Source organism: Streptomyces sp. MS06 (assembly GCF_047200655.1).
Lineage (GTDB): Bacteria > Actinomycetota > Actinomycetes > Streptomycetales > Streptomycetaceae > Streptomyces.
This window is the reverse complement of record NZ_JBJZOJ010000009.1, coordinates 1-57,671: the sequence shown is the minus strand read 5'-3', so window position 1 is coordinate 57,671 and position 57,671 is coordinate 1. Positions and strand designations below refer to the sequence as shown.

At 73.0% G+C, this 57,671-nt stretch carries 44 protein-coding genes and 1 riboswitch (1 of these 45 running past the window's edge); of the genes, 15 read left to right on the top strand and 29 right to left on the bottom strand.

Features of this window, described 5'->3' with window-relative positions; genetic code table 11:
* From ACL02U_RS06585 to rsmH, 10 genes are all read right to left on the bottom strand, one after another.
* Positions 1-84, bottom strand: partial view of a cell division protein FtsQ/DivIB gene (locus ACL02U_RS06585; protein WP_412789693.1) — the 5' end (the start) only. The gene continues 711 nt to the left of window position 1, outside the view; the window shows 84 of its 795 coding nt (coding positions 1-84); the start codon lies at positions 82-84; its stop codon lies beyond the left edge, outside the window.
* 39 nt (positions 85-123) lie between these two features.
* Positions 124-1,215, bottom strand: a complete 1,092-nt coding sequence (gene murG, locus ACL02U_RS06580) for an undecaprenyldiphospho-muramoylpentapeptide beta-N-acetylglucosaminyltransferase (RefSeq protein WP_412789692.1) — start codon at positions 1,213-1,215, stop codon at positions 124-126.
* A gap of 6 nt (positions 1,216-1,221) precedes the next feature.
* A complete protein-coding gene (gene ftsW, locus ACL02U_RS06575; protein ID WP_412789691.1) occupies positions 1,222-2,616 on the bottom strand; it encodes a putative lipid II flippase FtsW in 1,395 nt (464 codons plus the stop codon).
* A gap of 109 nt (positions 2,617-2,725) precedes the next feature.
* On the bottom strand, positions 2,726-4,210 hold the full coding sequence (murD, locus tag ACL02U_RS06570; RefSeq protein WP_412789690.1) for a UDP-N-acetylmuramoyl-L-alanine--D-glutamate ligase: 1,485 nt from the start codon (positions 4,208-4,210) through the stop codon (positions 2,726-2,728).
* Positions 4,192-5,262: a phospho-N-acetylmuramoyl-pentapeptide-transferase gene (mraY, locus tag ACL02U_RS06565; RefSeq protein WP_412789767.1), complete on the bottom strand. Its 1,071-nt coding sequence runs from the start codon at positions 5,260-5,262 to the stop codon at positions 4,192-4,194. The genes murD and mraY overlap by 19 nt, the downstream gene beginning before the upstream one ends.
* Positions 5,262-6,677 carry a UDP-N-acetylmuramoyl-tripeptide--D-alanyl-D-alanine ligase gene (locus tag ACL02U_RS06560; protein WP_412789689.1) on the bottom strand — a complete coding sequence of 472 codons (1,416 nt, stop codon included), beginning with the start codon at positions 6,675-6,677 and terminating at the stop codon, positions 5,262-5,264. The genes mraY and ACL02U_RS06560 overlap by 1 nt, the downstream gene beginning before the upstream one ends.
* 4 nt (positions 6,678-6,681) lie before the next feature.
* A complete protein-coding gene (locus ACL02U_RS06555) occupies positions 6,682-8,208 on the bottom strand; it encodes a UDP-N-acetylmuramoyl-L-alanyl-D-glutamate--2,6-diaminopimelate ligase (RefSeq protein ID WP_412789766.1) in 1,527 nt (508 codons plus the stop codon).
* A 234-nt stretch (positions 8,209-8,442) separates the two neighbouring features.
* Positions 8,443-10,425, bottom strand: coding sequence for a peptidoglycan D,D-transpeptidase FtsI family protein (locus ACL02U_RS06550; RefSeq protein ID WP_412789688.1), 1,983 nt, complete (start codon positions 10,423-10,425; stop codon positions 8,443-8,445).
* 5 nt (positions 10,426-10,430) lie between these two features.
* Positions 10,431-11,009: a septum formation initiator family protein gene (locus tag ACL02U_RS06545; RefSeq protein WP_412789687.1), complete on the bottom strand. Its 579-nt coding sequence runs from the start codon at positions 11,007-11,009 to the stop codon at positions 10,431-10,433.
* Positions 11,010-11,082: 73 nt separating this feature from the next.
* Positions 11,083-12,039: a 16S rRNA (cytosine(1402)-N(4))-methyltransferase RsmH gene (rsmH, locus tag ACL02U_RS06540; RefSeq protein ID WP_412789686.1), complete on the bottom strand. Its 957-nt coding sequence runs from the start codon at positions 12,037-12,039 to the stop codon at positions 11,083-11,085.
* A gap of 815 nt (positions 12,040-12,854) precedes the next feature.
* Between rsmH and ACL02U_RS06535 the strand changes: the two genes are divergently transcribed.
* Genes ACL02U_RS06535 through ACL02U_RS06525 form a run of 3 tightly spaced genes read left to right on the top strand, consistent with a single transcriptional unit; the run spans position 12,855 to position 17,790 of the window.
* Complete coding sequence (locus ACL02U_RS06535; protein ID WP_412789685.1) at positions 12,855-13,925, top strand: AAA family ATPase; 1,071 nt, start codon at positions 12,855-12,857, stop codon at positions 13,923-13,925.
* Positions 13,925-15,295, top strand: coding sequence for a DUF58 domain-containing protein (locus ACL02U_RS06530; RefSeq protein ID WP_412789684.1), 1,371 nt, complete (start codon positions 13,925-13,927; stop codon positions 15,293-15,295). Before ACL02U_RS06535 ends, ACL02U_RS06530 begins: the two co-directional genes overlap by 1 nt.
* Positions 15,295-17,790: a DUF3488 and DUF4129 domain-containing transglutaminase family protein gene (locus ACL02U_RS06525; RefSeq protein ID WP_412789765.1), complete on the top strand. Its 2,496-nt coding sequence runs from the start codon at positions 15,295-15,297 to the stop codon at positions 17,788-17,790. The genes ACL02U_RS06530 and ACL02U_RS06525 overlap by 1 nt, the downstream gene beginning before the upstream one ends.
* 337 nt (positions 17,791-18,127) lie before the next feature.
* Here the strand turns inward: ACL02U_RS06525 and ACL02U_RS06520 are convergent, their stop codons facing one another.
* The 3 genes from ACL02U_RS06520 to ACL02U_RS06510 form a co-directional block, all read right to left on the bottom strand.
* Positions 18,128-18,544 (bottom strand): DUF3040 domain-containing protein, encoded by a 417-nt coding sequence (locus ACL02U_RS06520; RefSeq protein WP_412789683.1) that lies wholly within the window; start codon positions 18,542-18,544, stop codon positions 18,128-18,130.
* 279 nt (positions 18,545-18,823) lie between these two features.
* Positions 18,824-19,651, bottom strand: a complete 828-nt coding sequence (locus ACL02U_RS06515) for a methyltransferase (protein ID WP_412789682.1) — start codon at positions 19,649-19,651, stop codon at positions 18,824-18,826.
* A 181-nt stretch (positions 19,652-19,832) separates the two neighbouring features.
* Positions 19,833-20,420, bottom strand: a complete 588-nt coding sequence (locus ACL02U_RS06510; protein ID WP_412789681.1) for an SAV_6107 family HEPN domain-containing protein — start codon at positions 20,418-20,420, stop codon at positions 19,833-19,835.
* Between the two features lie 309 nt (positions 20,421-20,729).
* Between ACL02U_RS06510 and ACL02U_RS06505 the strand changes: the two genes are divergently transcribed.
* Both ACL02U_RS06505 and ACL02U_RS06500 read left to right on the top strand, forming a co-directional pair.
* Positions 20,730-21,356: a TetR/AcrR family transcriptional regulator gene (locus ACL02U_RS06505; protein WP_412789680.1), complete on the top strand. Its 627-nt coding sequence runs from the start codon at positions 20,730-20,732 to the stop codon at positions 21,354-21,356.
* A 407-nt stretch (positions 21,357-21,763) separates the two neighbouring features.
* A complete protein-coding gene (locus ACL02U_RS06500) occupies positions 21,764-23,305 on the top strand; it encodes a phytoene desaturase family protein (protein WP_412789679.1) in 1,542 nt (513 codons plus the stop codon).
* Between the two features lie 84 nt (positions 23,306-23,389).
* Here ACL02U_RS06500 and ACL02U_RS06495 read toward each other — a convergent pair whose 3' ends face one another.
* The 6 genes from ACL02U_RS06495 to ACL02U_RS06470 all read right to left on the bottom strand — a co-directional run bounded on the left by ACL02U_RS06495 (position 23,390) and on the right by ACL02U_RS06470 (position 28,465).
* A complete protein-coding gene (locus ACL02U_RS06495) occupies positions 23,390-24,397 on the bottom strand; it encodes a hypothetical protein (RefSeq protein WP_412789678.1) in 1,008 nt (335 codons plus the stop codon).
* 56 nt (positions 24,398-24,453) lie between these two features.
* Positions 24,454-25,377 (bottom strand): methylenetetrahydrofolate reductase [NAD(P)H], encoded by a 924-nt coding sequence (gene metF, locus ACL02U_RS06490; RefSeq protein ID WP_412789677.1) that lies wholly within the window; start codon positions 25,375-25,377, stop codon positions 24,454-24,456.
* A gap of 213 nt (positions 25,378-25,590) precedes the next feature.
* A complete protein-coding gene (gene thiE / locus ACL02U_RS06485; protein WP_412789676.1) occupies positions 25,591-26,256 on the bottom strand; it encodes a thiamine phosphate synthase in 666 nt (221 codons plus the stop codon).
* A gap of 133 nt (positions 26,257-26,389) precedes the next feature.
* The gene (locus tag ACL02U_RS06480; RefSeq protein WP_412789675.1) at positions 26,390-26,755 is read right to left on the bottom strand and encodes an Rv2175c family DNA-binding protein; all 366 of its coding nucleotides are present in this window, start codon (positions 26,753-26,755) and stop codon (positions 26,390-26,392) included.
* A gap of 79 nt (positions 26,756-26,834) precedes the next feature.
* Positions 26,835-28,034 carry an NAD(P)/FAD-dependent oxidoreductase gene (locus tag ACL02U_RS06475; RefSeq protein WP_412789764.1) on the bottom strand — a complete coding sequence of 400 codons (1,200 nt, stop codon included), beginning with the start codon at positions 28,032-28,034 and terminating at the stop codon, positions 26,835-26,837.
* A gap of 44 nt (positions 28,035-28,078) precedes the next feature.
* Positions 28,079-28,465, bottom strand: coding sequence for a hypothetical protein (locus tag ACL02U_RS06470; RefSeq protein ID WP_412789674.1), 387 nt, complete (start codon positions 28,463-28,465; stop codon positions 28,079-28,081).
* Between the two features lie 51 nt (positions 28,466-28,516).
* Positions 28,517-28,628, top strand: a riboswitch (TPP riboswitch).
* On the opposite strand from ACL02U_RS06470, the gene thiO reads away from it, so the two are divergent.
* The 5 genes from thiO (at position 28,626) to ACL02U_RS06445 (ending at position 34,058) form a co-directional block, all read left to right on the top strand.
* Positions 28,626-29,783, top strand: a complete 1,158-nt coding sequence (gene thiO, locus ACL02U_RS06465; protein ID WP_412789673.1) for a glycine oxidase ThiO — start codon at positions 28,626-28,628, stop codon at positions 29,781-29,783. It overlaps the preceding riboswitch by 3 nt.
* Positions 29,780-29,980, top strand: coding sequence for a sulfur carrier protein ThiS (gene thiS, locus ACL02U_RS06460; RefSeq protein WP_412789672.1), 201 nt, complete (start codon positions 29,780-29,782; stop codon positions 29,978-29,980). The genes thiO and thiS overlap by 4 nt, the downstream gene beginning before the upstream one ends.
* A gap of 3 nt (positions 29,981-29,983) precedes the next feature.
* Positions 29,984-30,778 (top strand): thiazole synthase, encoded by a 795-nt coding sequence (locus tag ACL02U_RS06455; protein ID WP_412789671.1) that lies wholly within the window; start codon positions 29,984-29,986, stop codon positions 30,776-30,778.
* A 181-nt stretch (positions 30,779-30,959) separates the two neighbouring features.
* Complete coding sequence (gene pknB, locus ACL02U_RS06450) at positions 30,960-32,888, top strand: Stk1 family PASTA domain-containing Ser/Thr kinase (RefSeq protein ID WP_412789670.1); 1,929 nt, start codon at positions 30,960-30,962, stop codon at positions 32,886-32,888.
* Between the two features lie 267 nt (positions 32,889-33,155).
* On the top strand, positions 33,156-34,058 hold the full coding sequence (locus tag ACL02U_RS06445) for a deoxyribonuclease IV (RefSeq protein ID WP_412789669.1): 903 nt from the start codon (positions 33,156-33,158) through the stop codon (positions 34,056-34,058).
* Between the two features lie 88 nt (positions 34,059-34,146).
* Here ACL02U_RS06445 and ACL02U_RS06440 read toward each other — a convergent pair whose 3' ends face one another.
* Positions 34,147-34,779 carry a sulfite oxidase-like oxidoreductase gene (locus ACL02U_RS06440; protein ID WP_412789668.1) on the bottom strand — a complete coding sequence of 211 codons (633 nt, stop codon included), beginning with the start codon at positions 34,777-34,779 and terminating at the stop codon, positions 34,147-34,149.
* A 177-nt stretch (positions 34,780-34,956) separates the two neighbouring features.
* On the opposite strand from ACL02U_RS06440, the gene bfr reads away from it, so the two are divergent.
* The gene (gene bfr, locus ACL02U_RS06435; RefSeq protein ID WP_412789667.1) at positions 34,957-35,436 is read left to right on the top strand and encodes a bacterioferritin; all 480 of its coding nucleotides are present in this window, start codon (positions 34,957-34,959) and stop codon (positions 35,434-35,436) included.
* Positions 35,437-35,482: 46 nt separating this feature from the next.
* Here the strand turns inward: bfr and ACL02U_RS06430 are convergent, their stop codons facing one another.
* A complete protein-coding gene (locus ACL02U_RS06430) occupies positions 35,483-35,716 on the bottom strand; it encodes a bacterioferritin-associated ferredoxin (protein ID WP_412789666.1) in 234 nt (77 codons plus the stop codon).
* Between the two features lie 142 nt (positions 35,717-35,858).
* The gene (locus tag ACL02U_RS06425; RefSeq protein ID WP_412789665.1) at positions 35,859-37,214 is read right to left on the bottom strand and encodes a class II 3-deoxy-7-phosphoheptulonate synthase; all 1,356 of its coding nucleotides are present in this window, start codon (positions 37,212-37,214) and stop codon (positions 35,859-35,861) included.
* A gap of 195 nt (positions 37,215-37,409) precedes the next feature.
* On the opposite strand from ACL02U_RS06425, the gene ACL02U_RS06420 reads away from it, so the two are divergent.
* On the top strand, positions 37,410-40,256 hold the full coding sequence (locus ACL02U_RS06420; protein WP_412789664.1) for an N-acetylmuramoyl-L-alanine amidase: 2,847 nt from the start codon (positions 37,410-37,412) through the stop codon (positions 40,254-40,256).
* Between the two features lie 285 nt (positions 40,257-40,541).
* The gene (locus ACL02U_RS06415) at positions 40,542-42,437 is read left to right on the top strand and encodes an anthranilate synthase family protein (RefSeq protein WP_412789663.1); all 1,896 of its coding nucleotides are present in this window, start codon (positions 40,542-40,544) and stop codon (positions 42,435-42,437) included.
* Here ACL02U_RS06415 and ACL02U_RS06410 read toward each other — a convergent pair.
* From ACL02U_RS06410 to ACL02U_RS06390, 5 genes are all read right to left on the bottom strand, one after another.
* On the bottom strand, positions 42,389-43,384 hold the full coding sequence (locus ACL02U_RS06410) for a 2-hydroxyacid dehydrogenase (protein ID WP_412789662.1): 996 nt from the start codon (positions 43,382-43,384) through the stop codon (positions 42,389-42,391). The genes ACL02U_RS06415 and ACL02U_RS06410 overlap by 49 nt on opposite strands.
* Before the next feature lie 247 nt (positions 43,385-43,631).
* Positions 43,632-44,660: a 6-phosphofructokinase gene (locus ACL02U_RS06405; RefSeq protein WP_412789661.1), complete on the bottom strand. Its 1,029-nt coding sequence runs from the start codon at positions 44,658-44,660 to the stop codon at positions 43,632-43,634.
* A 75-nt stretch (positions 44,661-44,735) separates the two neighbouring features.
* On the bottom strand, positions 44,736-45,434 hold the full coding sequence (locus ACL02U_RS06400) for a response regulator (RefSeq protein WP_412789660.1): 699 nt from the start codon (positions 45,432-45,434) through the stop codon (positions 44,736-44,738).
* Positions 45,431-46,681, bottom strand: coding sequence for a MacS family sensor histidine kinase (gene macS, locus ACL02U_RS06395; protein WP_412789659.1), 1,251 nt, complete (start codon positions 46,679-46,681; stop codon positions 45,431-45,433). The genes ACL02U_RS06400 and macS overlap by 4 nt, the downstream gene beginning before the upstream one ends.
* A 72-nt stretch (positions 46,682-46,753) precedes the next feature.
* On the bottom strand, positions 46,754-47,488 hold the full coding sequence (locus tag ACL02U_RS06390) for a lysophospholipid acyltransferase family protein (RefSeq protein WP_412789658.1): 735 nt from the start codon (positions 47,486-47,488) through the stop codon (positions 46,754-46,756).
* Positions 47,489-47,662: 174 nt separating this feature from the next.
* Between ACL02U_RS06390 and ACL02U_RS06385 the strand changes: the two genes are divergently transcribed.
* Both ACL02U_RS06385 and ACL02U_RS06380 read left to right on the top strand, forming a co-directional pair.
* On the top strand, positions 47,663-48,442 hold the full coding sequence (locus ACL02U_RS06385; protein ID WP_412789657.1) for an alpha/beta hydrolase: 780 nt from the start codon (positions 47,663-47,665) through the stop codon (positions 48,440-48,442).
* Complete coding sequence (locus tag ACL02U_RS06380; RefSeq protein ID WP_412789656.1) at positions 48,435-49,031, top strand: hypothetical protein; 597 nt, start codon at positions 48,435-48,437, stop codon at positions 49,029-49,031. Before ACL02U_RS06385 ends, ACL02U_RS06380 begins: the two co-directional genes overlap by 8 nt.
* 1,098 nt (positions 49,032-50,129) lie before the next feature.
* Here ACL02U_RS06380 and ACL02U_RS06375 read toward each other — a convergent pair.
* Together ACL02U_RS06375 and ACL02U_RS06370 are read right to left on the bottom strand one after the other, a co-directional pair.
* Positions 50,130-50,357, bottom strand: a complete 228-nt coding sequence (locus ACL02U_RS06375) for a hypothetical protein (RefSeq protein ID WP_412789655.1) — start codon at positions 50,355-50,357, stop codon at positions 50,130-50,132.
* Positions 50,354-57,622 (bottom strand): RHS repeat domain-containing protein, encoded by a 7,269-nt coding sequence (locus tag ACL02U_RS06370; RefSeq protein WP_412789654.1) that lies wholly within the window; start codon positions 57,620-57,622, stop codon positions 50,354-50,356. The genes ACL02U_RS06375 and ACL02U_RS06370 overlap by 4 nt, the downstream gene beginning before the upstream one ends.
* Positions 57,623-57,671 lie beyond the last annotated feature (49 nt).

Below are 57,671 nucleotides of genomic sequence, written 5' to 3'. Positions count from 1 at the left end.
GCGGGGGGAGAGTCGCCGGAGGGGGAGCGGGCCGGGCGAGTCCTGCTGGCGTTCACCGCGCTCGGCGGTGGTCGGTCCGGCCACGGCGCGCTCCTTTCCTGGCGGGGGACTCCCCCCGGGGCGTCACTGGCGGCGCGAGGCGATCGCCTCGTACACCATGCCGACGAGCAGGTCGTCGGCGTCGCGCCGGCCGAACTCGGCGGCGGCACGGGACATCTCGTACAGCCGGTGCGGGTCGGCGAGCACCGGAAGGACGTGGCGCTGCACCCATTCGGGCGTCAGCTCCGCGTCGTCGACCAGCAGACCGCCGCCGGCCTTGACCACCGGCTGGGCGTTCAGCCGCTGCTCGCCGTTGCCCACCGGCAGCGGGACGTACGCGGCCGGAAGCCCGACGGCGGAGAGTTCGGCGACGGTCATCGCGCCCGCACGGCAGAGCATCATGTCGGCCGCGGCGTACGCGAGGTCCATCCGGTCCAGATAACTTACCGGGACATAAGGCGGCATTCCCGGCATCTGCTGTACCTGCGGCACTTCGTTCTTCGGACCGACCGCGTGCAGGATCTGGACGCCGGCCTGCTGGAGCCACGGCGCGACCTGCTGGACCACCTCGTTGAGGCGGCGGGCGCCCTGGGAACCGCCGGAGACCAGCAGCGTGGGCAGATTGGGGTCGAGGCCGAACATCGCACGGGCCTCGGGACGGGCTGCCGCCCGGTCGAGGGTGGCGACCGAGTGGCGCAGCGGGATGCCGATGTAGCGGGCACCGCGCAGCTTGCTGTCCGGGGTGGCGACGGCGACCTGGGCGGCGTAGCGGGAGCCGATCTTGTTGGCGAGACCGGGGCGGGCATTGGCCTCGTGGATGACGATCGGCACGCCCAGGCGCTTGGCCGCGAGATACCCGGGCAGGGCGACATAGCCGCCGAAGCCGACCACGACGTCGGCCTTGGTGCGCTCCAGGACCTGCTCGGCCGCCTTGATGGTGCCGCGCAGCCGGCCCGGGACGGTGATCAGCTCGGGGGTGGGTTTGCGCGGCAGCGGCACGGCCGGGATCAGCGCCAGTTCGTAGCCCCGCTGCGGTACCAGCTGGGTCTCCAGGCCGCGCTCCGTGCCCAAGGCCGTGATCCCCACGGTCGGGTCCTGCCTGCGCAGGGCGTCCGCGAGGGCGAGCGCGGGCTCGATGTGGCCCGCGGTACCCCCGCCGGCGAGTACGACATGCACCGAAATTCACCGCTCTCCGGACGGACGCGCCACCGAGGCGCGCCGTCGCATCGTGTTCCGTCTCCGGGGACCCCGGCCGGTCGCCCGGTCGGACGTCCGGCCGGACGCGGAGCCCCCGGCCCCCCGCTTTCTACCAAAGCGAGGTTGCCGCACCGCGAGCGCCGCCCGCGCAGCGGGCTCGTCGCGCGCGAAGGCGATGAGCAGCCCGATGGCGAACATGGTCGGCAGCAGGGCGGACCCCCCGTAGGAGAACAGCGGGAGCGGGACTCCGGCGATCGGCAGCAGACCGAGCACCGCACCGATGTTGATCACTGCCTGCGCGGTGATCCAGGTGGTCACGCCTCCCGCGGCATACCTCACGAAGGGGTCCTCCGTGCAGCCGGCCACGCGGATACCCGCATAGCCTAGAGCCGCGAAGAGGGCGAGGACCGACAGCGTCCCCGCCAGCCCCAGCTCCTCACCGGTGACGGCGAAGATGAAGTCGGTGTGGGCCTCGGGGAGTTGCCCCCATTTCTCCACACTCGCCCCGAGTCCGGAGCCGAAGATCCCGCCGGAGGCGAGGGCGTAGATTCCGTGCACGGCCTGCCAGCAGTCGGAGGCGCCGGAACGGGGCTCGGTGGCACCGATGCAGGCGAGCCGGGCCATCCGGTTGGGACTGGTCCTGATCAGCACCACGACGATCACGGCGGCGACCGAGAGCACCCCGCCGAACAGCCGGGTCGGGGCACCCGCCAGCCACAGCAGCCCGAACAGGATCGCCGTCAGCACGATCGCGGTGCCCATGTCCCCGCCGAGCATGATCAGCCCCAGCAGCATGAAGGCGGCGGGCACCAGCGGGACCAGCATGTGCTTCCACTGCGTCAGCAGCTTCCGGTCCTGCTTGCGGGCCAGCAGGTCGGCCCCCCACAGCACGAGCGCCAGCTTCCCGAACTCGCTGGGCTGGAGCATGAAGGGGCCGCCCAGCGAGATCCAGTTCTGGTTGCCGTGGATCGCGACCCCTATCCCCGGCACCTGCACCAGCACCATCAGGAAGACGGCGCCGGCCAGGATCGGGTAGGCCAGCGCCCGGTGCAGCCTCACCGGCATGCGGGAGGCGGCCCAGAGCAGCCCGGCGCCGATCGCGGCGGCCAGCAACTGCTTGCGGAAGAAGTAGGAGCCGGGCAGCGACATCTGCAGGGCGGTGATCTGGGAGGCCGAGTAGACCATCACCAGCCCCAGCACGGTGATCAGCAGGCTGCCGCCGAGGATCAGGTAGTAGGCGGTCAGCGGCCGGTCCCAGGCCCTGTGGGCGCGGAGGTAGGCCCGCAGCACGGGGTTGTCGCGCCCGGGGCGCGCCGCGGGGGGCCTGCCGCCGCGCACCGCCCGCTGCGCGGGAGGCCGGCCGGTCCGGCTACCGGGCATCGGCGCTCACCGCCTCGCCGGCGGCGCGCCGCCGGCCGGACCACAGCCACATCCGAGTCACGCGTCCCTCCCAGGGTCCCGGAGCAGGGGTCGCGGCCGGAACCCGCCGTCAGGCGCCCGCGACGAGGCCGCGGACGGCCTCCGCGAACGCGTCACCGCGCTTGTTGTAGTTGGCGAACATGTCCATGGAGGCACAGGCCGGGGCGAGCAGCACCGTGTCGCCGGGCCGCGCGAGCCGCCGGGCCTCCTGGACGGCCTGGAGCATCGCACCAGTGTCGGTCCGGTCGAGGTCGACCACGGGTACCTGCGGCGCGTGTCGCGCGAGCGCTTCCCGGATCAGGGCGCGGTCCGCGCCGATGAGGACGGCGCCGCGGAGCCGTCCGGCCGAGGCGGCGGCCAGCTCGTCGAAGGTGGCCCCCTTGGCCAGTCCGCCGGCGATCCACACGATGGAGTCGTACGCCGCCAACGAGGCGGCGGCCGCGTGGGTGTTGGTGGCCTTGGAGTCGTCGATCCAGGCCACCCCGTCGACGTCGGCGACGTGCGCGATGCGGTGGGCGTCCGGGGTGAAGTTCCGCAGTCCGTCCCGCACGGCGGCCGGGGGCACCCCGAACGCGCGCGCCAGGGCGGCCGCGGCCAGGGCGTTGGCGATGTTGTGCGGTACGGGCGGGCGGACGTCGGAGACCTCGGCGAGTTCCTGGGCGTTTCGCTGCCGGTCCTCCACGAACGCGCGGTCGACGAGGATGCCGTCGACCACGCCGAGTTGGGAGGGGGCCGGGGTGCCGAGGGTGAAGCCGACCGCCCGGCAGCCCTCCTCGACGTCCGCCTCGCGGACCAGGTCCTCGGTGGCCCGGTCGGCGGCGTTGTACACGCAGGCGACCCGGTTGCCGTGGTAGACGCGGCCCTTGTCGCGGGCGTAGGCCGCCATGGAGCCGTGCCAGTCGAGGTGGTCGGGTGCGAGGTTGAGGACGGCTGCGGAGTGCGCGCGCAGCGAGGGCGCCCAGTGCAGCTGGTAGCTGGAGAGTTCCACGGCGAGGACGTCGTAGGTCTCCTCGCCGAGCACCGCGTCCAGCAGTGAGACGCCGATGTTGCCGACCGCGGCGGTGCGCAGGCCGGCCGCGGCGAGGATCGAGGCGAGCATCCGGACGGTGCTGGTCTTGCCGTTGGTCCCGGTCACGCACAGCCAGGGTGCGGCGTCCGGTCCGCGCAGCCGCCAGGCCAGTTCCACGTCCCCCCAGACCGGGACGCCGGCCTTCTCCGCGGCGGCGAACAGCGGCTTGTCGGGCTTCCAGCCGGGCGCGGTGACGATCAGGTCGGTGCCCTCGGGCAGGGTGTCGCCGTCGCCGAGGCGGACGGTGACGCCGAGCGCCTCCAGCTCGGCCGCCTGCGTCCGGGCGCGCGCGTCGTCGCCGTCGTTGACGACGGTGACGCGTGCGCCGAGCCCGTGCAGCGCCCTGGCCGCCGGGACGCCGGAGACGCCGAGACCGGCGACGGTGACGTGCTTGCCCGGGAAGGCGTAGGGCTGCGGGGACGCCGGGGGTCCGGGAGTCGCCGAGGGGTCCGAGGGCACCGAGGAGGTCACTTGTCCGCTGCCCATCCCGCGTAGAAGAGGCCGAGTCCGACGATCACGCAGATGCCCTGGATGATCCAGAAGCGGACCACCACGAGCACCTCGGACCAGCCCTTGAGTTCGAAGTGGTGCTGGAGCGGCGCCATCCGGAACACCCGCTTGCCGGTGAGCCGGAAGGAGCCGACCTGGATGACCACCGACATGGTGATCAGCACGAACAGGCCGCCCATGATGGCCACCAGCAGCTCCGTGCGCGAGCAGATGGCCAGGCCGGTGAGGACACCGCCGAGGGCGAGTGAGCCGGTGTCCCCCATGAAGATCTTCGCCGGGGAGGTGTTCCACCACAGGAAGCCGAGGCAGGCGCCCATCAGCGCGGAGGCGACGACGGCGAGGTCGAGTGGGTCGCGCACCTCGTAGCAGGCGTTCGGGTTGGTCAGGGTCAGCGCGTTGGCGCAGGACTCCTGGAACTGCCAGACGCCGATGAAGGTGTAGGCGCCGAAGACGAGCACCGAGGCGCCGGTGGCCAGTCCGTCGAGGCCGTCGGTGAGGTTCACGCCGTTGGACATCGCCAGGATCATGAACAGGGCCCAGACGACGAACAGCACCGGGCCGATGGTCCAGCCGAAGTCGGTGATGAACGACAGCTTCGTGGAGGCCGGGGTGTTGCCCCGGGCGTCCTGGAACTGCAGCGCCAGCACGGCGAAGGCGATGCCGACGGTGAGCTGGCCCGCCATCTTCGCCTTGGCGCGCAGGCCGAGCGAGCGCCGCTTGACGATCTTGATGTAGTCGTCGAGGAAGCCGACCAGGCCCATGCCGACCATGAGCCCGAGGACGAGCAGCCCGGAGTAGGTCGGCGGGTAGCCGGTGATGACCTTGGACAGGAAGTACGCGGCCACCGTGGCCAGGATGAAGGCGATGCCGCCCATCGTCGGGGTGCCGCGCTTGCTGGCGTGCTCGCGCGGCCCGTCGTCCCGGATGTACTGGCCGTAGCCCTTGCGGGCGAGGAGTTTGATCAGCAGCGGGGTGCCGACCAGGGTCAGGAAGAGGCCGATGACTCCCGAGAACAGGATCTGCTTCATCATCGGGCGGCGACCTCACCCTCGGTACCGGTCGGGAGGAGCGCCGCGGCGACGCTCTCCAGACCGACCGAACGGGACGCCTTCACCAGGACCACGTCCCCCGGGCGCAACTCGCTTCGCAACAGGTCGATCGCCCCCTGCGCGTCGGACACGTGCACCGACTCCTCACCCCACGAACCCTCGTTGTAGGCGCCCAGTTGCAGCCAGGAGGCTTCCCTGCCCCCCACCGCGACGAGCTTGCTGACGTTGAGTCGGACGGCGAGCCGTCCGACCGCGTCGTGCTCGGCGAGCGCCTCGTCCCCGAGCTCGGCCATCTTGCCGAGCACCGCCCACGTACGGCGCCCCTTGCCCATGGCCACCAGGGCTCGCAGGGCGGCCCGCATGGACTCGGGGTTCGCGTTGTAGGCGTCGTTGACGACCGTCACGCCGTCCGGGCGCTCGGTGACCTCCATGCGCCAGCGGGAGAGGGAGCCCGCCCCGGAGAGCGCGGTGGCGATCTCTTCCGCGGACATGCCCAGCTCATGGGCGACGGCGGCCGCGGCGAGCGCGTTCGACACGTGGTGCTCACCGTACAGGCGCAGGGTCACGTCGGATGCACCGGAGGGTGTGTGAAGTCTGAAGGCGGGCTGTCCGCTGTCCGTGAGTCGCACGTTCTCGCCGCGAACGTCCGCTTCGTCGGACTCGCCGAAGAGGACCACCTTCGCCTTCGTTCGGGAGGCCATGGCCCGCACCAGGTGGTCGTCGGCGTTGAGGACCGCGACCCCGCCCTCCTCGGCCGGGGGAAGCGACTCGACGAGCTCGCCCTTCGCCAGGGCGATCTGCTCGCGGCCGCCGAACTCGCCGATGTGCGCGCTGCCGACGTTGAGGACGACGCCGATCCGGGGCGGGGTGAGGCCGGTCAGGTACCGGATGTGGCCGATTCCGCGGGCCCCCATCTCCAGTACCAGGAAGCCGGTCTCCTCGGTGGCGCTGAGCGCGGTCAGCGGCAGCCCGATCTCGTTGTTGAACGAGCCGGGCGTCCACACGGTCGGCGCCCTGTGCTGGAGGACCTGGGCGATCAGGTCCTTGGTACTGGTCTTGCCCGCCGAGCCGGTGAGGGCGACGAGGGTCGCGCCGAGCCGTTCGACGACGTGCCGGGCGAGCGCGCCGAGGGCCTCCTGCACGTCGTCGACGACGATCGCGGGCACGCCGACCGGGCGCGAGGCCAGGACGGCCACCGCTCCCGCCTCGACCACGGCCGGCGCGAAATCGTGTCCGTCCACCCGCTCGCCGACGAAGGCGACGAACAGGGTGCCGGGCTCCACCTCGCGGGAGTCCCGGACGACCGGTCCGGTGACCTGCACCGACGGATCCGGTATGTCATGGGTCTGCCCGCCGACGACTGTGGCGATCTCGGCGAGAGAGAGGGCGATCACAAGTTCATCCCTGGGTCTTCTGGATAGCTTCGCGAAGTACCTGGCGGTCGTCGAAGGGACGGACCACCCCGGCGATGTCCTGGCCCTGCTCGTGGCCCTTGCCGGCGACCAGCACGGTGTCCCCGGGCAGTGCGCGGTCGACGGCCGCGGCGATCGCGGCGGCCCGGTCCTCGAACAGCAGGACCTCACCGCGTTCGTGCGCGGGGACGGAGGCCGCGCCCTGCAGCATGGTGGCGAGGATCGCGAGCGGATCCTCGGAGCGGGGGTTGTCGGACGTGAGGACGGCGATGTCGGCGAGCCGCGCGGCCGCGGCGCCCATCGGGACGCGTTTGGTGATGTCGCGGTCGCCGCCGCAGCCGAGCACGATGTGCACCCGACCCTTGGTGATCTTGCGCAGGGCCTTGAGCACCGACTCGACGGCGTCGGTCTTGTGGGCGTAGTCGACCACCGCGAGATAGGACTGCCCGGCGTCCACCAGCTCCAGGCGGCCCGGCACCCCCGGTACGGCGGCGATGCCGTCGGCGGCGGCCTGCGGGTCGAGGCCGGCGGCGGCGAGGGCGACGAGAGCGGCGAGGGTGTTCGCCACGTTGAAGGGGCCCGGGATCGGCGATTTGGCGGTGATGCGCTCGCCGTGCGGACCGATGGCGGTGAACGTCGAGTCCAGCGGGCCGACCTCGACGTCCTCGGCCCGCCAGTCCGCGTCGGGGTGGCCCTCGGCGGAGTACGTGACGACCGGGACGGTCGCCTCCTTGGCGAGGCGCCGGCCGTAGTCGTCGTCGATGTTCACCACTCCGCGCCTGCTGCGCAGCGGGGTGAAGAGCTGGGCCTTGGCCTGGAAGTAGTCCTCCATGTCGGAGTGGAAGTCCATGTGCTCCGGGCTGAGGTTGGTGAAGACCGCGACGTCGAACACGCAGCCGTCGACCCGCCCGAGCACGAGGGCGTGGCTGGAGACCTCCATGGCGACCGCCTCGACGCCCCGTTCGCGCATGACGGCGAACAGGGCCTGCAGGTCGGTCGCTTCGGGGGTGGTCCGCTCCGACTTGATGCGCTCGTCGCCGATGCGCATCTCCACCGTGCCGATCAGCCCGGTGGACTTCGCGGTCCGCAGTCCGCCCTCGACGAGGTAGGCGGTGGTGGTCTTGCCGGAGGTGCCGGTGATGCCGAGCTGGAGCAGCTCGCGGCCGGGGTGTCCGTAGAGGGTGGCGGCCAGTTCGCCCATGCGCCCTCGGGGGTCGTCCACCACCAGCACCGGCAGCCCCGCTGCCCTCGCGCGTTCGGCGCCGGTCGGGTCGGTGAGCACGGCGACCGCGCCGAGGCCGGCGGCCTGGGTGACGAAGTCGGCGCCGTGCACGCGCGCGCCGGGCAGGGCCGCGTACAGGTCGCCGGGGCGGACGGCGCGCGAGTCATGGGTGATGCCCGTGACCTCGGCGGCGCTCTGCGGGTTCTCGGGCGCGGTGCCCAGCTGATCGGCGAGCTCCGCGAGGGGTGTGGCGGAGACCTGAGCCGGTCGCGGCGGTCCCGGGTATGTCACGGACGCGCCCTTCTGGGTGGTTGCGGACTGATCGGCGGTTGGCACGGCGGTGAGCGTACCGGGCGCACCGGCCTGCGGGCGAAGCGAGGGGCCGGGCGGGAGCTGGCTCCCCGCGTCTGGGGTGATCATGGTCACGGAGGTTCCTGGCGATGGCGCTGAGCGGTCGGTGGGCAGTGGGTGTGTCGGTGGTCGCGGCGGTCTGGGCAGGGGCGGCGGTGCCGGGCTCGGTGCCGGTCACGGCTTGAATTCGACCGGCAGGTTCGCGGGGGCGGCACCGGTGGGCGGCACCTGGAGCGTCTTCAGAGCGAACTCCATCACCTGCTTGAAGATGGGTCCACAGATCTGACCGCCGAAGTAGCTTCCCTTGGTGGCGTTCTGGATGGCGCAGTAGACGGTGACGCGCGGTTTGTCGGCGGGGGCGAAGCCGGCGAAGGACGAGGTGTAGCCGTGGTACCTGCCGGTGGCCGGATCCACGCGGTTGGCGGTGCCGGTCTTGCCCGCCACGCGGTAGCCGGGGATGCGGGCCCGTTTGCCGGTGCCCTGCTCGTCGTCCACGACGGACTCCAGCATCCGGGCCAGCTCCGTGGCGGTCTTCTCGCTGACCACCCGGCTCTTCTTCGGCTGCGCGGCGGGGGTGAAGCGCCCGTCGGGCCCCGTGGTGCCGCGCACCAGGGTCGGCTCGACGCGGACGCCGCCGTTGGCGATCGTCGAGTAGACGGACGCGGCCTGCAGGGCGTTGATGGAGAAGCCCTGGCCGAAGGGGATCGTGAACTGCTGGGAGGTGGACCACTTCCCGGGCTCGGCGAGGATGCCGTCGGTCTCGCCCGGGAAGTGCAGCCCGGAGGCGCCGCCGATGCCGAACCTGCGCAGGTAGGAGTAGAGCACCCGGTCGGCCTCGGCCTGCGTACCGCCGAGTTGGCCGGTCGCCATGATGGTGCCGATGTTGGACGACTTGGCGAGGACGCCGTTGAGGGTGAGGTACCAGGTCTTGTGGTCGATGTCGTCCTGGAAGAGGCGGTCGCCGCGGTGCAGCCGGTTGGGCACGGTGAGGTGGGTGAGCGGGGTGGCCGCGTTCTCCTCCAGCACGGCGGCCATCGACATCACCTTGGCCGTGGAGCCGGGCTCGTAGGCGTCCTGGAGGGCGGGGTTGCCGAGCGCGGAGGGGTCGGCGTGGGCCAGGTCGTTCGGGTCGAAGCCGGGCGCGTCGGCGAGGGCGAGGATCTCGCCGGTGCGGGTGTCCTGCACGACGACGTAGCCCCGGTCCGCCTTCGACTTCCTCACCTGCGCGCTGATGGCGTTCTGGGCGGCCCACTGGATGTCGCGGTCGAGGGTGAGGCGGATGTCGCTGCCGGGCACGGCGGGCGTCTCGGTGGAGCCCGCGGTGGGCACCTGCAGTCCGCCGGACTGGGCGTAGCGGATCCTGCCGTCCTTGCCGGCGAGGAGCCGGTTCATCTGGAGTTCGAGGCCGCCGCCGCCCCGGCCGTCGGCGTTGACCCAGCCCAGGGTCCCGGCGGCGAGGTCGCCGCCCGGGTAGATCCGCTTGGTGCTGGGGTCGGCGAAGACCCCGGCCAGCACGTTGACGGTGGAGCGGTCGGCGCGGGCCTTCTTGGCGAGTCCGGCCTTGAGGTCCTTGATCTGCGTCCACACCTGGGGGGTGCGGCTGCGGGCGAGCCGGACGTAGCGCAGCTTCTCGTTCTCGGGCCGGAGCTTCTCGACGAGCGCCGCCTGGTCCTGGCCGAGGATCGGGGCGAGCAGGGCGGCCGCCTGCTCCGGCCCGTCGTCGATCTTGAGCTGCTTGCGGGTGAACATCGTGGGATCCGCGGTGATGTCGTAGGCGTCGACGCTGGTCGCGAGAGCCACGCCGGAGCGGTCGGTGATCTCGCCGCGTTCGGCCGCCAGGGTGTGCACCACGTACCGGTTCTGCTCGGCCTTGGCCGCGTACGTGCTCGCGTCGACCGCCTGGACCTGCAGCAGCCGCACCACGAAGGCAGTCATGACCAGGGTCAGCGCGAGACCGACCATCCGCAGCCGGGGCCGGGGGCGGCCCAGTCTGAGGGTCCGCGGTCCGGCCGGCCGCACCGGGCGGGGCGGCCGGGCCGGGCGCCGTACGGGCCTGGCGCCGGGGCCGGGCCGGCGCTGCGCCCCGCCGCCGCGGGCGGGGCGGGCCGGACCGGGTACGCGGCGGCGGGGCGGTTGCCTGCCGGAACTGTCGACCACTTCCGTCACCTGCCGGGGGGTGTCGTCGGGGCGGGGGAGGCCGGGGAACCCGACGGGGCCGGCGAGGCCGACGGAGCCGGGGAGCCCGACGGGGCGGCCGGGTCGGACGGGGAGCCGGTGGCGGGCGGGAACGTGGTGGAGGTGCCGGGCGCTGAGGGGGCCGCGGTGGCGGTGGGCATCGCCTCGGGGGCCAGGACCAGCGGCCGGTCCGCCGCCGCGGCCGGCGAGGGCACTCCCCTGACGGTGCCGTCGGGGTCCAGGAAGGCCGGGTCGCCCCCGGGCACCATGCCGAGTTCCCGGGCGCGGATCCGCAGCGCCTCGGGCGCGGAGTAGGCGTCCACGTCCCGCTGCAGCGCCTGCTCCTCGTCGGTGAGGGCCTTGGTGTCCCGCTGCAGGTCGCCCAGCGCGAAGGAGCCCTCGCTGAGGGCGGAGTTCAGCATCAGCAGTCCGATGAGCCCGCCGCCGAGGAGCAGCACGACGAGCACCACGAACGGGGTGCGGGCCGCCCGCCCCGGACCGGTGGCGACGGGCAGGAGGCGGGCCAGCCGGGCCGCGCGCCCCTTCGGTTCCGCTGTCCTGCTCACTGCCCCTCCCCGCGCTTCGGTGCTCCGGGCCGTGCGCGGTCACCCGCCCGCCGGCGCCGTGCCGCCGCCCGCCTCACGCCACGTCCTCCCTGATGCGCTCGGCCCCGCGCAGCCGTGCCGGGGCCGCCCTCCGGTTCTCGGCGATCTCCTCCTCACCGGGAAGTTCGGCACCGCGGGTCAGCAGCTTGAGCCGGGGCTGGTAGCGCTCGGGGACGACCGGGAGGCCGGGCGGCGCGGTGGTCGCGGCGCCGGCCGCGAAGACCTGCTTGACCAGCCGGTCCTCCAGCGAGTGGTACGACAGGACGGCGATCCGCCCGCCCACGTCGAGTGCCTTCACCGCGGCCGGGACCGCCCGTTCCAGCACCGCGAGCTCGCCGTTGACCTCGATGCGCAGCGCCTGGAAGGTCCGTTTGGCGGGGTTGCCACCGGTGCGTTTGGCGGCCTGCGGCAGCGCGTCCCGGATCAGCTCGACCAGCCGGGCGCTCTGCGCGAACGGCTCCTTCTCCCGCTCGCGCACGATCGCGGCGACGATCCGCTTCGCCTGCTTCTCCTCGCCGTACGCGCGCAGGATGCGCACCAGTTCGCCCGGCGGGTAGGTGTTGAGGACCTCGGCGGCGCTGAGGCCGGACGTCTGGTCCATCCGCATGTCCAGCGGCGCGTCCTGTGCGTAGGCGAAGCCGCGGTCGGCCTCGTCGAGTTGCATGGAGGACACTCCGAGGTCGAACAGCACGCCCTGCACGCGCGGGACGCCGAGCCGGTGGAGGACGTCGGGGAGTTCGTCGTAGACGGCGTGCACCAGGGTGGCGCGTGCGCCGAAGGGTGCGAGCCGCTCGCCGGACAGGCGCAGCGCCTCCTTGTCCCGGTCCAGGGCGACCAGCCGCGCCTCGGGGAAGCGGGTGAGCAGGGCCTCGCTGTGGCCGCCGAGGCCGAGCGTGCAGTCGACGACCACCGCCCCGGGGCGGTCCAGCGCGGGCGCCAGCAGGTCCAGACACCGCTGGAGCATCACCGGGACGTGTCGGCTCTCGGTCAAGGCGTCCTCTCAGGTCCGGCACGGACCGTGCGCACCGCCGGGTCCCCACCCGCTCGGGAAGGGGAGGCCGACCGGCGCCTCTGGGCGTTGGCCGACCGGGAGCGGGAGGAGGCCGGGCCGTACGCACGCACCGCGCGCGTGGGAGATCTCCGGACAGCACGCCGGGGTCCTGCGGGGGTGGTCCTACGGGGTTTCCGTCCAGCAGGGAGGCCCTTGCCTCCCGCTTCGCGTCACTTTAGTCCACGCCGCCGCGCGGTCAATCAACCGGCCTGCGCGTCGCGCGTGAGCGTGGCCGCGGCACGTCGGGTCCGGGTCGATCACCCGTACGGCGGAACTCGGACCACTCGTGTGGCTTACCTCACACGGTGTGCGTGATGACACGCTTTTCCCCTCCCGCGGTGCGACCGGATCGCCGGTGACCAGTAACGTCATCGGCGTGACGGCTCCCGCACCGGCTTCCGCGGGGCCCGCCCGGTGACGCGCTGCGGGAGATCGGCGCGGGGTGACCGGAGCCCGGGGCCCGGACACGGCGCCGGTCCGAATCGTCCGCCGGCCGGGGTACCCGGGCGGCGCAGGCAGGCGGTGCCGGGCGGGCGCCTGTGGGGCGACTTGACGGCGCGAGGACATGAGAGAAAGTCGTAAGACCTGACATATCGGGGTCAGTTGTCCACAGGCGAGTGACACGAATCGGTAACGGCAGCAAGAATGCGGGGTGTGGCGTCACACGGAGTTCTTCACGTGTGGTTCCGCGGGATGGGCCGGTTTCGCGCCACAGAGCGCCGGCCCGATGAAAGTGACGGGCCGAGGAGGGCCGGGTGACGACCTATGACGAGCAGGCGAGCCATGGGGGTGCCCCCGACCGAACGTACGCGGGGGCGAGGGAGGACCTGACCGCGACCGCGGAACGGGTCCGCAGTTCGGTGGAGAGGGTGATCGAGGGCAAGCCGGAGGTCGTACGCCTCACCCTGACCGTTCTGCTCGCCGAGGGGCACCTGCTGATCGAGGACGTGCCCGGCGTCGGCAAGACGATGCTGGCCAAGGCGCTGGCCCGGTCCATCGACTGCTCGGTGCGGCGCATCCAGTTCACGCCCGACCTGCTGCCCTCGGACATCACCGGCGTGTCCATCTGGGACCAGCAGCGCCGCGACTTCGAGTTCAAGCCGGGCGCGATCTTCGCGCAGATCGTCATCGGCGACGAGATCAACCGGGCCTCGCCCAAGACGCAGTCCGCGCTGCTGGAGTCCATGGAGGAGCGCCAGGTCACCATCGACGGGCAGACCTACGAGCTGCCCGACCCGTTCATGGTGGTGGCCACGCAGAACCCGGTCGAGATGGAGGGCACCTACCCGCTGCCCGAGGCCCAGCGCGACCGGTTCATGGCCCGCGTCTCCATCGGCTACCCCAGCGCGGAGGCCGAACTGCAGATGCTGGACGTGCACGGCGGGGTGAGCCCGCTCGACGACCTCCAGCCGGTGGCCCACGCACACGACGTCGTGAAACTGGTCGAGGCGGTGCGCGCGGTCCACGTCGCGGACACCGTCCGCCGGTACGCGGTGGACCTGGTGGCCGCCACCCGCACCCACCCGGACCTCAGACTCGGCGCGTCTCCCCGCGCGACCCTGCACCTGTTGCGTGCGGCCAAGGCCACCGCCGCCCTCAGCGGCCGGGAGTACGCGCTGCCGGACGACGTGCAGTCCCTCGCCGTGGCCGTACTGGCCCACCGCCTGCTGCCCACCGCGCAGGCCCAGCTGAACCGCCGCACCTCGGAGCAGGTCGTGCAGGAGATCATCCAGCACACCCCGGTGCCGTCGGCGCCCCAGCAGCACGCCCTCGGCCTCGGCGGCTCCGCCTCGGCCTACCCGCAGCGGCCGCCCCGGAGGCCGTGATGAGCGCCGGCGGCACCGGGCGGGGGGAGGCCGACCGGGGGGAGAAGGGCGGCGTCCGCACCGTGCTGGCCGGGCTGACCACGCGCGGCCGCTCCTTCCTGGCCGCCGGCCTCGCCGCCGCCGTGTGCGCGTACGTCCTGGGACAGCCGGACCTGCTGCGGGTGGGGCTGCTGCTGGCGGTGCTGCCGCTGGTGTGCGCGGCGGTGCTGCACCGCACCCGCTACCGGGTGGCCGCGAGCCGCCGCCTCTCCCCCGGCCGGGTGCCGGCCGGCAGCGAGGCCCGGGTCCAGCTCCGGATGGACAACGTCTCCCGGCTGCCCACCGGGCTGCTGATGCTCCAGGACCGGGTGCCGTACGTGCTCGGCCCGCGTCCCCGTTTCGTGCTGGACCGGGTGGAGGCGGGCGGCCGCCGGGAGGTGTCCTACCGGGTCCGCTCCGACCTGCGCGGCCGCTACCCGCTGGGCCCGCTGCAGCTCCGGCTGTCGGATCCGTTCGGCATGTGCGAGCTGACCCGCTCCTTCTCCGCGCACGACACCCTCACCGTCATCCCGCGCGTGCAGGCGCTGCCGCCGGTCCGGCTCACCGGGGAGGCGAAGGGGTACGGCGACGGGCGGCAGCGCGCGCTGGCGCTGGCCGGCGAGGACGACGTGGTGCCGCGCGGCTACCGCTACGGCGACGACCTGCGCCGCGTGCACTGGCGTTCCACCGCGCGCTACGGCGAGCTGATGGTGCGCCGGGAGGAGCAGCCGCAGCGCTCCCGCTGCACCGTCCTGCTCGACACCCGCGGCACCGCCTTCCACGGCGCCGGGCCGGACTCGGCCTTCGAGTGGGCGGTGGCGGGCGCCGCGTCGGTGCTGGTGCACATGCTGGAGCGGGGTTTCTCCGTGCGGCTGCTGACCGACACCGGCAGCTCGGTCCCCGGTGAGGGCGCCGACGGCTTCGCGGGCGCCAGCCAGGAGTCGGCCGACGCGGCCGGCATGATGATGGACACCCTCGCGGTGATCGGCCACTCCGACGGCACCGGCCTGTCGCGGGCCTACGACGTGCTGCGCGGCGGGAACGAGGGACTGCTGGTGGCGTTCTTCGGCGATCTGGACGAGGAGCAGGCGGCGGTGGCCGCCCCGATGCGGCAGCGCAGCGGGGCGGCCATCGCCTTCCTCCTGGACAGCGACGACTGGGGGCGGGAGACCGACACCGTGCCGGGGCCCGCGAACCGGACCGCGGAGCGGCTGCGGATGCTGCGGGAGGCGGGCTGGACGGCCCTGAGCGTGCCGCGGGGAACACCGTTGGAGGCGTTGTGGCGCCAGGCCGACCACGAGCGCACCGGCGCACCGGCGGCCGGGGGCGCGGGCAGGACGGAGACACGATGATCAGCACCCGGGCCCGGCTGGCCCTGTGGGCCTGGGCGGCCACGCTGATGACGGCGTGCGCGCTGCTGCCGCTGGTCGACCCGGCGACCTGGATCGTGCAGGCGGCGATGCTGCTGGCCGTCCAGTCCGGGGTGGGGGTGCTGCTGCGGCGGGTGCCGCTGGCCCGGCCGCTGACCGTGGCCGCGCAGTCCCTGGTCGCCCTGCTGCTGCTCACGCTGCTGTTCGCCCGGCAGCAGGCAGTCGCCGGCTTCGTCCCCGGGCCGGAGGCCTTCCAGCACTTCGCCGACCTGCTGCAGCAGGGGTCCGACGATGTCGCGCGGTACGCGATCCCGGCGCCGCTGGAGTCCGACGGCATCCGCCTGATGGTCGTCGGCGGTGTGCTGGTGGTCGGGCTGCTGGTGGACGCCCTCGCGGTGACCTTCCGCAGCGCCGCCCCGGCCGGTCTGCCGCTGCTGGCGCTGTACTCGGTCGCGGCGGGCCTCTCCGACGGCTCCGCCGACTGGCTGTGGTTCCTGTTCGCCGCGACCGGCTATCTGATGCTGCTCCTCGCCGAGGGACGCGAGCGGCTGTCGCAGTGGGGCCGGGTCTTCGGCGGCGCCCCGCGCACACCCGGTGGGCAGCCCCGGCCGCTGGCGCCGGTGCGCACCGGCCGGCGTATCGGTGCGGTGGCGCTCGGCGTCGCCCTCGTGGTGCCCCTGCTGCCGCTGCCCGCGATACAGGACGGCCTGCTGGGCAGGGGGAGCGGCGTCGGGTCGGGCACCGGGGACGGCGGCACGATCTCCGCGGTGAACCCGCTGGTGTCGCTGCGGGACAGCCTGAACGTCGACGAGGACCGCACGGTCATGGTGCTGCGCACCTCCTCGGACAACCTGTCGGACATGTACCTGCGGATCGTGTCGTTGGACGAGTTCGACGGGACGACCTGGAAGCCGGGCAAGCGGCAGATCACCGCCGTGCCGGACCAGCTGCCCACGCCGCCGGGCCTGTCCGCGGACATCCCGCGCTCCGAGGTCCGCACCCGCATCTCGGCGGCGGACTGGTACGCCCAGGACTGGCTGCCGATGCCGTACCCGCCCAGCTCGGTGAGCGTCCGGGGGAACTGGCGGTACGAGCCGGTCGGCATGGCCCTGGTCGGCGACCACGGGCAGACCACCCGGGGTGCGACGTACGAGGTGACGAGCCTGGACGTGCGCCCGACGGCCGAGCAGCTCGCCTCCGCGCCGAAGGCGCCCGAGAGCATCCGCGACCCGTACACCCGGGTACCGGACTCGCTGCCGGCGGTGGTCGCGCGCACCGCCCGTGAGGTGACCAGGGGGGCCACCACCGACTACGACCGGGCCGTGGCCCTGCAGGACTACTTCGCCGTCAACGGCGGGTTCCAGTACGACACGGAGGTGGAGGTCGGCAGCGGTCCCGACGCGATCGCGAGGTTCCTGCGGGACAAGCAGGGCTTCTGCGTCCACTTCTCCTTCGCGATGGCGGCGATGGCCCGCACGCTGGGGATCCCCGCCCGGGTCGCGGTGGGTTTCGCACCGGGCTCCCCGCAGGCGGACGGCACCGTCGCGGTGGGGCTGAAGGACGCGCACGCCTGGCCCGAGCTGTACTTCGAGGGCGTCGGCTGGACCCGTTTCGAGCCGACCCCGAACCGCGGCACGACCCCCTCGTACACCATGCCGGACATTCCGGGCAGCAGTGTTCCGGACGTGCCGCGGTCCACCCAGTCGGCGGGGGTGGGCCCGTCCGCCTCGGCGTCGTCCGGGGCGGGCTGCTCGGTGCAGGACAAGAAGCTGGACGCCTGTTCCGGTGCCGTGCCGGCGGGCCAGGCGCAGCGGGACGGCGCGGCACCGCCGTGGTGGCAGTTGCTCGGCTGGTCCCTGCTGGGACTGGGGCTGCTGGCCCTTCCCCTGCTGCCGATGCTGTGGCGGCTCCGGCGGCGGTCGGTACGGCTGGCCTCCGCGCGGCACGCGCCGGGCGGCCGGCCGGGCCGGCGCGGGGAGCGTGCCGAGGAGCCCGGCGCGCAGGCGCCGGAGGTGACCGTCCGGGAGGCCGGGGCCGCGCCGCCGCCGGACGCGCGGGCGGCCGCGGGGCATGTCCTCGCGGTGTGGCGGGAGCTGATCGACACGGCCTGGGACTACGGCATCCCGCCGGACGAGGCGCTGACCCCGCGCGGGACGGCGGCGCGGATCGTCCGGCTGGGGCGCCTCCAGGAGCCGGTCGCGGCTTCGGTGCACCGGGTGGCCGGGGCGGTGGAGCAGGTGCTGTACGCGCCCCGTCCGCGTGCCGAGGCGGGGCTGGCGGACGAGGTGCGCCGGCTCCGCGCGGCGCTGAGGTCCGGAGTCGGCTGGTCGACGCGGGTCCGCGCGGTGGTGGCGCCGCGTTCGGCCGTTCGGGCGCTCTGGGACGCCGCGGACCGCTGGACCGCGCTGCGGACGCGCTGGGCGGGCCGCTGGACGGCGCTGGTGCTGCGGAGGCCCTCCGGCCAGCGGTCGGGGTGACGCGCTCCGGTGGTCATGCCCGGCGCCGGGGGTGACCACCGGACAGGACCGGTGCCGGGCGTGTCCGGTGCCAGGCGTGTCCGGTGCCAGGCGTGTGGGTTGCCGAGGGCCGCTCCCGCCGAGCCCTCCGGCGGGTCTGCTGCCGGCTCCCCCACCGGTGCTTCCGCTCGGGCCGGGCCGGGGCGGGCCGGGGCGGAGCCCTCGGAACCACCCGTTCGACCGGTGCACGCCCGAGAGGGCCGGTGCACGCCCGAGGGGGGTGACCACCGGAGCGGTGGTCACCCCCCTCGGGGACGGTGTCCTGGGTGGGCTGTCGTCTCAGGGACTGGGAGGGCGGTCAGTGACCGTCCCGCTCGTCGCGGCGCCGCTGCCAGCGCTGCTCGATCCGGTCCATCACGGAACGCTTGGGACGGCTCTGGCGCCGCGGCTGAGCGGCGCTGCCGGTGCCAGTGCCGGTGCCGGTGCCGGTCTGTTCGCCCGGCTTGGGCGCCTTGCGCCAGCCGGTCACCGCGAGCACCGCACAGCCCAGCATGACCAGGAAACCGACCACGCTGAGCCACACCTGCTTGGCGACCATTCCGGCCATGAGAAGCGCGATACCCACGAGGAAGCCCGCGACCGCCTGGTAGACCCGCCGCCGGGTGTACGTACGCAGCCCGCTTCCCTCGAGCGCCGACGCGAACTTGGGATCTTCGGCGTACAGCGCTCGCTCCATCTGCTCGAGCATGCGCTGCTCGTGCTCCGAGAGCGGCACGGAGTCCTCCTCATCGTGCAGTCGCCGGGGCGACCCGGGGGGTCCCTTCAGGATAGGCAGGGAATCGCCCCCGTGAAACCCGCCCCTCTACGCCAATTGGCCAACCGGGATCCGCCATGGGCGTGCCGGCTCGCTGAGGCTTCCATTCCCCGGCGGCCGACCCGTCATGCCGGGCGGTCTCCCCCGATCATACGGCGCGTGCACCCCGAACGGAGGTCCTGTGGCGCAGTCCATGCCCCGCCCCGGCCCTGATCAGCGGGGGGCGGCCCGGGTTGCGCGTCAGGCCCGTGCCTGCTCCCCGGTCCCGGCCAGTACGTGGATCTGGGTGGCGACCGAATGGAAGGCCGGGAGTTCGGCGGCGGCCTCCTCCAGTTTGAGCAGCGCCTCCAGCGCGCCGGGCTCGGTGTCCACCAGCACACCGGGGACGAGGTCGGCGAAGACGCGCACCCCGTGCACGGCCCGGACGCGCAGTCCGGCGCCCTCGACCAGGGTGGTGAGCTGGTCGGTGGTGAAGCGGCGCGGCATCGGGTCGCCGTCCCCCCAGCGGCCGTCCGGGTCCTGCAGGGCCTGCCTGGCCTCGGTGAAGTGGCCGGCGAGCGCGCGGGCGAGCACGGCTCCCCCGAGTCCGGCGGCGAGCAGGCTGAGCACGCCGTCCGGGCGCAGCGCGGCGACGGCGTTGCGGACTCCCTCGGCGGGGTCGTCGACGTACTCCAGGACGCCGTGGCACAGCACCACGTCGTGGCCGCCGCGCTCCACGACGTCGAAGAGGCCGTGCACATCGCCCTGCACGCCCCGCACCCGGTCGGCGACGCCGGCCTCGGCGGCGCGGCGCTCCAGTGCGAAGAGGGCGTTGGGACTGGGGTCGACGACGGTGACGCGGTGCCCGAGCCGGGCGGCCGGCACCGCGAACCGCCCGCTGCCGCCTCCGGTGTCCAGGACGTCCAGCACCGGGCGGCCGGTGGCCTTCACGCGCTGTTCCAGGGCGTCCTGGAGGACCTCCCAGACCACTGCGGTGCGCAGCGAGGCGCGGGGGCGGGAGGGGTCGGAGCGCAGAGACGCCTGCGGTGGCTGGTGGTGCGGGGCTGGCGGGCGCATCGGGTCCGACACGGCAGTTGACTCCTCGGCGCGGCACCGCCGCTTGCCCGGCGGCGCGATCGACGGGCCTGCCCGTCCCGGGGCGGGCGGGGCAAGGCTTCAGGCGCTCTCCACCCTATTGCCTTCGGCGCGGTGCCCGGTCATCGCGGTGGGCGGCGACCGGGTGGCCGCCCAGCCTGCGCCCGGTGGACGCTCAGCCGACGTCCGGCATGCCGTCGCGGGACGCCGGCAGATCGCTGCGGCGGGCCGGGCCGGGGTCCGGCTCCGGGGTGTCCCGGCGGGGCTGCGGGAGGGCCGGCTGGAGCGTGAGCATGCGTTCCACCAGGCGGATGAACATCGCCACGTCGCGTATCAGGTCGTCGGCGTCCCGGCGGCGGGCGGCACCCCGGATGCCCGCCTCGGCCCGGGCGCGGCGCCCGGCCCCGGAGGCGAACAGCGCGCTCCACTCGGTGAGTTCCGGGGCGATCTCGGGCAGCACCTCCCAGGCGCTGCGAATCCTGGCCCGCCTGCGGGCGGTGGGCTCCGGCCGCCCCCGCGCGGCCAGGACCGCGGCGGCGGTGCGCAGGGCGGCGAGGTGGGCCGCGGCGTAGCGCTCGTTCGGGGTGTCCAGGACGGTGGCCTCGTCGAGTCCGGCGCGGGCCTGGGCGAGCAGGTCGAGGGCGGCGGGCGGGGCCGAGGAGCGGCGCAGCACCGGGTGGACGTCGCCCGCCGGGCCGGCCGGTGAGGGTGCAGGGCCGCCGGCGCGCCGCCCGTGGGCGGCCGCAGCACGGGAGCTGGCCATGACGAACCTCCTGTCGTCTGGGTGACGGCGGGCCCGGTCACCGGGTGCCGTATGCCCTCATCGTGGGGTATGGCACTGACAATCCGTTCCGACCTGGGCTTTTACCGGGACCGGAGCGCACGGCAGGGCCCGGGGCCGGCCGTCCGGTCCGGACCTCCCGCGGGCCGGTCCCGCCGTCCGCGACCGGCCCGCGGACCGGTGGATCCCGCTCCGGCCGGCGGACGGGGCGGACGGGTGTGCCCCGGATCGGCCGCATCCGGAGCCGGACCGGCCCCCGCGCAGGCACGTGTTCCTGTGAGAATCGGGACCATGGACAGCGTCACCACGCCGGGCGGCCGCTCCCGCCGCGAGGCCACCCGCCGGAAGCTCTACGAGGCGGCAGTCACCCTCATGGCGGAGCAGGGGTTCTCCGCCACCACGGTGGACGAGATCGCCGAACGGGCGGGGGTCGCGAAGGGCACCGTCTACTACAACTTCGCGAGCAAGTCGGTCCTCTTCGAGGAGTTGCTGCGGCACGGCGTGGGGCTGCTCACCGCCTCCCTGACCAGAGCGGCGGAGGAGACCGCGCGGCAGGGTGGCGGCAGGGTGGCCGCCCTGGACGCGATGATCCGTGCGGGACTGGTCTTCATCGACCGCTACCCGGCCTTCACCCAGCTGTACGTGGCCGAACTGTGGCGGACCAACCGGGCCTGGCAGTCCACCCTGATGGTGGTCCGCCAGGAGGCGGTCGCCGTCGTCGAGGGGGTGCTGCGCGAGGGGGTGGCGAGCGGTGAGTTCAGCGAGGAGATCGACATCCCGCTGACCGCGGCCGCGCTGGTCGGCATGGTGCTGGTGGCGGCACTGGACTGGAAGGCCTTCCAGCCGGAGCGGTCCCTGGACGACGTGCACGCGGCGCTGTCCCGGCTGCTCCAGGGGCGGGTGAGCGGCGACCGCTGAGCGGGGCGGGACGGGAAGGCGCCGGCCCGCGGTGGCCGTGGGCCACCCCGGTACCGGCACTTCCTCCCCGTGCCCCGTGCGTTCCCCCGGTGGGGAGCCCCCGTTTCGCGGTCGTCCCCCGGGATCCCCCCGTGTCTCGCTCCCGCCGGCCACGGCCGGCGGAAGGAGCGGATCGGGGGCGGCCGCGTTCCGGCGCCCCGTGTCGCCGGTACCCGGGCCGTACCCCTTCCCCGTGTCTCCACTCTCTCGTTCCCGCAGGTGGAGGCCCATCCGCGCGGCTACTCATCTCGGCGTCTAGGTACGGGTACTCACCGATGCGCGCTCGTCCCCAGCCGGCCCGGTGCGGCCCTCGGGCGGACGCCCCGGCGCGTGGCGGGGGTGTCGGCGGCGGCGGATAGAGTCGCGGCATGGCACGGATTGCGGTGATCGGCGCCGGGATGGGCGCGATGGCGGCCGCTGCCCGGCTGGCCGTCGCGGGCCACCGGGTGGCGGTGTACGAGCGGACGGAGACGTACGGCGGGGCGGTGCGCCGCTTCGAACGGGACGGCTTCCGCTTCGACACCGGTCCGGGCCTGCTGCCGCTGCCCGCGGTCTGGCGCGACCTGTTCGTCAAGACCGGCAGGGAGCCGCTGGAGCACTGCGTCGATCTGGTCCAGGTGGACCCGTCCGAACGGCATCTGTTCGCCGACGGTACGGCGGTGTCCCTGCCGAACGCCTCGCGGGCGGGCGTCGTCGCCGCCCTGGAGGAGGCGCTGGGCGCGGGCGCCGGGCAGCGCTGGGGGGATTTCCTGGTCCGGGCCAGGGAGGCCTGGGACCGCACCCGCCGCCCGCTGCTGGAGGAGCCCCTCTGGCCGAACTGGGAGGTGCTGGCGGAGCGCGAGCCCTATCCGGCGCTCGCCCGGCGGCGGCTGCTGCGCACCCGCCGGGCCGCCACGCTCGCCGAGGTGGGCGCCCTGGAACTGCGCGACCCCCGGCTGGCCGCCCTGCTGGAGGGCCACGCGCTGGCCCACGGGCTCGATCCGCGCGCCGTCCCGGCGAGCGCGGCCGTGCTGCCGTACCTGGAGCACGCCTTCGGCCTCTGGTACGTGCGCGGCGGCCTGCGCGAGCTGGCGCGTGCCGTGCACGAGCGGTGCACGGCACGCGGGGTGGCCTTCGCCTTCGGTGCCGAGGTCACCGAGATCGTGGAGAAGGACGGGCGGGCCTCGGGCGTGGGGCTGGCGGACGGTTCGGTGGCCGAGGCGGACGTCGTCGTCGCCGGCGTCGCGCCCGAGGTGCTGGAGAGGCTGGCGAGGGGCTCGGCGGTGCGCGGTCCGGGCGAGGTGCCGGCCGGGCGCGGGGCGCCGAGCCGGCTGACGGTGCTGCTGGCGCTGCGCGGGGGGCGTCCGCGGGACGCGGTGCATCGCACGGTGGTGCACACCCAAAACCGGGCTGCGGAGCTGGGGGCGCTGTTCGGCTCCCCCGCGGGGATGCCGACGGACCCGACCGTCACGGTGCTGCGGCCCGACGACCCGGCGACGGCCCCGGACGGCGACCACGAGGCGGTCGTGCTGGCGTCACCGCTGCCCGCCGGGGCCGCGGACGGCGGGGCGGGCGTGCCGGCGGCCGGGGGCCTGACCGGGCGGGAGGCCCTCGATGTGCAGGCGGACCGGATGACGGAGGCCGCCGAGCGTGCCGTGCCCGGCCTGCGGGACCGGGTCCTGTGGCGGGAGCTGCGCACTCCGGCCGCCGTCGCCGAGGCGACGGGCGCACCGGGCGGGGGGATCCCCGCCCCCGCGCTGGCTGCGGGCGGCGGAGGCCTGCTGCACCCCGGGAACGCCACCGGCCTGCCGGGCCTGTACCGGGTCGGCGGCTGGTCCCATCCGGGCGGCGGGCTGCCGCATGCGGGAATGTCCGGGGCGCTGGTCGCCGGTCTCGTCGTGGAGGGTCCGGAGTTCCGCGGCTCGCGGTGACGCGGCCCGCGCCGGATCAGAACCCCCGCCGAATCAGTACCCGCACCGGATCAGAAGCCGCGCCGGATCAGAAGCCGCGCGGGATCAGAAACGGTACTGCTGCTCGTCGTAGCCGGCGCCGCCCTGGGTGCCGCCACCCTGGGTTCCGTCGCCCTGGGTGCCGTCGCCCTGCTGGTAGGGGTACTGCTGCTCCTGCGGGTAGCCGCCGGCGTAGGGGTCGCCGTCGGTGGCGCGCTGCTGGGGGACCCACACCCCCTCGGCGGGGGTCTCCGCGTAGCCGCCGGTGTACTGCTCCTGGCCGTAGGCCTGCTGCCCGTATCCGCCGTCGTAGGTGCCTTCGTAGCCGCTGCCGTAGCCCTGGCTGCCGATGTAGGGGTCGGAGTAGGCGGCGTACTGCTGCTGGCCGGAGGCGTCGTAGCCGTACTGGCCGTAGCCGGTGTACCCGTCGTAGCCGTAGTTCTGGTCGGTGCTGTGGGCGGCGGCCGCGTACTGGTCCTGGGGTTGGGCGGCGGCCGCGTACTGGTCCTGCGGCTGGGCGGCGGCGTACCCGGTGTCGCCGTAGACGCCGTAGGAGCCGGTGTCCTCCGGCATCGGCTCGGGCTCGTAGACCGCGGTGGTCTCGGCGGCCGACGGGCCGGCGGGGCGGACCGGGGTGAACACGTCGTCGTGGTCGTCGGCCTGGTCGTAGGAGTCTCCGTCGGCGGTGTGGGCGCCGGGGGCGGCCGCCTGGTCCGCGTACTCCTGCTCCGGGTCGTCCGTGCCGGGCTGGTACGGCGCCTGCTCCTCGTCGTCGTGCTCCGGCGTGCCGCGGCGCCGGGGCCCGTCCTCGGCGCCCCGGCGGCTGACCGCCCAGCCGGCCGCGAAGCCGCGCCGGAACGACAGGGTGACGTAGGTCTGGCCGACCGCGAAGGCGGCCGCGCCGAGACCGATGACGACGACGGACGCGATGAGCACTCCGAGGACCACGCCGAGGAAGCCGGTGAAGGCGAGCAGCCGCCAGCGCAGTCGCGCCTTGTACTGCAGCAGGACCTCGCCGAGCAGCCACAGCGCGACGCCGCCGAACGCGATGTAGAGGACCGCCGTCCAGCTCATGTACGCCCCTCTCCCTGTGGCCGCTGTGCAGTGTGTCGTACGGCAGTGCGACCGGTCTAGGCCCGCGGGGGATGGTGCAGGCCCAGGTTCTCGTAAATTTCCAGCGTCGCCGTGGAGTTGTTGAGTGTGATGAAGTGCAGCCCCGGAACCCCTTCGGCCAGGAGGCGTGCACAGAACTCGGTGGCGAACTCGATTCCCATGGAGCGTACAGCGGCGGGATCGTCTTTCGCTGTGAGGATCCGCTCTTTCAGGCTGTCGGGGAAGGCGGCGGTGCTCAGTTTGGGCAGTCGCTCCAGCATCCGGACACTGGTCACCGGCAGGATCTCCGGGATGACCGGCGTGTCGCAGCCGGCCGCCGCGACCTCGTCGCGCAGCCTGAGGTACGTCTCCGGGTGAAAGAACATCTGCGTGATGGCGTAGTCGGCACCGGCCCGGCACTTGGCGACGAAGTGGCGGACGTCGGTCTCCCAGTCGGCGGAGCGCGGGTGCATCTCCGGGAAGGCGGCGACGCCGACGCAGAAGTCCCCCGACTCCTTGATGAGCCGGACGAGTTCGGCCGCGTAGGTCAGTCCCTGCGGGTGCGGCACCCAGTCGCCCATCGGGTCGCCGGGCGGGTCGCCGCGGACCGCGAGCATGTTGCGGATCCCGGCGTCGGCGTACTGGCCGATGATGTTCCGCAGTTCGGCGACGGAGTGGTCGACGGCGGTGAGGTGGGCGACCGGGGTGAGCGTGGTGTCGACCACGATCTGCTGGGTCTCCTTGACCGTGGTGGCCCGGGTCGAGCCGCCCGCGCCGTAGGTCACGGAGACGAAGTCGGGAGCGACCGCCTCCACCCGGCGGAGCGCGTTCCACAGGTTCTTCTCGCCCTTCGGCGTCTTGGGCGCGTAGAACTCGAACGAGTAGGTCGCCTTTCCGGTGGCGAGCATCTCGCGCACGGTCCGCGCGCGATCAGTCCTGGTGGATGCGGTTCCGAGGGCCATACCGGCAGGTTAACCAGGGGTAGGCGGTCCCCCAACCGGAGCACGGGTATTTGCCCGAAAAGTCGGCCTGTTGTCCACCCCTTGGACATACGTCCCCCGAAGCACGGGGAAACGGGCGCCGCACGGCGCCGGGCACCGCGGCCACCGCGGCCACCGCGGCCACCGCGGCCACCGCGGCCACCGCGCAGGATCTTCGCGATACCCCAGGCCGAGCTAGAGGACCGCCTCCCGCAGCCGCTCCGCGAACCGGGCCGCCGCCTTCCCCGGGTCGTCCGCCTCGGTGAGCGCCCGCACCACGACCACCCGGCGGGCACCGGCCCGCAGCACCTCGTCGAGGTTGCCCGGGTCGATACCGCCGATGGCGAACCAGGGGCGGTCGGTGCCCAGGCCCGCGGTGTACCGGACCAGGTCCAGGCCGGGGGCGGGGCGGCCCGGCTTGGTGGGGGTCGGCCAGCAGGGGCCGGTGCAGAAGTAGTCCACACCGTCCTGCACGGCGGCCGCCGCGGCCTCCGCCTCGGAGTGCGTGGAGCGGCCGACGAGGGCCTCCCCGCCCAGGATCCTGCGGGCGGCCGGCACCGGCAGGTCGCCCTGGCCCAGGTGGAGCACGTCGGCGCCGGCGGCGTGGGCGACGTCCGCGCGGTCGTTCACCGCGAGCAGCCGGCCGTGCCGGGCGCAGGCCTCGGCGAAGACCTTCAGGTACTCCAGTTCCTCGGCGGCTTCCATGCCCTTGTCGCGCAGTTGCACGATGTCCACGCCGCCCGCCAGTACCGCGTCCAGGAACTCCGGAAGGTCGCCCTGGCGCCTGCGGGCGTCGGTGCACAGGTAGAGCCGGGCGTCGGCGAGGCGGGCGGTGGCGGCGGTGGCGGCCTTGTCTGACATGGGTGGTTCCCCCGTGGTGGGTGCCGGGTCGGCGGCGTACGGGCCGCGACGGGGCGCGGCGGACGGCGGCCGCGGCGCAGGCCGCGGCCCGTACGCCGGACGGTGTGCGGATGGGCGGTGGGGCGGGTGCGGGTCAGACGGCGAGCGCCTGAGCGCGGCGCTTCACCTCCGTGCCGCGGTTCTCGCCGAGCGCCTGCGCGGGGGTGCCGGGCAGGCTCGGGTCGGGAGTGAACAGCCACTCCAGCATTTCCTCGACCGTGAAGCCGTCGTCCCGCAGCAGGGTCAGGGTCCCGGACAGGCCCTTGACGACCTTGTCCCCGTCGATGAAGGCGGCGGGGACGTGGAGCGCCCGGTTCTCGCCCCGGCGTACGGCGATGAGCTGGCCCTCCTTGACGAGCTGCCGCACGCGCGTCACCTCGACGCCGAACTGTTCGGCGATGTCGGGGAGGGTGAGCCAGCCGGGGACGAGAGCATCGGTCTTAGCGTCAATCTCGGTCACATGACCAAGCCTGCCATCTGGCACCGACAGTCGGTAGTCAGCCCCGGCCGCGGCGGCCGCGCCGGTGGGGCCGCCGCGGTCAGCCGACGGTGGCCGCCTTCAGCGGTCTGGCCGGGTCGGCGAGCAGTTCGGGGTCCATCGCGGTGCCCGCGCCGATCAGCCGGCGCCCCTGGGCCAGGTCCCGCGGACGGCCGACGGCCAGCAGGGCGACCAGCCTCCCCTCACGCAGCCAGCACACCGTCCACGCCGGCCCGGAGGGGGCGCCCCGCCAGACGGTGCGGTCGGCACGGGCGTGGTGCCCGGCGTACTGCACGAAGCGGCCGAACTGCTCGGACCAGAAGTACGGCACCGGGTCGTAGACCGCGTCGGGCTGCCCGGTGGCCGAGCCGACGATGTTCGCGGCGACCACGCGCGGGCCCTGGAGGGCGTTGTCCCAGTGGTGGACCAGCAGGCGCTCCCCGTAGCGGGCGGACGGGAAGGAGGCGCAGTCGCCGACGGCGTACACGTCGGATGCGGAGGTGCGCAGGTGGGCGTCGGCGACCACCTCGCCGCGGGCGCCGAGCTCGACGCCGGAACCGGCCAGCCAGCCGGTCGCGGGCCGGGCTCCGACGCCGACGACGACGGCGCCCGCGGGGATCCGGGTGCCGTCGTCGAGCACCACCGCCCCGGGCTCGACGTGCTCGACGCGGGCGTGCGTGCGCAGCACGGCCCCGCTGTCGGCGTACCAGGCGGCCATCGGGGCGGCGACCTCTGCCGGCAGGGTCCCGGCGAGCGGCCGGTCCGCGGCCTCGACCACGGTGACCGCGCAGCCGGCCTCGCGGGCCGCGGTGGCGAACTCGGCGCCGATCCAGCCGGCGCCGACGACGACGATGTCGTGCTGGCGGGCGAGGACGGGCCGCAGTCGTTCGGCGTCGTCGAGGGTGCGCAGCAGGTGCACCCCGGGTACGCCGTCCGTGCCGGGCAGCCGGATCGGCTCCGCGCCGGTGGCCAGGACGAGGACGTCGTAGGGCACGGGCCCGGCGGCGGTGTCCAGTTCGTGGTCGCCCGGGCGCAGGCCCAGCACCTCCCGGCCGAGCTCCAGCCCGATGCCGAGTCCGTCGAAGTCGACGTCGAAGGCGGAGTGCTCGGCGGTGCCGAGCAGGACCGCCTTGGACAGCGGGGGCCGGTCGTAGGGCTGGTGGGGTTCGGCTCCCACCAGGGTCACCGAGCCGGTGAACCCGTGCTCGCGCAGTGCGACCGCGGTCTGCACCCCGGCCATGCCGGCGCCGACCACGACCACCCGCCCCGCGGCCGGGGCCGTGGCCCGCCGCTGCGTCCGCTCACTCACCTGATCACCCTAGTCAGCCGGCTTCCCACCGGTCCGCCGTCGTCGTCCGCGACCTGCTCCACCACGCTCGTCCCGCTGCCCTCCCGGGACTCCCACTCCCAGTCCTCCTCCAGCCGCACCCGCCCGTCCGGCAGCTCGAGGACGGTGGCCACGCAGTGCCCGGCGGACGTCGTACCGTCGCGGGTGAGCTGCACGTACCGGAAGTCCAGCCGGTCCCCCTCCCGGATACCCACCAGACGGCCGCGTACGACATCGCCGCCCGCGTACTCGGCCCAGATCCCGCCGTCCTGCTCGTGGTAGGCGAACCGGGTAGCGGCGCCGACCTGGCCGGGGGCCTGGTCGGCCACCGGGGCGAGGACGAGGCCGTCGAGCGATCGGGCCATGGTGCGAGGCTCCCTTACAGGCACGGTCCGGGCGGGCTAGGGTGGCCACCGTAAAGCACTCGCGGGAGCCCGGACGCACCGGGCTGAGAGGGAGGCTGGCGGCCTCCGACCGTACGAACCTGATCCGGGTCATGCCGGCGAAGGGAGGGGCTGGACGCCCATGTCGCCCACGCGTACACCTGACGTCCTCGTCATCGGGGGCGGGATCATCGGGCTGGTGACGGCCTGGCGGGCCGCCCAGCGCGGACTCGCCGCCGCGGTGGTGGACCCGGACCCCGGCGGCGGCGCCGCACAGGTGGCCGCCGGGATGCTGGCCGCCGTCACGGAGCTGCACCACGGCGAGCAGACACTGCTCGGCCTGAACCTGGCGTCGGCCCGCCGCTACCCGGGCTTCGCGGCCGAACTCACCGACCTCACCGGGCAGGACCTCGGCTACCGCCGCTGCGGCACGCTCGCCGTGGCTCTGGACTCCGACGACCGGGCCGAGCTGCGCGAACTGCACGCCCTGCAGCGGCAGTCCGGGCTCGACTCGCAGTGGCTGTCCGGTCGGGACTGCCGCCGGCTGGAGCCGATGCTCGCGCCGGGCGTGCGCGGCGGGCTCCGCGTCGACGGGGACCACCAGATCGACCCGCGCCGGCTCGCGGCCGCGCTGCTCGCGGCCTGCGGGCGGGCCGGCGTGGTGCTGCACCGGGAGCGGGCCGAACGGCTCACGGTGGCCGGGGACCGGGCCACCGGCGTGGTCACCCGCTCGGGCGCGGTGCTCGGCGCCGGGCAGGTGGTGCTCGCCGCGGGAAGCTGGAGCGGGCGGCTGGCGGGCGTGCCGGACGACGTGCTTCCGCCGGTCAGGCCGGTGAAGGGGCAGGTGCTGCGGCTGAGCGTGCCGCAGCGGTACGCGCCCTTCCTCAGTCGCACCGTGCGCGCGGTGGTGCGCGGCAGCCAGGTCTACCTGGTGCCGCGGGAGAACGGCGAGCTGGTGGTGGGCGCGACCAGTGAGGAGCTGGGCTGGGACACCACGGTGACCGCGGGCGGCGTGTACGAGCTGCTGCGCGACGCCCACGAGCTGGTGCCGGGGCTGACGGAGCTGCCGCTGACCGAGACGCGGGCCGGGCTGCGCCCCGGTTCCCCGGACAACGCGCCGCTGCTCGGGCCGACCGCCCTGGACGGGCTGCTGCTGGCCACCGGTCACCACCGCAACGGCGTGCTGCTGACCCCGGTCACCGGCGAGGTACTGGCGCACGCCCTGGTCACCGGGGGGCTGCCGGAGGAGGCGCGGGCGTTCAGCCCGCGGCGGTTCGCCCCGGTGGAGCGGGCCGCGTGAACATCTCCGTCAACGGTGCGCCGCGCGAGGTCGCCGAGGGCACCGCCCTCGACTCGGTCGTCCGGTCCCTGACCGGGGCCCCGTCCGGCGTCGCCGCCGCTCTCAACGAGACCGTCGTCCCGCGCGCGCAGTGGCCGTCGGCCCGCCTCGCCGAAGGCGACCGCGTCGAGGTCCTGACCGCAGTCCAAGGAGGCTGACCCGTGGCCGAGGATCCCTTCGTCGTCGGGGGTACGCCCTTCGCGTCCCGCCTGATCATGGGCACCGGCGGTGCCCCGAGCCTGGAGGTGCTGGAGCGGGCGCTGGTGGCGTCCGGCACGGAGCTGACGACGGTGGCGATGCGGCGGGTGGACCCGTCGGTGCACGGATCCGTGCTGTCGGTGCTGGACCGGCTCGGGATCCGGGTGCTGCCGAACACCGCGGGCTGCCGTACGGCCGGGGAGGCGGTGCTCACCGCTCGCCTGGCACGCGAGGCGCTGGGCACGGACCTGGTGAAGCTGGAGGTCGTCGCCGACGAGCGCACCCTGCTGCCCGATCCGGTGGAGCTGCTGGACGCGGCCGAGACGCTGGTCGACGACGGTTTCACGGTCCTGCCCTACACCAACGACGACCCGGTGCTGGCGCGGCGGCTGGAGGAGGTCGGCTGCGCGGCGGTCATGCCGCTGGGCTCGCCGATCGGCTCCGGTCTCGGCATCCGCAATCCGCACAACTTCCAGCTCATCGTGGAGCAGGCGGGCGTGCCGGTGATCCTGGACGCGGGGGCGGGCACGGCCTCGGACGCGGCGCTGGCGATGGAGCTGGGGTGCGCGGGCGTGATGCTCGCCTCCGCGGTGACGCGGGCCCGGGACCCGGAGTCGATGGCCGCGGCGATGCGGCACGCGGTGGAGGCGGGCCGGCTGGCGCGGCGGGCCGGCCGGATCCCGCAGCGGTGGTTCGCGCAGGCGTCGTCGCCGGCCCGGGGCCGCGCGGTACTGGATCCGGAGCGGCCGGCCTTCTGAGCACGCGGCCCTCCGCCCGGGGCGCACGGCTCTCCGCCGGGGCGCACGGCCTCCGCCCGGGGCGCGCAGCCCTGCGCGCGGTCTTCCGGGCCCTCGGGAGCGCGTCACAGGTCGGCTGCAGTCCCGCCCCGATCCTGTGGAAGGGAACGGGGTGTCGGTGACGGCTCGTAGACTCACCCGCGTGGACACGACCCTTGAGGACCCTCTGGTCGGGCGGCTGCTCGACGGGCGGTACCGCGTCGAGGCGCGGATCGCGGTCGGCGGGATGGCCACGGTCTACCGGGCCGTGGACACCCGCCTGGACCGCGTGCTCGCGCTGAAGGTGATGCACCCGGCGCTCGCGGCGGACGGCTCCTTCGTGGAGCGGTTCATCCGGGAGGCGAAGTCCGTCGCCCGGCTGGCCCACCCGAACGTGGTGCAGGTCTTCGACCAGGGCACCGACGGTTCGTACGTCTACCTGGCCATGGAGTACGTCGCCGGCTGCACCCTGCGCGACGTGCTGCGCGAGCGCGGGGCGCTGCAGCCCAGGGCGGCGCTGGACATCCTGGAGCCGGTGCTGGCCGCGCTCGGCGCGGCGCACCGGGCCGGGTTCGTGCACCGGGACATGAAGCCGGAGAACGTCCTGATAGGGGACGACGGACGGGTCAAGGTGGCCGACTTCGGGCTGGTGCGCTCCGTGGACACGGTCACCAGCACCACCGGTGCCGTACTCGGCACGGTGTCCTACCTCGCCCCGGAGCAGATCGAGCACGGCACCGCCGATCCGCGCGCCGACGTGTACGCCTGCGGGGTGGTGCTGTACGAGATGCTGACCGGCGGCCGGCCGCACGACGGCGACTCCGCCGCAGCGGTGCTCTACAGGCACCTGCACGAGGACGTGCCGCCGCCGTCGGCCGCGGTGCCGGGGACGGCGCGCGCGCTGGACGGGCTGGTGGCGTCGGCCACCGCGCGGGCGGCCGGGACCCGGCCGGAGGACGCGGTGGCGCTGCTGGCGCAGGTGCGCGAGGCGCGCGCGACGCTCTCCGCGGCGGAGCTGGACGCAGTACCGCCGCAGGCCCTCTCGGCGGAGCACGACAACGCCGAGGACCGCACGAGCGTCATCCCCCGTTCGATGACGCTGCCGCGCCTGCTGCCGGTCGGCGAGGAGGACCGGCCGGAGGGCCCGGTCCACCGCACCAGCCGTCTGCAGTCCCCGCCGCCCGCCCCGCGGCGGGGCCCGGTGCGCTTCCGGCCGCGGATCATGACGATCGTCGTCGCCGTACTGCTGGTGCTCGGCGCCGGTGGGGGCCTGTGGTACATCAACTCCGGGCAGTTCACCAAGGTGCCGCCGCTGCTGTCGCAGACCGAGGCGCAGGCCCGCGAGCGGCTGGCGGGCGCCGGGCTGGACGTGGGCGAGGTGCGGCGCGCCTTCAGCGACACCGTCGAGCGCGGCAGCGTCATCAGCTCCGACCCCGCGCCGGGCGCCCGGGTCCGCAACAACGCCTCCGTGTCGCTGACGGTCTCGCGGGGCCCGGAGACGGTGAAGGTCCCGGACCTGGCGGGCTACCGGCTGGACAAGGCGCGTTCGGTGCTGAAGGACGCGGGTCTGGAGCCGGGGATGGTGACCCGGCGGTTCAGCGCGGAGGTCCCGAGGGGCTTCGTGATCGCCTCGGAGCCGGTGGCGGGCACCCAGCGGCACGCGGGTTCCGCGATCGCCCTCGACGTCAGCAAGGGCAGTCCCGTGGACGTGCCCGACGTCACCGGCGAGGACCTGGACGCGGCGAAGGACGACCTGGCGGGTGCGGGTCTGAAGGCGGAGGTCGCCGGCGAGCGGGTCAACTCCCCGTTCGACGCCGGGCAGGTCGCCGCGCAGACGCCGGGCGGCGGCGGAGAGGCGGCCGAGGGCGACACGGTGACGCTGACCCTGTCGAAGGGGCCGGAGATGGTCGAGGTCCCGGACGTGGTGGGTGAGCACGTGGACGAGGCCAAGAAGCGGTTGGAGGGCGCCGGTTTCGAGGTCGAGGAGGACCGCGGGCTGCTCGGCCTGTTCGGCGACACCGTCCACAAGCAGTCCGTCAAGGGCGGCGACCGGGCGCCCAAGGGGTCGAAGATCAAGATCACCATCCGCTGACGGGCGACGCGGCACCGGTCCGCCGGGGCGACCCACACCGCCGGGGCGACCCACACCGCCGGGGCGACCCACACCGCCGGGGCGACCCACACCGCCGGGGCGACCCGCACCGCCGCGCCGGCACCGCGTCGCCACCCGGCCGCGCCGCTCTTCGACACCTCGCCACCCCGCCGCGCCGTCTCGCCGTCTCGCCGTCTCGCCGTCTCGCCGCGGGATCCGCACCCCGCCCGGCGGGGGCGGCACCGCTGCTGGCATGCTGGACGGGCGATGAGCAGCACCTCTTCTCCCTCCCTCCCGCGCAACCCGGTCGGCGCGCACGTCCCGGTGGCCGGCGGCCTGCACTCGGTGGGGCTGTCGTACGCCCGTGAGCTGAAGGCCGAGGCCGTGCAGGTCTTCGTCGCCAACCCGCGGGGCTGGGCCACGCCCACCGGGAACCCGCGGCAGGACGAGGCCTTCCGCGACGCCTGCGCGCAGGCGTCGCTGCCGGTGTACGTGCACGCGCCCTATCTGATCAACTTCGGCTCCCACACGGAGGCGACCGTGGAGCGCTCGGTGGCCTCGCTGCGGCACTCGCTGCGGCGGGGGCGGGAGATCGGCGCGCTGGGCGTGGTCGTGCACACCGGGAGCGCGACGGGCGGGCGGCAGCGGTCGGTGGCGCTGCGGCAGGTCCGGGAGCGGCTGCTGCCGCTGCTGGAGGAACTCGTCCACGACGACGATCCGTTCCTGCTGCTGGAGTCGACCGCCGGCCAGGGTGCCTCGCTGTGCGCGCGGACCTGGGACTTCGGGCCGTACTTCGAGGCGCTGGACGCCCACCCGAAGCTCGGCGTGTGCCTGGACACCTGCCACATCTTCGCCGCGGGGCACGACCTGACCGGCCCGGACGGCATGCACCGGACGCTGGACCTGCTCGTGGACACGGTCGGCGAGGGCCGGCTGAAGCTCGTCCACGCCAACGACTCCAAGGACGTCGTCGGCGCGCACAAGGACCGGCACGCGAACATCGGTGCCGGGCACATCGGCGAGGAGCCGTTCCGGGCGCTGATGACGCATCCGGCGACGGCCGGGGTGCCGCTGGTCACCGAGACGCCCGGCGGCAGTCAGGGGCACGCGGCGGACGTGGAGCGGCTGAAGAAGCTCAGGGCGCCGTCCGCCCAGAGTTACCCCGGCTAGGGATCGGCTCCTCGCTCGTGCGGCACCGACGTACGAGACCGAGGGCGGGCATACGGCAACCGCCGGCCAACGGCCTCCCGGCCGGGGCTCACAGTTCGGGGCCGTCGCCCGGCTCCTCCTGGTAGGAGTACCGCTGCTCCTGCCAGGGGTCGCCGATGTTGTGGTAGCCGCGCTCCTCCCAGAACCCGCGGCGGTCGGCGGTCATGTACTCCACGCCCCGCACCCACTTGGGGCCCTTCCAGGCGTACAGGTGGGGGACGACCAGCCGCAGCGGGAAGCCGTGTTCGGCGGTCAGCAGCTCGCCGTCCCGGTGGGTGGCGAACAGGGTGCGCTCGGCGGTGAAGTCGTGGAGGCGCAGGTTGGAGCTGAAGCCGTACTCCGCCCACACCATCACATGGGTGACGCCGGGCGCGGGCGGCGCGATGTCCAGGACGGCCCGTGCGGGAACGCCGCCCCACTCGGCACCGACCATGCTGAACTTCGTCACGCAGTGCAGATCGGCCACGACGGTGGTGTACGGCAGGGCCGTGAACTCCTCGTGGGTCCAGCAGTGCTTCTCCCCGTCCGCCGTGGCGCCGAAGACCCGGAACTCCCAGCGTTCGGGCCGGAACTTCGGCACCGGGCCGTAGTGCGTGACCGGCCAGCCCTTCTGCAGGCGTTGTCCCGGCGGGAGCTCGGACTGTGCTGCTTCTCCAGACGCGCGCTCCAGCGGATGACCCATGGCTCCATCCTGACAGACCCGGGGCGGTGCACATGACCAGGCACCCCGCGGCACGAACCGGACAACGAGCACCTATCTGCCGCTTGACCACTAAGCACACACTTACTGGACGATCTTCGCGCTCGATGCAATCATGCCGCCGCACCCCCGCACCCCCTGTGGAAGGAGCCTGGCGCGATGCAGGGCGACCCCGAGGTCCTCGAGTTCCTCAACGAGCAGTTGACCGGCGAGCTGACCGCGATCAACCAGTACTTCCTGCACTCGAAGATGCAGGAGAACTTCGGCTGGACGAAGCTCGCCGCGTACACGCGGCACGAGTCCTTCGACGAGATGAAGCACGCCGAGGTGATCACCGACCGGATCCTGCTGCTGGACGGGCTGCCGAACTACCAGCGGCTGTTCCACGTGCGGGTCGGGCAGAGCCTCACCGAGATGTTCGAGGCCGACCGGCAGGTCGAGGTGGAGGCGATCGACCGGCTGCGGCGCGGCATCAGGGTCATGCGCGAGAAGGGCGACATCACGTCGGCGAACATCTTCGAGTCGATCCTGGCGGACGAGGAGCAGCACATCGACTACCTGGACACCCAGCTGGCCCTGGTGGAGAAGCTCGGCGAGGCCCTCTACATCGCACAGCTGATCGAGCAACCGGAGGGGTGATCGCACGCCCGCGGCACGCCCGGCGGCACGCCTCCCCGGCCCGCCCTCAGGCCGCTTCCTCCAGCGCCCCGAGCGCCGGCCCGCCCTGCTCGGCGAGGTCGCGCCGGGGGCAGGCGCCGCGACCGAGGAGGGCCTGGATGCGCCGTACGCAGGAGCCGCAGTCCGTGCCCGCCTTGCAGGCGGAGGCTATCTGGCGCGGGGTGCAGGCCCCGTCCCGGGCGTGCTGCCGGACCTCGCGCTCCGTGACACCGAAGCAGCTGCAGACGTACACGCGGTCCACCTCCCGACGGGATCGCTCTCCTCGACTGCCATCCCGTTATCCGGTGAGGCAAACCTAACCTTAGCCGCCTCGGCGGGTTCGCAAAAGGGGCAGGGGCGCGGATCCGGTGTGATCCGCGCCCCACGATGCCCGATGCGGGCCGTCACTGATCCCGGTACATCTCCGCGACCAGGAAGGCCAGGTCCAGCGACTGGCTGCGGTTGAGCCGCGGATCGCAGGCCGTCTCGTAGCGCTGGTGCAGGTCGTCGACGAAGATCTCGTCGCCGCCGCCCACGCACTCGGTGACGTCGTCGCCGGTCAGCTCCACGTGGATGCCGCCCGGGTGGGTGCCCAGCGCCTTGTGGACCTCGAAGAAGCCCTTCACCTCGTCGAGCACGTCGTCGAAGCGGCGCGTCTTGTGGCCGGAGGCCGCCTCGAAGGTGTTGCCGTGCATCGGGTCGGTGACCCAGGCCACGGCGGCACCGGAGGCGGTGACCTTCTCCACCAGCTCCGGCAGCCGCTCCCGGATCTTGTCCGCGCCCATCCGGACGACGAAGGTCAGCCGGCCCGGCTCGCGCTCCGGGTCCAGTCGCTCGACGTACTGCAGCGCCTCCTCAGCCGTCGTGCTCGGGCCGAGCTTGATGCCGATCGGGTTGCGGATCCTCGAGGCGAACTCGATGTGCGCGTGGTCGAGCTGCCGGGTCCGCTCGCCGATCCACACCATGTGCCCGGAGACGTCGTACAGCTGCCCGGTGCGGGAGTCCACCCTGGTCAGCGCCGACTCGTAGTCGAGCAGCAGCGCCTCGTGCGAGGCGAAGAACTCGACCGTCTTGAACTCCTCCGGGTCGGCCCCGCAGGCGTGCATGAAGTTCAGCGCGTTGTCGATCTCGCGGGCCAGCTGCTCGTACCGCTGGCCGGACGGCGAGGACCTGACGAAGTCCTGGTTCCAGGCGTGCACCTGGCGCAGGTCGGCGTAGCCGCCGGTGGTGAAGGCGCGCACCAGGTTCAGCGTGGACGCGGAGGCGTGGTACATCCGCTTCAGCCGCTCGGGGTCCGGGATGCGGGCGGCCTCGCTGAACTCGAAGCCGTTGACCGAGTCGCCGCGGTAGGTCGGCAGTGTCACGCCGTCGCGGGTCTCGGTGGGCTTCGAGCGCGGCTTGGAGTACTGGCCCGCGATCCGGCCCACCTTGACGACGGGGACGGACGCGGCGTACGTCAGCACGGCACCCATCTGCAGCAGCGTCTTGAGCTTGTTGCGGATGTGGTCGGCGGACACGCCGTCGAAGGCCTCGGCGCAGTCGCCGCCCTGGAGGAGGAACGCCTCGCCCCGGGCGACGGCCCCCAACCGGGCGCGCAGCTGGTCGCACTCGCCCGCGAAGACGAGCGGCGGATAGGCCTCGAGGTCCGCGATCACCTTGCGCAGAGCCTCGGGGTCGGGGTAATCGGGCTGCTGCGCCGCGGGCAGGTCTCGCCAGGTCGCCACGGGGGCGACGGCGTGGGTTTCAGCGTTCACGGTCACCTCGACAACATTACGCGGTCACCGGAGCCGCCCCGGCGCACGTTCGGAACGTGAGACGCCGCGGCGACGGCTCCGGCGCGCCCGGGCCGGCGCGGGACACCCCCCGGAGCACCCGCGGACCGAAGTACTTGGTAACCTCACGGACCTTTGAACTTTGCATCACCACAATCTCAACAGCATCGCAGGGGTGGGACTTTGACCGCGGGGCACCGAAGAGATCGAAAGAAGAAACGACTGCTCGTCTACGGGGTGGCCACGGCCGCCGCGATCGCTACCACCGCCGGCAGCCTGGCTCTCGCCGCACCCGGTTTCCTGGGCTCCGACGACACCAAGAACCCCGTCGCGCCGGGCGCCCGGCTCCAGTCGGAGTTCGCCAAGGCGGCCGCGGAGTTCGACGTGCCGCAGAGCGTGCTGATGGCGGTCTCGTACCGGCAGACGCGCTGGGAGGACCACGACGGGCTGCCGAGCACCACCGGCGCGTACAACGTGATGGGGCTCACGGACGTCGACAAGAGCGACCTGGTGAGCAGCAAGGGCGGCAAGGCGGACGAGCGCGCCCAGCTGCTCGACCGGATGAACCGCAGCGGCGACCCGGCGATCGAGAAGCACTTCGACGCGGACAAGGCGCTCCAGCACCAGCCCGAGAAGAAGGCCGTCGACACCAGCGATCCGCGGCTGCACACCCTGGACAAGGCCGCCGACCTGATCGGCGCCTCGTCGAAGAAGGTGCGCAAGAGCACCCGGGACAGCATCCGGGCGGGTGCCGCGCTCCTCGCCAAGTACGAGAAGGAGGCCACCGGCTCGCTGCCCGACGACCCGGGCGCCTGGTACCCGGCGGTCGCCCGCGCGAGCCAGGCCACCGACAGCAAGGGTGCGGACCTCTTCGCCACGCGCGTCTACGAGTCGATCAGGACCGGTGAGCAGCGCGTCACCGCGGACGGCCAGAGCGTCTCGCTGAAGGCCGACCCGTCGGTGCGGCCGAAGGGCAAGTCGGACCTCAAGCTCGCCGCCGCCGTCGCCGGCACCACCCCGACACCGGACTGCCCGGCCGGCCTGAACTGCGACTTCCGGCCCGCCGCTTACCAGCAGAACGGTTCGCTGGAGGACTGGGGCAACTACGGCATCGCCAACCGGCCCGAGAAGGGCCACGAGATCCGCTACATCGTCATCCACGACACCGAGGGCAGCTACGACGGCTCGCTCGCGGTGTTCCAGAACTCCTACAGCTACGCCAGCGCGCACTACATGATCCGCGCCTCCGACGGTCTGGTCACCCAGATGGTGGAGAACAAGAACGAGGCGTGGCACGCCGCCAACAAGACCCTCAACATGCACTCGATCGGCATCGAGCACGAGGGCTACGCGATCAAGGAGGGGAGCTGGTACACCGAGCCGGAGTACGAGTCCTCCGCGACGCTGGTGAAGTACCTGGCGAACAAGTACGGCGTCCCGCTGGACCGTGAGCACATCATCGGCCACGACGAGGTCCCGGGCATCCTGGACGCCAAGGTCAAGTCCCAGCACTGGGACCCGGGCCCCTTCTGGGACTGGAACCACTACATGCAGCTGATGGGCGCACCGACCGGTGTCGGCGGCCCCGGCGGCCCGTACCGGGCCGGTCAGCTCATCCGCATCACCCCGCCGTTCACCACGGTGAACCAGCCGCCGCTCACCAACGGCGGCACTGCGGTCGACCCGCAGCCGGCGAACTTCATGTACCTGTACAGCTCGCCGTCCACCGGCGCGTCCAAGATCAGCGACCCGTACCTGGGCTCCTCCGCGTCCTGGAGCGAGGGCTGGAACTGGGGCGACAAGGTGGTGGCCGGCGGCGAGTACGTCGTCGCCGAGGCGCAGCGCGACTGGACCGCGATCTGGTACGGCGGGCGGAAGGCCTGGTTCTACAACCCGGGCGGCCAGTGGACCACGGCCGTCGGCACCGGCAAGGTGGTCACCCCGAAGTCGGGCCTGAGCTCGATCCAGGTGTTCGGGCGCGCCTACCCCGACGCGGCCGCGTACGACGGCACCGGCGTGCCGGTGCAGGACTCCAACGACGCCTCCCTGACGAAGTACAGCGTGGCCGCCGGGCAGAAGTACGAGCTCAGCGGCGCGGCGGTGCCCGGCACCTACTACAACAGCGGCACCATCGACGGTTCCGGCACCGGTTCCCGCGTCCTGGTGGTGGGCAGCAACAGCTTCTACCCGATCCGCTACAACCACCGGGTGGCCTGGGTCCGCGCCTCGGACGTCCAGGTGGTCGACAGCACCGCGCCCGACCCGGGGACCGACCGCTACAACATCCTCGGCCGGGACTCCTCGGGCCAGCTGTGGCAGTACCAGGGCACCGGCGACGCCTCCGCCCCGTACTTCCACCGCTACCGGATCGGCTGGGGCTGGAACATCTACTCCCTCGTGACGTCGCTGACCGCGATGCGCGCGGACGGCACCGGTGACATGGTCGCCCGCGACAAGGACGGCGTGCTCTGGTACTACAAGGGCAGCGGCGACCCCGCCTCGCCGTACCTGGGGCGCACCAAGGTGGGCGCCGGCTGGAACATCTACGACGTCGTCACCGGCGCGCGGGACCTGACCGGCGACGGCAAGCCCGACATGGTCGCCCGCGACAAGGACGGCGTGCTCTGGCTCTACCAGGGCACCGGCGACACCGCACGGCCGTTCCTGCCCCGCACCCGCATCGGCGCGGGCTGGCAGATCTACAGCATGATGACCGACACCGGCGACTTCACCGGTGACGGCAGGGCCGACCTGGTCGCGACCGACAAGGACGGCGGACTGTGGCTGTACCAGGGCACCGGCAACGCCGCCGCCCCCTACAAGCCGCGGGTCAAGATCGGCTTCGGCTGGAACATCTACAACCTGCTGCGCGGGCCGAGCGACCTCGACCGCGACGGCAAGCCCGACCTGATCGCCCGTGACAAGGACGGCGGGCTCTGGCTGTACCGGGGCACCGGCAACGCCGCCGCCCCGTACGCCTCCCGGATCAAGATCGGCTTCGGCTGGAACACCTACGGCATGATCATCTGATCGGCCCGGATCCGCGGCAACGGCCCGCGGCGCCCCGGCCGTCCCGCCCCGCGGGACGCGCTGCGGCACCGCGGGCCGTTGCGCTACCATCTGCCGCATGCCCGCGCCGACACATCAGAACTGGTGGTGGACCGCTTCTCCGGCGGCCCACTGACGCGCGTACGCACCACTTCGCGAAGGCCGCCCGAGGGGCGGCCTTCGCCATGTCCGGGCAGCCGTCCGGCACCCGGGGCCGTCCCTCACCGAACCGCTCAGTGACGGAAGACGGAAGAGGAACCCCCGATCATGGACCTGGAACAGCTCCCGGCCGACCCACGCCCGTTCGCCCTGCTGCGCCGCCGCACGCCGGGCCTCGACCAGGACACGGTGGAGCTGCTGCTCGGCCCGGTCCACGACTGCGAACGGCTCGCCGACCTGCCCGACGAGGGCCTCGCCCTGGTGCCCTTCCGGCAGATCCGGGAGCGCGGCTTCGACGTCCGCGACGACGGCACACCACTGACGGTGCTGCTGCCCGAGGAGCGGCACGCGTTCCCGCTCGCGGAGGCCCTCCGCGCGCTGCCGGCCCACCGGGTGCGGGTCGAGGACGGCGGGTTCGACGTCGCCGACGAGGAGTACGCCGACGTCGTCGAGCGGGTGCTGCGCGAGGAGATCGGGCGGGGCGAGGGCGCGAACTTCGTGATCCGCCGCACCTACGAGGGCGGGATCCCCGGATTCGGGCGGGCCGACGCCCTGGCCCTGTTCCGGCGGCTGCTGGAGGGCGAGCGCGGCGCGTACTGGACGTTCGTCGTGCACACCGGGGAGCGGACGCTGGTCGGCGCAAGCCCCGAGGTGCACGTGCGGATGTCCGGCGGGACCGTCGTGATGAACCCGATCAGCGGGACGTACCGCTATCCGGCCGGCGGGCCGACCGCCGAGCACCTGCTGGAGTTCCTCGCCGACGGCAAGGAGAGGGAGGAGCTCTCCATGGTGGTCGACGAGGAGCTGAAGATGATGTGCACGGTCGGCGACCGGGGCGGGGTCGTCGTCGGACCGCGGCTGAAGGAGATGGCGCACCTGGCGCACACCGAGTACGAGCTGCGCGGCAGGTCGTCGCTGGACGTCCGGGAGGTGCTGCGGGAGACCCTGTTCGCCGCCACCGTCACCGGCTCGCCGGTGCAGAACGCCTGCCGGGTGATCGAGCGGCACGAGCCGCCGGGGCGGGACGGCACCGCGCGCGGCTACTACGCGGGCGCGCTGGCCCTGCTCGGCCGGGACTCCGGGGGCGCCCAGACCCTGGACTCCCCCATCCTCATCCGCACCGCGGACGTCTCCCGGGACGGCCGGCTGCGCGTCGCGGTCGGCGCGACCCTGGTGCGCGGCTCGGACCCGGCGGGCGAGGTCGCCGAGACGCACGCCAAGGCGGCCGGTGTCCTGGCGGCGCTGGGCGTCCGGCCGGCGCGGCCCCGCGAGGAGCGCGCCCTGCCCCGGCTGGCCGACGACCCGCGGGTGCGGGCCGCGCTGGACGCGCGGCGCGAGGCGCTGGCGCCGTTCTGGCTGCGGATGCAGGAGCCGGTCCGGGAGCTGACCGGGCACGCGCTGGTCGTGGACGGCGAGGACACCTTCACGGCGATGCTGGCGCACCTGCTGCGGTCGAACGGGCTGGAGGTGACGGTGCGCCGCTACGACGAGCCGGGGCTATCCGACCGGGCGCGGGCGCACCCGGGGCCGCTGGTGCTGGGCCCGGGCCCCGGTGACCCCGCTGATCCGGCCGACCCGAAGATGCGGATGCTGCGGGAACTCGCCGCCCGCGCGCTGCGGGAGCACCGGCACCCGGTGCTCGGGGTGTGCCTCGGGCACGAGCTGCTCGCGGCCGAACTCGGGCTGGAGCTGGTGCGCAAGCAGGTGCCGTACCAGGGGGCCCAGACGGAGATCGACTTCTTCGGGCGCACCCTCACCGCCGGCTTCTACAACAGCTTCACGGCCCGCTGCGACGACGCCGCGGCGCGGGAACTGGCCGAGCGGGGCGTCGAAGTGAGCCGGAGCCCTTCGGGCGAGGTGCACGCGGTGCGCGGGGACGGCTTCGCCGGGGTGCAGTTCCACCCCGAGTCGGTGCTGACCCTGGACGGCGCCGCCGTGGTCCGGGAGCTGCTCGGTCAGCCGCGCGGCACCAGCACGTTCTCCGAGCGGCGGCCGGCCCGGTAGTCGAGGACGTTGGTCACGGTGGTCTCGACGATCTGCCCGACGGCGTCCTCGGTGTAGTACGCCTGGTGGGACGTGACCAGCACGTTGGGGAAGGTGAGCAGGCGGGCCAGGGTGTCGTCCTCGATGGCCTGGAGGGACTTGTCGAGGAAGAACAGGCCCGCCTCCGCCTCGTACACGTCGAGGCCGACGCCGGTGAAGCGGCCCTCGCGGAGTTCGTCGACGAGGGCCGCGGTGTCGATGAGGCCGCCGCGGCTGGAGTTCACCAGGATCGCGTCGTCCCGCATGATCTTCAGCGCGTCCGCGTCGATCAGGTGCTGCGTCGCGGGCATCAGCGGCACGTGCAGGCTGATCAGGTCGGACTCGGCGAGGAGCTGCTCCTTGGTCACGTAGGTCATGCCGAGGTCCCGGCAGGCCGGGTTCTCGGCGACGTCCCAGCCGAGCAGCCGCATGCCGAAGCCGTGGGCGATACGGGCGAACGCCACACCGATCTTGCCGGTGCCGAGCACTCCGGCGGTACGGCCGTGCATGTCGCGGCCCATCAGGCCGTGGAGCCGGAAGTCGAAGTCCCGGGTGCGGGTGGAGGCGCGCACGATCCGCCGGTTGACGGCCATCGCGAGCGTCCAGGCGAACTCCGCCACCGAGTACGGCGAGTAGTACGACACCCGGGCGACCGTCATGCCGAGCCGCTCGGCCACGGGCAGGTCGACGTTGTTGAAGCCGGTCGAGCGCTGGGCGACCATCCGGGTGCCGCCGGCCGCGAGGATCTCCAGGACGCGGTTCCCCAGGTCGGCGTTGACGCTGGTGGAGACCACCTCGTAGCCCGCCGCGATGGGCGCGGTGTCCTCGTTGAGGAACACGTCCAGGCAGCGGATCTCGTGGTGGCCGGCGAAGGCCCGCTCCATGAGGGGCTTCTCGTCCGCCTGCACTCCGAAGGCGAGGATCTCCACGGCACCTTCCCACTCTGCTCGGCCGGCGGCCCGACGACCCGGACCTGGCCCGAATATACGGCCCGCAGCCGAACGGCGGGGCGGTACCGGTCAGCCGCACGGCGGGGCGGTACCGGTCAGCCGCACGGCGGGGCGGTACCGGTCAGCCGCACGGCGGGGCGGTACCGGTCGACCGAACAGCGGGCGCGGTGCCGGTCGGCCGAACAGTGGAGGCGGTACCGGCCAACCGGCGGCCCGGTGGTGCCGGTCAGCCGAAGAACACGCCGATCTCCTCGTACAGCGCCGGGTCGACCGTCTTGATCCGCGCGGTGGCCTCGGCGATCGGCACCCGGACGATGTCCGTACCGCGCAGCGCGACCATCTTGCCGAAGTCCCCGTCGCGCACCGCGTCGACGGCGTGCAGCCCGAACCGGGTGGCGAGCCAGCGGTCGAAGGGACTCGGCGAGCCGCCGCGCTGGAGGTGGCCGAGGACCGTGGTGCGGGCCTCCTTGCCGGTGCGCTGCTCGATCTGCCCGGCCAGCCACTCCCCCACCCCGGACAGCCGGACCCGGCCGGAGGCGGCGCTCGGCACATGGGTGAGCACCGGGGCGCCGCCGCGGGGGCGGGCCCCGTCGCCGACCACGACGATCGGCGAGTACGAGGCGCGGAAGCGGGAGGTGACCCAGGCGCACACCTGGTCGATGTCGAAGGGCTGCTCGGGGATCAGAACGACGTTCGCGCCGCCGGCCAGTCCGGAGTGCACCGCGATCCACCCCGCGTCACCGCCCATCACCTCGACGACCAGGACCCGCTTGTGGGACTCGGCCGTGGTGTGCAACCGGTCGATCGCCCCGGTCGCGACGTTGACGGCGGTGTCGAACCCGAGGGTGCGGTCGGTGCCGGACAGGTCGTTGTCGATGGTCTTGGGCACGGCCACGCAGGGCAGCCCGTGCTCGTCGGCGAGGCGGGCCGCCGTGCCGAGGGTGTCCCGGCCGCCGATCGTGATCAGGGCGTCGACGCGGAGCTTGTCGAGGTTGTCCCGGATGCGGCGCACCCCGTCCTCCTCGTCGAGGGGGTGGGTGCGCGAGGTGCCGAGGATGGTGCCGCCCTGCGGCAGCGTGCCGCGCACGGCCGGGATGTCCAGCGGCACCGTGTCCCCCTCCAGCGGGCCGCGCCAGCCGTCGACGAAGCCGACGAACTCGTAGCCGTACTCCTGCACGCCCTTGCGCACCACGGCCCGCACCACGGCGTTGAGGCCGGGGCAGTCACGGCCTCCGGTCAGTACTCCCACGCGCATGCCGACGTCCCTCCGTCCGGGGTCCACACTCCAGAGGTTCACGCTAGTGCCCGACGGTGCCGCCGCGGGCGCCGATCACGCCTCGTCCAGGCCTGTTTCTATCGCGTACCGCACCAGTTCCACCCTGTTGTGCAACTGGAGCTTGCCGAGGGTGTTCTGGACGTGGTTCTGCACCGTGCGGTGGGAGATGACGAGCCGTTCGGCGATCTGCTTGTAGTTCAGCCCCTTCGCGACCAGCCGCAGCACCTCGGTCTCCCGGTCGGTGAGCCGGGGCGTGCCCGGCGCCCCCGGCGCCGCGGCCGCCTCGGTGCCGGCCGCGGGCGCCGGGCCGTCGGAGGCGAGGCGGCGGTACTCGCCGAGGACCAGGCCGGCGAGGCCGGGTGTGAAGACGGGGTCGCCGACAGCGGTCCGGCGCACCGCGTCGAGGAGTTCCCCGGTGGAGGCCGACTTCACCAGGTAGCCGGTGGCCCCGGACTTGACGGCCTCCAGGACGTCGGCGTGCTCCCCGCTCGCCGACAGCACCAGCACCCGCAGCCGCGGGTCGGCGGCGACGACCTCCTTGCACACCTGGACCCCGGGCTTGGCCGGCAGGTTCAGGTCGAGGACGAGGACGTCGGGCGCGGCGGCCCGGGCCCGGCGCACCGCCTGCTCGCCGTCGGCGGCGGTGGCGACCACGTCGAAGCCCGCCTCGGCGAGGTCCCGGGCGACGGCGTCCCGCCACATCGGGTGGTCGTCGACCACCATCACCCTGATCGGGTCCCGCTGTCCGCTCATCGCTGCTCCGCCTTCCCCCGCGGGGCCGTCGCCCTGGGTGCCTTGAGTTCGACTTCCGTGCCCTGGCCGGGGACCGACACCCACGCGGCCGTGCCGCCGAGGTCGCGCAGCCGGCCCCGGATGGAGAGGGCCGCCCCGAGCCGGCCCTCCCGTTCGGCCTCGGCGAGCCGGCCCTCGGGGATGCCGGGACCGTCGTCGCGGACGGTCACGATCACCGCGTCCGGCTCGTCCTCGACGAGGATCCACGCGCGCGCCCGCTCCCCGGCGTGCTCGCGCACGTTGTCCAGGGCCGCGCCGACCGCGGCCGCCAGTTCCCGCGCGGCGGCCGGAGGCAGGGGCACCGGGGCGCCGGGCTCGGCGAGGCTGACCCGGGCACCGGCGTACGGGGCGAGCAGGGCGCGCAGGTCGGCGGGGCCGTCGGGGTCGGCGGAGCCGTCCGCGTCGGCGGCTTCCCGCGTGTGGGCGCCGGTTTCGCCGGAGGCCTGCCCGGGGACGCGGCCGGCGGGGGTGGCGGCCCGGGTGAGCCCGCCGGATACCAGGGTGCGCAAGGCCGCCTCCTGCTCTCCGGCCAGCCGGCCCAACTCGGCGGCCTCCCCGCCGAGCACGTCGCCGCGCCGCTGCACCATGGCCAGCACCTGGAGGACGCCGTCGTGGATGTCGCGGGCCAGCCGCTCCCGCTCGCGGGTCGCCGCCTCGATCTCCAGGGCGCGGGCCAGGGTCCGCTCGGAGGCGCGGGCGACCTCGACGACGTAGCCGATGGCGATGGCGGCGACCCAGACCAGGATCACGTTGTGGACGGTGTCGCGGGCCGGGGCACCGCGTTCGACCAGGTTGGCGGCGGCGACGACGGTGGAGGCGAGGGCCGCCCAGCGCCAGCCGCCCTTGAGGGCGAAGGCCAGTACGGAACCGGCCGTCCAGATGGACGGCAGGGTCGGGCCGCCGTCGAGGATGCGCTGGTGGGTGTCGGTGAGCGGGGTGAGCAGGATGCCGCCGACGGCGATGGCCAGGTCGGCGGCGAGGAACGGCTTGGTGCAGTGCGCCGCGTCGGCGACCTTCGGGAGGGTGGCCAGGGTCCAGACGCACATCACGGCGAAGTAGGCGATGGCGGGCTCGGGGTGGGCGAAGCCGCCGTATCCGGTGGCGAACAGGGCGACCGCGTACAGCATGGTCAGCAGCCGGTAGCCGGTGAGCGCACGCCACATCGGCAGCTCGACCGACATCCGCAGGTCCTGCTCGCGCCTGGCCATCCAGTCCCCCCAAGACCACCGGCGCCGGGCACGCGGCGGCCCGGCCCCGCTCGACTAGCTCTCGCCGTTCTCCTACTCGCCCTGCCCGTCCCGCCCGCCCTGCTTGTCCTGCTTCGCCTGTTCCTTCTCCGCCTTGGCCGCGTCGGCGATCCGCCGCTTGGCGGCGGTGGCGTACATGTCGACGTATTCCTGGCCGGAGAGCTTCATGATCTCGTACATGACCTCGTCGGTCACCGCGCGCAGCACGAACCGGTCGTGCTCCATGCCCTGGTACCGGGAGAAGTCCAGCGCCTCACCGATGCGGATACCGGGCCGCATGACCTTCGGGACGACCTTCCCCGGAGGCTGGATCTTCTCCGTGTCGATCATGGCGACCGGGATCACCGGCGCCCCGGTGGCGAGCGCCACCCGCGCCAGGCCGCCCGGCTTGCCCCGGTAGAGGCGGCCGTCGGGCGAGCGGGTGCCCTCCGGGTAGATCCCGAACAGCTCACCGCGCTCCAGTACCTCCATGCCGCTCCTGATCGCGGCCTCGCCGGCGCCGCGCACCCCCGAGCGGTCGACCGGGAGCTGCCCGACACCCTTGAAGAACGCGGCGGTGAGCCGGCCCTTCACCCCGGGCGTAGTGAAGTACTCGGCCTTGGCGATGAAGGTGACCTTGCGGTCGAGCACCGCGGGCAGGAAGAACGAGTCGGAGAAGGACAGGTGGTTGCTCGCCAGGATCGCCGGGCCCTCGGCCGGGATGTTCTCCAGGCCTTCCACCCAGGGCCGGAAGACGAGCTTCAACGACCCCCCGACGGAAACCTTCATCGCGCCGTACAACAACCGAGTGCCTCCTGATGTGTGTCGGTCAGACCTTATCCCGCCGGCACCGCCCAAGAACCCGACGGCCCTGGTCGGTGTCAGTACGGTCGCGTACGGTGAACCTGCACCAGGACTCGTTCACGGCCTCGTTCACGGCCTACTCACGGACAGGAGACGAAGGTGCCGGTCCTTCCCGGAGCCGAGCCGTACCGCCACGAGGGCGGCGAGGTCGGCGTCCTCCTCTGCCACGGCTTCACCGGATCCCCGCAGTCGCTGCGCCCCTGGGCGGAGTACCTCGCCTCGCACGACCTGACGGTCTCCCTGCCGCTGCTGCCCGGGCACGGCACCCGCTGGGAGGACCTCCAGGTCACCGGCTGGCAGGACTGGTACGCGGAGGTCGACCGCGAGCTGCGGCTGCTCACCGAGCGCTGCGAGACCGTCTTCGTGGCCGGCCTGTCCATGGGCGGTGCGCTGGCCCTGCGGCTGGCGGCGAAGCACGGCGACCGGATCGCCGGCGTGGTCGTCGTCAACCCGGCGAACAAGGTGCACGGCCTGTCGGCGTACGCGCTGCCGGTCGCCCGCCACCTGGTGCGGAGCACCAAGGGCATCGCGAGCGACATCGCGAAGCCGGGCGCCGCGGAGCTGGGCTACGAGCGGGTCCCGCTGCACGCCGCGCACTCCCTGCGCACCTTCTTCCGCATGGTGGACGGGGAGCTGCCGCAGGTCACGCAGCCGCTGCTGCTGATGCACAGCACCCAGGACCACGTGGTCCCGCCGGTCGACTCGGCCCGCATCCTCGGCCGGGTGTCGTCGACGGACGTGACCGAGGTGCTGCTGGAACAGAGCTACCACGTGGCGACGTTGGACCACGATGCGGACCGGATCGCCGAGGAGAGCCTCGGCTTCATCGGCCGGCTCGCTCCCCGGATCGGGAAGGAAGGGACGACGGCAGGTGGCTGAGCACGACTCCGACCGCGAGGACGGGCACGAGCCGGAGGAGCAGAGCGTGCCCTTCGACGAGGACGCGGCCTGGGACGCCATCGTCGCCGGGTACGGCGACGAGCCGCCGGACCCGCCCGGGTCGAAGCCGTTCAAGTCGGTGGAGGACCTCGCCCTGCTGGAGTCCGGGACGAACGCCACGCCCGGTACGGAGGACACCGAACCCACCGGCGACGAGCCCGCGCGGCCCGCCGCACCGGCGCGGCCGCTGGGCGGCTCGGTGTCCTTCGCGCCCGGGGTCGGCGGCCCCCGCGACTACTCGCCGCCCGAGCCGTCCGAGGACGACTTCGACGAGGACGACGAGGGCCACTTCGAACCGCCCGAGCCGCCGCCGCTGCCCGAGGCCGACGCCACCGCCAGGTTCGCCTGGCTGGGCGTGGTCGGCGGGCCCGTCCTGCTCCTGCTGGCGGTACTGCTCGGCTGGGACATGACCTGGTGGCTGACGACGCTGACCATCGGCGGCTTCCTCGGCGGCGTCGCCACGCTGGTGGCGCGGATGCGCACCGACGACGAGGACGGCGACGACCCGGGGCGCGGCGCGGTGGTCTGAGGCGTTCCCGCCGGATCACGCCGCGTGGTCCTGAACCGCCTCGGAGAGTCTCCACTCGGGTTCGTGGCTCATGGCGTGTACCAGGTCCCGCCACGACAGACCAGTGTCGCTCGCCTCCGGGCGGGCCCAGCCGGATCTCGAGGACCGACGAAGCGGCCCCGTCGCCGCCCGGCACGGAGACGGGCACATCCGCCCAGCGCAGCGCGTCGCCGTCGGGGCCGCCGATGCGCACCGTGGCCAGGAGCGGGGCCTGCGGTTCGAGGTCCAGGGTCACCGACACCCGCAGGTCGTCGCCGTCCGGGCCGAAGCTCTCGACGGTCAACCGCGGCACGTGAGGATTCTCGTGCCGGTGCCGCCCCGACCCCCGCACCCAGGCCACCTCTCCGCTCACCGCCTGCGCGCTCCCGCTCGTCCCAGAGGTCGTCGAGGTCCCAGGGATCCTCCCCGGCCTCCTCGGTATCGGCCTCCTCACGGACGTTCAGGTACCGCGATTGCGGGTGACCCGGGATGCACAGCTCCACTACGGTCTCGCTGCGGAACCCGACGACCCGCACCGGCCAGGCACCCGGGACGTCTCTCCGCTGCTTCTCCCAGAACAGGTCATAGCCGACCGGTGTGGTGCCCCAGCTGAGCAGCGCCCCTTCGGCCGGCCAGGCCGGAAACCGCACCGGCCCCGCGGAACGTCCTGAGCTCGCCCTCCGCCGAGGACGGCAGCGCGCGCCGGGCGGGGAAGGCGGCCCCGGCACTCCGCCCGCCGGACGGACGCTGAGCACGTCATCCAGACATCCGTAGCCGTAGACGTCGACGAAGTCCCGGAAGTCCGGGGGCAGAGCCGTCCCGAGTCCCCGCGTGCACCTCCGCCCAGTGCCGGGGCGTCGCCCCGGTGGACGTAGGAGGCAGCAGCCCAGTCAGGCGCCGCACCACGTGGTGCACCGTCAGCCCCTCCATATGCACCCGAGAGCATGCGGTTACGCTCCCTCATCGGGTTTCTCCGGGTGCACGACAGCCCGCCGCTCTACTGCCAGGCGCCCAGATACCTTACGGGCAACAACTCCAATGAGACCTCTGCATTTTCCACCCGAAGAGCCCACACCAAGATCAGAGCTCAATCGCCCGGTAGGCCAATGCCTCGCCCACGACGCCTTCATCCGTGAGTTCAGGCGTCCGATAGAACAACAAATCTGTCCACGCCGGATGGGGAATAAGGCGCGAAAGTTCTTCCAAACGCTCCGCGCATTCCGCATCCGAGAAATTTCCAGAGCGAACCTCTGCCACCAGCGCGAGAGCTCTCGCACGCCTTGGGTCACCTTGAGGAATCTTCTTCACCTCCCGTAATGGAAGTCGCCATCCAGGATCTCCGAATGGTACTTGGGCGTGACTATGACGATGTTATCCATATCATACACCCCCCCACCGGCCCAGATCGGGAAGGAGTGATGTAGGACATAGTTATACGCACCCGGAGTTGACTGATCAGCAAGAACGAACGGCGCTAGCCCAGACTGCATCCTCGTCACATTTGACGGAGAGAACCCGGAAGCCAACCTCGAATCATTTCCAACTGCAGCCCAGAATGCCTCACGGAAGGGTTTAAACCCATTAAACACCTGCCCACGCAACTGATCTGCAATTTGACCGGGAATCCGTCCAACATTTCCGCTAGTACCCCTCAGCCACCCACCGCCAGCATTAGGTAGACTATATCCACCAGTTGCAGGCCCGGGTGCGTTACGGATTTGAGTTGCGGTCTTCGCAGAACCGATTTCACCATAGTGCGTGCCCGCGACGTCCGCCGAACCCTGCTGGAAAGCCATCCGAGGGAGCCCACTGGACGGATCGACCGGGAAGATCGAAGTCTGTGCCGCGCTCGCGGCGGGATCGATCGGAGTGATCAGCGTGTTACCGGTTCCGGCCCCCGGATCAACTGGGAAGCTGGATATGAGCCCTGCCCCGGCGTCCGGGTCGAACGGGTTTACCAGGATGTTCTGGTCGTTGACGCCGGGGTCGACGGGAAAGGTCGTGACAAGCCCTCCGATCTGTTCACCAGCTGCCATGTCAAGTTTGTTGATATTGATCTGAGCGGCGGGGGATTGAGGAGCTGACGAGATCGAGTTGACGGCAAGAATGGCCGTACCGATCGACTTGGTGATCTTCAGCGCGTTGGCGCGGATCGCGGCGCGGCGGGCTGCCTCTGCGGCAGCTGTGGCGGCGGCATCCTTGGCTGCAGCGGCAGCGTCATGCACGGTGTGGTCCAGATTTCCCCCGCAGGTGTAGCACGGGGTGTTTCCAGGGTCCTTTGCGTCGGCCGAAGGCTTAGCGGGCTTGCTCTTACCGAAGCGCACCTGGCAGGCCATTGACCAGAAGTCGACACACATCTTGGATGCGCCGGGCGGCCCAAGGGGACCCACGCTCATGGCCCCCAGGCCACCGCTCTCCTTGTTGGAAGAGTCATGGTTTTCCCTGTATTTCTGGTAGGCCATCACACCCACGGCCGTGACCAGTAGCACTCCAGCCACTACCGCCACGCACTCAGGGCAGAAAACCCCTCCAAGGGCGACGGCGACGCCCCAGTGTCCGCTCGGGTCCCACTCCGTCATCGGCGCGTCAGCCACATAGGCATACGGGTTGGCGTTGGCGCTCCTGCCCACCGCCGGGTTGTCGACGGTGTCGGCGGAGTTGAAGCCGCCGGTGCCGGGGGTGTACCAGCGGGCGTGCATGTTCACGGCGCCGGTGGCGGGGTCGGTGAACTCCCCCTGGTAGCCGACGCTGCCGGTGAGGGAGCCCGCGGTGGGCGTGCCCCAGGGGTCGTAGCTCGCCGAGTCGGTCAGTGCGGTCGCGGTGGCGGTGAACTGGCCGACGAGGTCGCCGTGCAGGTCGTTCCAGGCCAGCGTGGCGCCGGCGGGGCCGGACTCGCCGGTCAGGGCTCCGGAGGCGCCGTGGCTGTAGGTGGTGGTGCCGTCGGAGGCGACGGTGTTGCCGGTGCCCGAGTAGGTGAGCGTGGTCCCGCCCGCCGTGATCACCCGGCCCAGGGCGTCGTAGGCGTAGGAGGTGCTGCCGGCGGTGATCTGCTGGCCGTAGGCGTCGAAGGTGTAGGCCGTGGAGTCCTTCGCGGAGAGGGTGCCGCGCGCCGTGTAGGTGTAGGTGTGCGTGCCGTCGGAGACGAGTTCGTCGCGCGCGTCGTAGGTGTACGTCGTCGAGCCCGCGGTGAGGCGGTTGCCGGCGCCGTCGTAGGTGTACGCGGTCGTGGTGCCGTCCTTCGTCCAGGACGTCAGACGGCCCGCCTGGTCGTAGCCGTAGGTATTGGTGGAGGCGCCCTGGACGCCGGTCGTGGTCTTCGACGTCAGCTCGTCGGCCTGGTCCCAGCCGTAGGTGACCGAGGCGACGGCCTGGCCTGAGCCGGTGGTCAGGGCGTCGGACGTCAGGCGGTGCAGGCCGTCGTAGCCGTAGGTGCGGACGTCGCCCGAGTTGCCGTAGGTGACCGTGTCGATCTGCGACAGGCTGTTGTAGCCGTAGGTGAGGGTGGTGCCGGTGGCCGCGTCGGCGACCGTCGCCGGGCGTCCGTCGCCGTCGTAGGTGTAGGTGCTGGTGCCGGAGGCGTCGGTGCGGGTCAGCGGTGACTCGTCCGCGTTGTAGGTGAACGAGGAGGTGCCGGCCTGGCCGGAGGCGCTCAGCAGGTCGCCCAGCGCGTTGGTCTGGTAGGTCTCGGAGGCGCCGCCGGCGGTGGAGGCGACCAGGTTCCGGTCGAGGGAGTAGTCGAAGGTGCGGGTCGCCGTGGGGGCGTCCGCGCCGGTGGCGGTCTGCGAGGTCAGGTCGCCGAGGGCGTCGTAGGCGTTGGTGACGGTGACCCCGCCGGGGGCGGTCTGTTCGGTGAGCCGGCCCAGGGCGTCGTAGGTGTACGTCGTGGTCCGGTCGGCGGCGGTGGTGTAGCCGGTGACGGCGGGGATCTGCTTGGAGGCGGGCAGGCCGACCGAGGTGTACGTGTAGTAGGTGGTGTTGCCGTTGCCGTCGGTGTAGGCGGTCTGGTGGCCCGCGGCGTCGTAGCCGAACGTGGTGGTGATGGAGGTGCTGTCGCTGACCGGTTCGGTCTGGGTGGTGAGGTCGCCGGCCGTGTCGTAGGTGTAGCTGGTGGTGTGACCCAGGGCGTTGGTCGTGGTGAGCAGGTGGCCGTTCGCGCTGTAGGTGGCGGACGTGGAAGCCAGCACGGTGCCGTCCGCGGCCTTCTGCGCGGTGGCGGTCCTGCGGCCGGCCGCGTCGAAGGTCGCCGTCTGGATGCTCTGGTCCGGCAGGACGGTCATCACCGCGTTGCCGAGCAGGTCGTAGGTGTACTGCGTGGTGTCGCCGGTGGTGTCGGCCCGGGTGAGGACGTGGCCGAGGGCGTCGTAGGTGTAGGAGGTGCCGACGCCGGTGGCGGAGGTGGTCGTGGCGGGCAGGCCCGCGGTGTTGTAGGCGGTGTCGGTCTCCTCCTTCGTCTGGGCGCTGGTGGAGGTGTAGACGTAGCCCCAGGTGCTGGTGGAGCGGCTCAGGTCGTCGTAGGTGTGGTGGGTGACGGACCCGTAGGGGGAGGTCTCGGTGAGCCGGTCGCCTGCCAGGTCGTAGGTGTAGGTCCAGGTGCCGCGGGTGGGGGCGCCGGAGATGTCGATGGCCGGGTTGGTCCGCTTGACCGGGTCGCCGAGCTGGTCGTAGGTGTAGTCGGTCGCGTTGCCCTTGGCGTCGGTTTCGGTGAGGACGTTGCCGTCGGCGTCGTAGGTCCAGGCGGTCGTGGCCGAGGTCGGCAGGGTAGTGCCGGTCTTGCGGCCGTCGCGGTCGTAGGCGGTGGCGATGATGTTGCCGTCGGGATCCTCGGACTCGGTGCGCTCGCCGAAGGTGTCGTAGCCGGTCAGGGTCGTCGGGTACACCGTGGCGGTGCTGCCGGTGCCGGGATCGGTGGTGGTGATCGCCGGGTCGGTGGTCGTGGTGAGCCGACCGGCCTCGTCGTTGGTGTAGTGGTGGAGGCCGCCCTCGGGGTCGGTCGTGGTGACCGCCAGACCGCGCTGGTCGTAGGTCCACTGGGTGGTGAGCGTGGTGCTGCTGTCGACGTACCGGCCGGCGGACAGCTTGTTCCCGGCCGCGTCGTAGGTGTACGTCCACTGCGCCGCCGGGTCGCCCGCGGCGTCGGTCCGGTGCGTGGTGAGGACGTGCGAGTCGGCGTCGAAGGTGTAGGCGGTGGTCTGGGCGGTGTCGTTCGGGTCGACGGTCTCCGTGGTGGTGCGGCCGGCTGCGTCGACCGTGTAGTCGGTGGTCAGGGTGCCGTTCGCGGTGACCTTGGAGAGAAGGTCCCCGGCTGCGTCGTAGGTGTCCTGCTCGTCGACGAAGGTGCTGCCCGTGGCTCCGGTGCGGGTGACCTGCTGGGTCAGCCCGTTGTCGTAGTAGCTGTGGGTGGTCGTCACTCCGACGGGGTCGGTGACGGTCTGCAGGCGGCCGTCCGCCGTGTAGGTGCGGGTCTCCACGAGCTGTGCGGTGGGGTCGGCGGCGGTGGGGCCGGAACCCGTGTAGTTGTCGAGCGTGGTGGTGAGCAGGCGCCCGTCGGCGTCGTGGGTGTAGGCGTAGACCTGGCCGCCCGGTTTGGTCTCGGTGGCGAGGTTGCCGTAGGCATCATGGGTGTAGCCGGTGTCGTGCCCCATCGGGTCGGTGACCGTGGCGGGCCGGCCGTGGGAGTCGTAGGCGCGGGTGGTGGTGCGGGGGGTGTCGCCGCCGGTGGTGTCGGACACCGTGGTGGTGAGCGGGTTGCCGTCGGCGTCGTAGGTGTGGGTGGTCCGTCCGGTGTGGACGGTGCCGGTGACCTGGTCGGTGGTCGGCGGGTCGGTCTCGGTCAGCACCCGGCCCAGGGCGTCGTAGGCGTAGGTGGTGGTCAGACCGGACGGGTAGGTGTCGCTGACCGACTTCTCGGTCAGGACGCGGCCGAGGCCGTCGTAGGTGTAGTAGGTCTTCAGGCCGAGGGGGGATGTCTCCTCGGCGAGGTCGCCGTTGGCGTAGTACACGTACGAGGTGGTGGCGCCGCCGGGCGTCTGCGCGGCGGCCAGCAGTCCGGCCGGAGCCGTGGTGCCCGAGTCGAAACCGGCGGTGCTCGCGGTGGTGTACGTGCGGGTGCTCGTCAGCCCGTCGGTGTGACCGGTGACCGCCGGGGTGGTGGTGGTCAGCCGGTTGCCGTCGGTGTCGTAGGTGTAGGTGGTCCGGTATGTGGTGTCCGATGCGTCCGAGGACCGGCCGTCGGAGGAGGTGAGCATCCGGTCGTTGCGCGGGTCGGCGGCCGACTTGGTGTTGAGGTAGTACGTGTAGTACGCCGTGGAGCACTTGTCGGCGGACCTGTCCTGGCAGGTGGTCCGGGTGAGCACGTTGCCGCGGGTGTCGTGGCCGGTCGTGGTCACGTTGCCGGCGGGGTCGGTGACCGTGTGCAGGAAGCCGCCGGTGTCGTAGCCGTAGGAGGTGGTGGCGCCGGTGCCGTCGGTGTCGGAGACCGTCCGCCCGCCGTGCGAGAGGTCGTAGCGGGTGGAGAGGGTCCTGCCGCCGGGATCGGTGATGTCGACGGTCTCGGTCGCCACGGTCCCCGACGAGGCGTGGTACTTCGCCCACTGGTCCTTGACCTGGTCCTCGGTGAGCGCCGTGCGGTAGAGGGCCGCCTGGGCGATCTGGCCGGTCAGGTGGAACGTGGTGTGGTCGGCGAGTCCGTGCCAACTGGTTCCGGAGCGGCCGGCGCCGAGGTACTGGTGGTCGAGTACCGCGAGGGTTCCGGCGAAGTCGGCGCTCTCGGCGAGCGTGCCGTCGAGGTACAGGGACTGGCCGGTGGCCGTGGCGGTCAGTACCACGTGGTGCCAGGCACCGTTGGTCACGGCCGACGCCGTGACGAGCTGCGGGGTGCCCGCGCTGGTGTACCAGCCTCCGTAGAGTTTGCCGTCGCTGCCGATCCACAGCAGCGGCTGGACGTTCGAGGCGGTGTCCAGTGGGCCGTTGGCCGATCCCAGCAGCATGCCGTCGGCGGTGCTGGTCCTGAACCACAGGTCCGCGGTCGCCTCGGTCGCCGATGCCATGGTCTGCGGGAGCAGTACGGAGGAGTCGGTTCCGTTGAACGTCGCGGCCGTGGGCGCGGTGGTGTCCTTGGCGGAGAACGGGCCGGGCACCCCGAGGGTGGTGTCGGTGTACGTGCCGTTGCCGCTGTTGACGTCGTCGGCGGCGTAGAGGGAACCCGCGTCGTCGCCCAGTGGCCAGTAGCCGACCGGGTCGGCGGCCAGGACCGAGGAGCGGTAGACCGCGCTGGACCCGGCGACCGTCGGGGTGTGGAGGGTGTAGGTTCCGCCGTCCCGGTCGGTGACCGAGGTGAGCCGGTCGGCTGCGGTGTCGTAGGACACCTGGGCGGTGACGCGGCCGGAGGGGTTGGTCGCCCGGGTGAGGAACGCGGCGCTGGTGGTCGCCTCGGTGTGCAGGTCGGCGACCTGGGTGGCGGTCAGGGGGTGGTCGTAGAACGACACGTCCGAGATGGCGCCGGTGAAGTGGCTGACGTCGGCCGGTGCGTCCAGCCAGCCGTGGGCGAACCCGGCGCCGATGTAGGTGAGGGTGTTGCGCGCGTCGTTCGGCGTGGCGGTCAGGGTCGCCTGCTGGACGCCGTCGAGGTAGAGCGTCTGGACGGTGCCGTCCGAGGACAGGACGGCGTGGTGCCAGGTGTCGTCGTCGACGGTCGCGGAGGACCCGAACGGGACCGTGCCGTCCTGGGTGGTGCTCCACCAGTGGCCGTGCAGCTTTCCGTCCGAACCCACGTAGAGCACGGGGGCGAAGCTGCCGGTGGCCGAGCTGGCGCCGGCGATGGACTGGGACTGGTCACCGATGAGGACGCCGTTCGCCGACGTCCTGAACCACAGCGACACGGCGCGACTGGTGTCGGAGTGCAGCGGGGTGGCGGGGACACTGACGTAGCCGGTGCCGTCGAAGGTCGCCGCGGTCGCCGCGGAACCGGTCAGCGGACCTGACTGGCCGCCGAGGGAGACGCCGGTGTAGGTGCCCGCGTCCGTCTGCTCGTTGGCCAGGACGGACGAGTCCGCGGTGGTGCTCCCCGACGGATCGTCCAGCCGCCAGTACGCGCGCGGACCGGCGTCCAGCGCGGCGGCGGGGTAGTTCGATCCGGGCGTGTAGGTGTAGGCGTAGCAGTCCGTGGAGGCGGTCGCCGGCGCCGACGGGGAGGGCGGGCACACCGCACTCAGCTCGTCGCCCGTGTAGCCGTACGTCCACAGGGCTGCCGTGGTGTCGTCGCCCGCTGTGGCGTCGTCGGTGGTGACCGTGGCGACGTGCGGGTGCGCCGCGCCCGACGGGGTCGTCCAGGTGAAGGCCAGGCCGCGGCCGGACAACGCGTTCTCCACCCGGGTCAGCTGCTGTGAGGTGTCGTAGGTGAGCGTCTCGGCGCGTCCGTACCTGTCGGTGATCCTCGTCAGCTGCCAGGCCGCACCGGACGGTTCGCCGAAGGTGTACGTGGTGCCGGACTTGTCCAGCACCTCCCAGCCGGCGCCGGCTCCGGCCAGCGGGCCGAGGGTCGCGAAGTCGCCTGCCGCGGGGGTGTAGACGGCCATGCCGGTGCTGGTGCGGGTGCCGCCGGAGTAGGACGACGAGCCGAAGGAC

Excerpts from the sequence above, each read along its gene's own strand:
- ftsW (WP_412789691.1), bottom strand. The coding sequence starts at position 2,616 with ATGCCCGGTAGCCGGACCGGCCGGCCTCCCGCGCAGCGGGCGGTGCGC.
- murD (WP_412789690.1), bottom strand. The coding sequence starts at position 4,210 with ATGGGCAGCGGACAAGTGACCTCCTCGGTGCCCTCGGACCCCTCGGCG.
- mraY (WP_412789767.1), bottom strand. The coding sequence starts at position 5,262 with ATGAAGCAGATCCTGTTCTCGGGAGTCATCGGCCTCTTCCTGACCCTG.
- ACL02U_RS06530 (WP_412789684.1), top strand. The coding sequence starts at position 13,925 with ATGAGCGCCGGCGGCACCGGGCGGGGGGAGGCCGACCGGGGGGAGAAG.
- ACL02U_RS06510 (WP_412789681.1), bottom strand. The coding sequence starts at position 20,420 with ATGGCCAGCTCCCGTGCTGCGGCCGCCCACGGGCGGCGCGCCGGCGGC.
- ACL02U_RS06505 (WP_412789680.1), top strand. The coding sequence starts at position 20,730 with ATGGACAGCGTCACCACGCCGGGCGGCCGCTCCCGCCGCGAGGCCACC.
- ACL02U_RS06500 (WP_412789679.1), top strand. The coding sequence starts at position 21,764 with ATGGCACGGATTGCGGTGATCGGCGCCGGGATGGGCGCGATGGCGGCC.
- ACL02U_RS06495 (WP_412789678.1), bottom strand. The coding sequence starts at position 24,397 with ATGAGCTGGACGGCGGTCCTCTACATCGCGTTCGGCGGCGTCGCGCTG.
- metF (WP_412789677.1), bottom strand. The coding sequence starts at position 25,377 with ATGGCCCTCGGAACCGCATCCACCAGGACTGATCGCGCGCGGACCGTG.
- thiE (WP_412789676.1), bottom strand. The coding sequence starts at position 26,256 with ATGTCAGACAAGGCCGCCACCGCCGCCACCGCCCGCCTCGCCGACGCC.
- ACL02U_RS06470 (WP_412789674.1), bottom strand. The coding sequence starts at position 28,465 with ATGGCCCGATCGCTCGACGGCCTCGTCCTCGCCCCGGTGGCCGACCAG.
- thiO (WP_412789673.1), top strand. The coding sequence starts at position 28,626 with ATGTCGCCCACGCGTACACCTGACGTCCTCGTCATCGGGGGCGGGATC.
- ACL02U_RS06445 (WP_412789669.1), top strand. The coding sequence starts at position 33,156 with ATGAGCAGCACCTCTTCTCCCTCCCTCCCGCGCAACCCGGTCGGCGCG.
- ACL02U_RS06440 (WP_412789668.1), bottom strand. The coding sequence starts at position 34,779 with ATGGGTCATCCGCTGGAGCGCGCGTCTGGAGAAGCAGCACAGTCCGAG.
- bfr (WP_412789667.1), top strand. The coding sequence starts at position 34,957 with ATGCAGGGCGACCCCGAGGTCCTCGAGTTCCTCAACGAGCAGTTGACC.
- ACL02U_RS06415 (WP_412789663.1), top strand. The coding sequence starts at position 40,542 with ATGGACCTGGAACAGCTCCCGGCCGACCCACGCCCGTTCGCCCTGCTG.
- ACL02U_RS06405 (WP_412789661.1), bottom strand. The coding sequence starts at position 44,660 with ATGCGCGTGGGAGTACTGACCGGAGGCCGTGACTGCCCCGGCCTCAAC.
- ACL02U_RS06400 (WP_412789660.1), bottom strand. The coding sequence starts at position 45,434 with ATGAGCGGACAGCGGGACCCGATCAGGGTGATGGTGGTCGACGACCAC.
- macS (WP_412789659.1), bottom strand. The coding sequence starts at position 46,681 with ATGGCCAGGCGCGAGCAGGACCTGCGGATGTCGGTCGAGCTGCCGATG.
- ACL02U_RS06390 (WP_412789658.1), bottom strand. The coding sequence starts at position 47,488 with ATGAAGGTTTCCGTCGGGGGGTCGTTGAAGCTCGTCTTCCGGCCCTGG.
- ACL02U_RS06370 (WP_412789654.1), bottom strand. The coding sequence starts at position 57,622 with ATGGCCGTCTACACCCCCGCGGCAGGCGACTTCGCGACCCTCGGCCCG.